Source organism: Streptomyces sp. NPDC102462 (assembly GCF_044765425.1).
Taxonomy (GTDB): Bacteria; Actinomycetota; Actinomycetes; order Streptomycetales; family Streptomycetaceae; genus Streptomyces.
The window spans coordinates 1-56491 of sequence record NZ_JBIWKB010000023.1 but is presented as its reverse complement, the minus strand read 5'-3'; the positions used below and the strand labels follow the sequence as shown (position 1 = coordinate 56491).

Below are 56491 nucleotides of genomic sequence, written 5' to 3'. Positions count from 1 at the left end.
CCCGCGCTCGCCGGGCAGCACCGGGACGCGCCCGCCGCGACCGTGCTGCCCCGCGGCGCCGATCGCTGGACCCGTGCCCTGGACGGCCTCGTCGCCCGGCACCGGCCGACCGCGGGCTTCGTCCTTGTGGCGCTGGTGGTCGCGGCCGGGCTCGGCGCGCTGCACGCCCTCGCCCCGGGCCACGGCAAGACGCTGATGGCCGCCGCGGCGGCGGCCCGGGGCGGCCGGGCCCGGCTGCGGGACGTGCTGCCGCTGGCGGCCTCGGTGACGGTCACCCACACCCTCGGCGTGGTCGCCCTCGGCCTGCTCGTCACCGCGGGCTCCGCGGCGGCGCCCTCGGTGATCGCCTGGCTGGGCATGGCGAGCGGAGCCCTGGTGATGCTGGCGGGCACGAGCCTCGTACGCCGGACCTGGCGCGGCCACCGCCACCCGGCCACGGCCCGGCACCCGCACCCGCACCCGCACCCGCACGGTCGCCTCCGCCACCACGACCGCCGTCACATCACCGACACCGCCGAGAACACCGAGAACACCGAGACCGCCGCCAAGCACACCGTCGAGCACACGCACGGCGGTTCCGCCCACACGCACCCCACCGCCCCCACGCTCCGCGGCACGATCCTGCTCGGCTTCGCGGGCGGACTCGTGCCCAGCCCGTCCGCGGTGGTGGTGCTCGTCGGCGCCGCCGCGCTCGGGCACGCCGGGTTCGGGCTGCTCCTCGTCGTCGGATACGGGACCGGACTGGCCCTGACGCTGACCGCGGCCGGGTTCGCGGTCGTCAGGCTGGGTACGGGAATGACCCGGGTGCTCGACGGACGGCCCCGCTGGACCACCCATCCGGTGACCTCCCTGGTGCGTCGGACCGTGCCCCTGGCGTCCGCGCTCGGCGTCGTGGTCCTGGGCATCGGACTGGTGCTCAGGGGGACGGCGTCCGCGTTCGGATGAGCTGCTTCGTCAAGACGTCACGCGAGTGGGCGTGAGGGGGCACCCGTGTCGGAAGAACCGGGCAACGAACCTGTGATCGCGGGCCGTTACCGTCTGCTGGCCCCGCTCGGCGAGGGCGGCATGGGGACCGTGTGGCGGGCGCGCGACGAGGTGCTGCACCGCGAGGTGGCGGTCAAGGAGGTGCGGGCCCCGGCCGGGCTGCCGGACACGGACGTGGAGCGGATGTACGCCCGGCTGGAGCGCGAGGCGTGGGCGGCGGCCCGGGTCGCGCACCGCAATGTGGTGACGGTGTACGACGTGGCGGTGGAGGGCGGCCGGCCGTGGATCGTCATGGAGTTGGTCCGGGGCCCGTCGCTCGCCGACCGGCTGGCGGCACAGGGCCCGCTGCCGCCGCAGCGCGCCGCGCGGATCGGCGCCGAGGTGCTGGCCGCGCTGCGCGCCGCCCACGAAGCCGGGGTGCTGCACCGGGACGTGAAGCCCGGCAATGTGCTGCTGGGGAGCGAGGGCCGGGTGGTGCTCACCGACTTCGGCATCGCCACCGTGGAGGGCAGCTCCGCGCTGACCATGACCGGTGAGATGGTCGGCTCCCCCGAATTCCTCGCTCCGGAGCGGGCGTTGGGGCGCACCCCGGGGCCCGAGTCGGACCTGTGGTCCCTGGGTGTGCTGCTGTACTCGGCGGTCGAGGGCGTCTCGCCGTTCCGGCACGACACCCCGCTGAGCACCCTGCGCGCGGTGGTCGACGAGGAGATGCCGGCGATGCGCCGTGCGGGTCCGCTGGCCCCGGTCGTCGAGGGGCTGCTGCGCAAGGATCCCGCCGAACGGCTGCCGGCGGATCTGGCAGAGCATCGGCTGCGGCTCGTCGCGGCGGGCGGCATGCCGCGCCCCGGCACGGCGTACGCACCGACGGCCACGACCCGGCCGGTCCGGCCGGACGTGAACGGGCCGATGCCGGTCCGCTCCGAGGGCACGCAGGCCCCGGCGGCGACCGCCCCGGCGCGCGGCCGTCGTACCGTGGTCGTCCTGGTGGCGGGCGTGCTCGCCGTGGCGCTCGGGCTGGCCGGGCTGACGTACGCCCTGCTGAACCGCGACGGCGGCAGGGGCGGCGGCGCGGCGAGCGACGGCGGCCCTGGGAGCGCTTCCGGCTCCCCGGCACCGGGCGGCGGCACCGGTTCCGGCACCCGGGACACTCCGCCCGTAACGAGCGCCAGCCCGTCCGGCACCCGTCCCGCCCAGTCGGTGCGGGTCACCCTCACCGGCGCCGATACGCGCTATTCCGGGGCCTGTCCGCCGCCGGCCGCGCACGCGCCCGCGTTCACGGCGACGTTCACCGTGGGGCGGCTGCCCGCGCAGGTGGAGTACCGGTGGGTCGCAAGGAGCGGGTCGGTCGTGGACCCGGGGTGGCAGACGCTGGCGTTCCCGGCGGGCGGCGGGCTCACGCGGCAGGACAAGGTGGTGGTGACCGCCTCCGCCGGGAGCGGGACGACCGAGAACGCGATCAGCGTTCAGGTACGGGCTCCGGTGCGCACGACGTCCGACGCCGTGCCGTTCTCGCTGACGTGCACGGCGACGGAGACCCCGACGGGCGGGGCCTCCGCTTCGGACTCGCCGTCCGACACGCCCTGAGGGATCAGGCGTTGTTGCTGAGCACGGGCAGGTAGCCGAGGGACTGGCCGCCCGCGGTGGGGTGGTACGACTCGCCGATGTTCAGCCAGTTCACGCTGTGCAGCCAGGAGTTGCCGGAGCAGATCTCGTGGCCGGTGAAGGTGGTGCGGACGTCGCCGAAGACGAAGCCGTAGGCGGCGGCGCGCTGGGCGATGACGCTGTTCATGTAGTCGGACGCGTCGTTGATCGCGGACCGCTTGGTCTCGGAGAGGCCGACGCACGACGTGCCCAGCTTGTAGAAGCGGGGGTAGCCGATGACGACGACCCGGGCGGACGGGGCCTTGGACCTGATCGCCGAGTAGACGGTGTTGAGCTTGCCGGGCAGCGTCGAGGCGACATAGGACCGGGCGGTGTTGATCCGGGACAGGCAGCCGCTGTCGTCGCTGAGCACACAGGTCGTCATGACGTCGGCGAAACCGGCGTCGTTGCCGCCGACGGTGATGGACACGAGGCCGGTGGTGGAGTTGAGCGAGCCGAGCTGGGTCGCGAGGACGTCGTCCGTGGTGGCGCCGGAGCAGGCGTTGAAGGCGAAGGACGAGGGGGAGTTGTAGGCGTTCCACAGGTAGGGGTACGCCTTGGTGCTGCGGTCGCAGCTGCCGCTGGAGCTGATGTAACTGCCCGCGCCGACCCCGGAGGAGTAGGAGTCGCCGAGGGCCACATAGCCGCCGGCCGCGGTCGAGGACGCCTGCGCCGTGGCGGCCCCGGTGAGGGCGAGGCCGACCGCGAGAAGTATCGAGGTCAGATACGCGGTAAGTCGGGAACGTCTCATGGAACCTCCCTTTAGCAGGATCTCTGCCTCAACTTTGGTACCAGCTACGCGTGTTGACTGGAAGTGTTCATGCCAATACTTTTCAGGTCCGGACGCGATCGACCCCGCTCGTTACTACCCGTTTGATTGCATGTTCATGACAGGTTCGTTGACAGCTCGTCAACTCCCTTGATCTACGCCCGTAGCAGACCCACCCTTTACTCAGCCCCGGGATGGAACGCAACGTTCCAGGGCCGTGCGGGCGATCCCGCCCGCACCCCCCACAGCAGCGCGCCGCACCCGGACGCGCTCCGCCAAGAGGAGGACCCCCTCGTAATGGCACAACTGCGTAGCAAGAAGTTCCGCCTCGCCGCCCTCACCGGCGTGGCCGCCGCCGCCCTCGTGGGCGGGCTCACCGCGCTCCCGGCGCACGCCGCCCCCGCCACCGGCACGGTGCTCGCCGCGGACTCCCCCACCGCGGTGAAGGGCAGTTACATCGTCACCCTGAAGAAGTCCGCCGGTTTCAAGGCCACGTCGAGCACCGGCAAGGGGCTGATCAAGGAGTACGGCGGCACGGTGAAGAAGACGTTCGGCGCGGCGCTGAACGGCTACACCGCGAACCTCTCGGCGGCCGCGGCCGCCAGACTCGCCGCCGACCCGGCGGTCGCCTCCGTGGAGCAGAACCAGACCGTCCGGCTGACCGACACCACCCAGTCCAACGCCCCCTGGGGCCTGGACCGCGTCGACCAGACCTCGCTCCCACTGTCCGGCACCTACACCTACCCGGACAGCGCGGGCAGCGGCGTGACCGCGTACGTCATCGACACCGGCGTACGCATCACACACAGCCAGATCAGCGGTCGCGCCTCCTACGGCTACGACGCGGTGGACGGCGACAGCACGGCCCAGGACGGCAACGGCCACGGCACCCATGTGGCCACCACCATCGCGGGCTCCACCTACGGCGTGGCCAAGAAGGCGAAGATCGTCGCCGTCCGCGTGCTCAACAACAGCGGCTCGGGCACCACCGCCGGCGTCATCGCGGGCATCGACTGGGTGACCGCCAACCACAGCGGGCCCTCGGTCGCCAACATGTCGCTCGGTGGCGGCGCCTCGTCCACGCTGGACGCGGCCGTGCGCAACTCCATATCCAGCGGCGTCACTTACGCGGTCGCCGCGGGCAACAACGGGCTCAACGCCTCCTCGTACTCCCCCGCCCGGGTGAGCGAGGCGATCACGGTCGGCGCCACCACCAGCTCCGACGCCAAGGCCAGCTACTCCAACTACGGCTCGATCCTCGACCTGTTCGCGCCCGGCTCCTCCATCACGGCGGGCTGGAACACCAGCGACACCGCCACCAACACCATCTCCGGCACGTCGATGGCCACCCCGCACGTCGCGGGTGCCGCGGCCGTCTACCTGGCGGGCCACACCTCGGCCACCCCGGCCCAGGTCGCCACCGCCCTGGTGAACGGCGCCACCTCCAACGTGCTCTCCAGCGTGGGCACCGGCTCGCCGAACAAGCTCCTGAAGATCGTGCCGTAACACCGGTACGCGCCCATCGGACCACCCGTTCCCCGGAGGCAGCCGGCGCCTCCGGGGAACGTGCGCTCCGGTGCCGGCCGGGCCGCACCCCGTAGAGGCGCGGGGGAGGAATCGGTGGATCGTTCGCATGGCCGACACTCCGGGCCCACTTCGGAAACCGGGTGCGCACCGGGCCCGTGTGCCCGATCATGGCGGCATGTCTGCGAACCCACACGACGCTCTGCCGATCCGGCTCAACGTCGACGACTCCGACTCGCCGTCCGACGTCGTCGACGCGCTGTTCCTCGGCCGCTTCGCGACGGGCGAGCAGCCGTACTCACACGCCGTCAACATCGACCGGGTCCGCTCCGGCGCGACCCTGCTGCCGCGGGACGCCCGGGTGCTGCGCGTCGCACGGGACGAGGACCGCAGCGCGACCCTCGCCGAGGGCGACGGCTGGACCCTGCTGGTCTCGCGCTGGAACCGGGGCGCCGACGTCACGGTGACCGCGACCACCGCGGAGCTGGCGAAGGAGATCCTGGAACGGGCCACGGACGGCGCGGCGGACGAGCCCGAGCCGCAGCCGGAGAACGTGACGATGGGTTTTTGGTACGTGTCCCCGAGGCGCGGCCCGCACCGCACCACCCGCCAGATCTCGGCGGGCACCTGGGAGGAGGTGCGGCCCAACTACACGGCGCCGGTGGCGGAGGCCATGGACCGGCTGATGAAGACGACCCCCGAGGACATCGCGGGCCGGCTGCTGCTGCTCCACGGCCCGCCGGGCACCGGCAAGACCTCCGCGCTGCGCACGCTGGCCCGCTCCTGGCGGGACTGGTGCCAGGTCGACTGTGTGCTGGACCCGGAGCGGCTGTTCGGCGACGTCGGCTATCTGATGGACATCGCCATCGGCGAGGAGGACGCGGCGGGCAAGGGCCGCTGGCGGCTGCTCCTGCTGGAGGACTGCGACGAACTGATCCGCGGCGAGGCCAAGCACACGGCCGGCCAGGCGCTGTCGCGGCTGCTCAACCTGACCGACGGCCTGCTGGGCCAGGGCCGCAACGTGCTCGTCGGTGTCACCACCAACGAGGACCTGGAACGGCTGCACCCCGCCGTGGTCCGTCCCGGCCGCTGTCTGGCCCGCATCGAGGTGGGGCCGCTGACCCACGGGGAGGCGGTGGCCTGGCTGGGCACGGAGCAGGGCATCGGCCGCGACGGCGCGACGCTGGCCGAACTGTACGCACTGCGCCGCGGCACGACCCCGACATCGGTACCGGGCGCCCGCGAGTCATCGGACGCAGGCCTGTACCTGTGAGCCCCCAGGGTCCAGAGCTGAAAGCCCCGCCCGGGGCCATCACGGGGGTCGGGGCCAGGGCAAGACCGCGGCCCAACGGGCGGAGCCGTCCCACAAGCCGCAGGTGAGGCCCCGGCACACCGGCGCCCCCCTACCGGGTCAGGGTGGTGTTTTGATGGGGGTATGACCTTGTTCGTCGGTACGTCGGGGTGGCAGTACCGGGACTGGCGGGGCGTGCTGTATCCGGCCGGCCGGCCGATGCGGGTGTGGCTGGAGGAGTACGCCGCGCGCTTCGCCACCGTGGAGATCAACAACGCGTTCTACCGGCTGCCGACACGGGAGAACTTCGAGCGCTGGCGGGACCGCGTACCCGCGGACTTCGTGGTCGCGGTGAAGGCCAGCCGCTACCTCACCCACATCAAACGGCTGCGCGACCCGCAGGAGCCGGTGGGGCGGCTGATGGGCAGCGCGGCGGGCCTCGGCGACCGCCTCGGCCCGGTCCTGCTCCAACTCCCGCCGACCCTGCGCGCCGACCCGTACCTCCTGGACGCGTGCCTGGCGTGCTTCCCCTCCGGCACCCGGGTCGCGGTCGAGCCACGGCACGACTCCTGGTGGACGCCGGACACCCGTGCGGTCCTGGAGCGCCGGGGCGCCGCCCTGTGCTGGGCCGATGTCCTCGCCCACCCGGTCACCCCGCTGTGGCGCACCGCGGACTGGGGCTACGTCCGCTTCCACCAGGGCCGCGCCCGCCCCTGGCCGCGCTACGGCCGGCGCTCCCTGGAGACCTGGACCGACCGCATCGCCACCACCTGGTCCATCACGGAGGACGTCTACACGTACTTCAACAACGACCCCGGCGGAGCCGCGGTGCGGGACGCGACGGCGTTCGCCGCGACGGCGGCCAGGGCCGGCCTGCCGACCACCCGCACCCCCGCCCTGACGACACACGGCTGAGCCCCCGCGTGCCCCCGCGCATCCCGTCGGCGCGCCCCAGGCCGCCCACCGGCTCCGCCTCACCCCGCCCCGTAGGCGGCACGCAGCGCGTCCCGTACCGCGGCCAGGGCCGCCGCCTCGTCCAGGCCGAGACGGCGGGCCCGTTCCGCATAGGTCTGTGCGGCGGCCGCGGCCTCGCGTGCCGCGGCCGAGCCGGCCGCCGCCACGAACGTGCCGTTGCGGCCCCGCGTCTCGATCACCCCGTCCGTCTCCAGCGCCCGGTACGCCTTGGCCACGGTGTTCGCCGCCAGACCCAGCGACTCGGCCAGCCCGCGCACGGTCGGCAGCCGGTAGCCCACCGGCAGCACCCCGGACCGCGCCTGCTCCGAGATCTGGGCCCGCACCTGCTCGTAGGGCGGTGCGCTGTCGTCGATGCGGATCTTCAAGGTCACGCCGTGATTCTCCCGCACCCGCCGGAAAATGAGGGGCACCCGGGTCCCGGTCCCCCGTAGCGTGCGACCCCATGACTGTGCTCGTGCGCGATCTGCGCCCCGACGTGCGTGCGGACCTGGACGGCTTCGTCCGGGTCCGGCACCGTGCTCTGCCCTTCGTCCTGTTCACCCCGGAATCCGTCGCCCACGACATCGCCCACGCCCACCCGGAAGCCCATCTGCGCAGGCTGGTCGCGGAGGAGGACGGCGAGATCATCGGCACCGCCCAGGTGGGCATCGCCTACGACAGTCCGGAGCCGGGCCAGGGCTATGTCAACGCGTACGTCGACCCGGAGCGGACCCGGCGCGGCGCGGGCGGGCTGCTGGTGCGCGTCGCCGAGGAGCATCTGGCGGACCGGGGCGCGCGCCGTCTGCTGGCCTGGGTGCTGGACGGGCCGGGCAACTTCGCCTTCGCCGAACGGCACGGCTACCGGGCGGGCCGTTCCGCGCACTTCCTGCGGCTGGATCTGGCGCATACGACGCTGCCCCCGTTGCAGGACCCGCCGCCGGGCGTGGAACTGCGCAAGGGCTCGGACTTCGCCGACGACCCGCTCCCGTTGTTCCGGCTGGACGCGGAGACGATGGCGGACGAGCCCAGCGACCTGGACACCGAGTTCACGGACTACGGGGCCTGGCTCGACGAGACCTGGCGGCACCCCCTGTTCAGCCCGGAGCTGACCTCGGTGGTGCTGGTCGACGGGCGCCCCGCCGCGTTCAGCGCGGCCCGCACGGACGGCGGGCACCGCTACGGCACCGTGATGACGGGCACCGCGCGCGCCTTCCGGGGGCGCGGCCTGGCCAAGCTCGCCAAGAACGACTCCCTGCACCGTGCCCGCGCCGCCGGGCTCACGGAGGCGTTCACCGGCAACGACGCCGGAAACGGCCCGATGCTCGCGATCAACACATGGTTCGGTTACCAGGTCTGTGCGACGGAGGTGCGCCATATCCGGGAACTCGGCTGACGCCGGCCGACAGTTGGAGGTCGTCCTGGTCAAGGGCGGTCGTACGAAGATCCGTTACCCGGCCGAGCTGCTGCGGGACGACGGCACCCGGATCGTGGTGCGCGCCCCCTTCGCCGGCGGCACGGTCCGTGACTTCGGCTTCGTGCGCTTCGCGCCGGGCGATGTGTTCACCGAGTACTACTGGCGGGACCGCTGGTACGCGGTGATGGAGGTCCGCGACCCGGCGGGCGTGCTCAAGGGCTGGTACTGCGACATCGCCCGGCCGGCCGTGCTGTCCGGCACGCGGCTGGTCGTGGAAGACCTCGACCTGGACCTGTGGCGCTCCGCGGACGGCACGGACGTACGACGGCTGGACGAGGACGAGTTCGCGCAGAGCGGGCTGGCCGGCCGGGATCCCGAGGCCGCGGCCGCCGCCGCGGCCGCGCTCGACGAACTGGAGGCGCTGGCCCGTACGGAAGACTTCGAGGCGCTGCTGGCCTGACCCGCCGCCGGCCCGGGTCATACCGTCGCCACCACCGCGTACCGCTCGTCCGTCACGGGGCCGCCCCACAGCGCGGGCTCGTGGGACAGCGGGTCCACGCGCACCTGGGAGACGAGCGGTTCCAGGAGCGCGGTCAGCCGGGCGGCGGGTATGCCGACCGGGGAGAGCGTCCCCCACACGCCCTCGACCAGCACCAGCCGTCCGCCCGGCCGCAGCAGCCCGCTCCAGTGCCGCAGCACGCGGGCGGGTCCGGGCAGCGTCCACAGCACATGCCGGACGAGGACGGCGTCGAAGCGCCACTCCCCCACCGGGGGCGTGGCCGCGTCGCCGACCAGGAACACCGCGTCGCGCCCCGCCGTCTTGGCGCGGGCCAGGTCCACCATCGCCGGGGACAGGTCGACGCCGGTGACGCGGTGGCCCCGCTCGGCGGCGAGGAGCGCAAGGCTGCCGGTGCCGCAGCCGAGGTCGAGCACGTCGGCTGGGCGCCCGGGCAGCCAGGCGCGGAGTCTGGCGGCCCAGGCCGCGCGCACCTCGGGGTCGCGCAGCCCGTGGTCCGGCTCGTCGTCGAAGGTCGCGGCGGCGTCCCAGTCGACGCCCGCCGCCGTCCCGCGGTCGCTCTCGTCCGTCATGCCCCCAGGGTGACACCCGCCACTGACAGTCCGGGCGTGACAGCCGCCACTGACAGACCACCGCCGATGAGCCACCCTCGCCGCAAGGGCCCGCCACCGCGGAAGCGCGGATTCCGGCAGGCCCCGAAGGAGGCAGCCATGCGCCGCGCGACCGTGCAGAAGCCCCTGAAGAAGTCGGACACCCGCCGGGTCCGCGAGGAAGCCGAGGCGCGCCCCGCGGGGCGCCGGGAGGTCCGCGAGGACATCGCCCGCACCTGGTGGCCGGACGGCTGACCGTTCGGCGGCCCACATCACTCCAGCCGCTTGCGGTAGTGGACGCGGTCGTAGGGGCCGTCCACGCGCCGCTCCACCTCCTCGTATCCGTACTTCGGGTAGATCCTGCGGTTCTCCCACATCAGGGCGTTCGTGTAGAGCCTGATCTCGGGCAGTTGCCGCGCACGCGCGTGTGCGTCCACGAATCGCAGCAGCCGGCGCCCGACGCCCCGGCCGTGCGCGTCAGGACGCACGGCGATGCTGTCGAGGAAGAGGTGGTCCGGGCGCGCCTCGACCACGACCAGGCCGATGACGGGATCGCCGGTGACGAACACCTTCCCCTGGGCGACGTTCGCCGCGTGGTCCGCCTCCATGGGCTGCGGCACCACCTCGATGCGCTCGATGTAGGGGCGGTAGGCCGCGTCGGTGACGGCACGGACCGCCGGTACGTCGGCGGCGTGCGCGGGGCGGACGGCGTCGTTGGTCATGGCGCGCACGGTACCTGCCTGAGCGCAGCCTGAGCAGTCCCTTAAGCGGACCATAAGGATCTCCCCCGACCGCCTCCAGCAGGCGATTTCCCGGTTTCTTCGGGCTAGTTTCTGATCGCCCCCCGCGGGATCGACCCCACCCCCGAAGACCGTAGGAGTTCCCCCATGCCCGTACGCCGCCAGGTGCCCGCACGCCGTACGGCCGCGGCCGTCGCCGTCCTCGGCGCGGCACCGCTCGCCCTGACCGCGCTCGCCGCCGCGCCGGCCGCCGCGCACGGCTCGATGGGCGACCCCGTCAGCCGGGTGTCGCAGTGCTACGCGGAGGGACCGGAGAGCCCCGGCTCTGCGGCCTGCCGTGCGGCGGTCGCGGCCGGCGGCACCCAGGCGCTCTACGACTGGAACGGCATCCGGATCGGCGACGCGGGCGGCCGGCACCAGGCGCTGATCCCGGACGGCCGGCTGTGCAGCGCGAACAACGACGAGTTCAAGGGGCTCGATCTGGCCCGCGCGGACTGGCCCGCGACGGGCGTGCGCAGCGGCTCGTACACCTTCAAGTACCGGGTGACAGCGCCGCACAAGGGCAGGTTCGACGTCTACCTCACCAAGCCGGGCTACGACCCGGCCAAGCCGCTCGCCTGGGCCGACCTGGACCTGGCGCACCCGGTCGCGACGGCCACCGACCCGGTGGCCTCGGGCGGCTTCTACACGTTCTCCGGCACGCTCCCCGAACGCTCCGGCCGGCAGCTGCTGTACGCGATCTGGCAGCGCTCGGACAGCCCGGAGGCGTTCTACTCCTGCTCCGACGTCACCTTCGGCGGCGGGAGCGCGAACGGCGGTGGCAGCGGCGGGGGTTCGGGGACGGGTGGCGGTGGCGGTGGCGGCGGTGCCGACACGTCCGTGCCGAGTGGGTCTGCGCCGAGTGGGTCTGCGCCGTCCGAGAAGCAGATCGCGGCCGGTGCCGACAAGTCGACGGTCGAGCACCATGGCCACGGGGACGACGACGCGGGCACATCGGCGGAGCCGGCGACGGCCGCGGGCGGCGCCTCGGCCAACGAGCCCAAGGCCGCGGGTGCCTCGGCGAACCTGGCCGAGACCGGGGCGGACGGCGGTACGCCGTATCTGGCGGCCGGTGGTGCGGCGGTGCTGTCGCTGGGCTCCGCGGCGCTGTTCCTGTCGGTACGGCGGCGCGCGGCGGGGGGCCGGCGCGGTCACTGAACGGACCTCCGGGGTCCGACCGGCGGCTCAGTCCGGTCGGACCCCGGACCCACCGTGCCCTCCCGGTCGGGTCAGCTACCCACCGTGGGGCGTCATGCCGTCGCCGGGTGCGGCTGCGTCGTGGTTGAGCGCGCAGTTCCCCGCGCCCCTTCAGGGCGCCAATCCGCCACCGTGCCCTCGCGGCCACGTCGGCCACACGCCGTGAAGCGTCACGCCGTCACCCGAGTGCGGCTGCGTCGTGGCTGAGCGCGCAGTTCCCCGCGCCCCTTCAGGGCGCCAACCCGCCACCGTGCCCTCGCGGCCACGTCGGCCACACGCCGTGAAGCGTCACGCCGTCACCCGAGTGCAGCAGCGTCGCAGTTCCCCGCGCCCCCTTGGGGCCCGGACGCCCGCCGTAAAACGTCACGCCGTCGCCCGGGTGCGGCAGCGTCGTGGTTGAGTGCGCAGTTCCCCGCGCTCCTTTGGGGCGCCGACCCGGGGGGTGGGTCAGGAGGCCAGGGTGGCGGGGAGGGCTGCTTGGGGGCCGAACTTTGCTCGTGCTCGGTCGGCCACCTCCTCGATCCGGCGGACCTTCTCGTCCACCGCGTCGAAGGTGAGCTGCCAGGAGGCTTGTTCGGCCGGGGCAAGGCCCTCCGCGCGCAGGACGAGCGCGCGGACCCGGGCGCGTTGCAGACCCAGGGCCTCGTACATGCCGTACGCGGCCCGCGTCAGGGCCGGCGAGTGTGCGGTCGGCTCCTTGAGGGTGCGGCTGCGGGTGGTCGAGGTGCGGTCGGCGTAGCGCACGGTGAGGGTCAGGGTGCGGCAGACCTTCTCCAGGGCGCGCAGCCGTGCGCCCAGTTCACCGGCGGCCGAGAGCAGCGCACGACGGTGTCGGTCGGGGTCCAACTCGTCGAGGGGGAAGGGGTGTTCGGCCACGAGGGAGCGGGATACCGCGTTCGGGACGACCCGGCCGCGGTCGATGCCGTTCGCCTTCTCGTGCAGCTCGCGGCCCGCCTTCGCGCCGACCAGCCGCTGGAGCGTGGACAGCGGTGCGGCGGCGACCCGGCCCAGGGTGTCGAGTCCGTACCCGCACAGGGTGCGGGCGGTGGCCGCGCCGACCCCGGGGAGCGCGCCGACGGGCCGGTCGGCAAGGAACTCCGCGGCGCCGTCCGGGCCTTCGGGGACGGCCCCGGTCACCCCGGGCCGGGCGTCCCGCAGCGCCATGCGGGCCAGCAGCGGGCCCGGCCCGGCGCCGATCGCGCAGTCGACGCCGTACAGCGCGAGGGCGCGGACCCGGATCACGGCCGCCAGGTCGACGGCGCTTCGGCCGAAGTACCGCTCGGCGCCCCGCAGATCGGCCAGTGCCCCGTCCGGCGGCAGCGCCTCGACGACCGGGGTGAACTCCTCCAGCAGCCCGAGCAGCCCCGGCAGGGCCGCCTCGTACATCGGAGGCAGCTGGAAACGTACGCAGAGAATGGTCATCCCGCACTCCCCGGACTCTGGTGCCACAACTTCTTTCCCCCCGCCGGGTCCTCGCCCGCGGGACGCAGATCGGCCCAGGGGTGCATCTCGTACCCCGTGGCCATGCGGATGGTCCGGCCGGGCGCCGAAGGGGCCGCCTCAGCCCGTGGCGCGGGCTCCGCCAGCCGCGCCGCCACCTGGTCGAGCCCGCCCTCGGCGCGCAGTTCGACGAGTTCGGCGAGGTTCCAGGCTGCGGCGCCCACCACGCTGAGGCTGCGCGGGCCGCGCCGCTGCACCACCCCGCGCACCAGCAGCAGCCAGGAGTGGAAGACGGTGTGCGCGCAGGCGTCGTGGGAGTCGTCGAAGAAGGCGAGGTCGACCAGGCCCGTGCCGTCGTCCAGGGTGGTGAAGATGACGCGTTTGCCGGAGCGGACCGGCGGGGTCTGGGTGGCCGCCTTGGCGCCCGCGACCAGTACGGTCTCGCCGTGCGGTGTCTCCCGCAGCCGGCGCGCGGAAACCACGCCCAACTCCCTCAGGAACTCCCGGTGGTCGTCCATCAGATTGCGCGAGGCGTCCATGGACAGCACACCCAGTTCGGCGCTGAGCCGTTCCGCCGAGGTGAGGTCGGGCAGCCCGGCGGAGGCGGTCTTGCGGCCGCCGGCCAGAGGGAGTTGGCCACCGCCGCCGCTGCGGGCGCCCCGGTGCAGCTCGGCCAGATGGAGTTGCAGGTCCCGGCGGTTGGCGCCGAACGCGTCCAACGCGCCCACTTGAGCGAGCCGCCCGGCCAGTGGCCTGCTGGGCCGGGCCCGCTCCCAGAAGTCCAGCAGGGAGGCGTAGGGCTGTCCGTCCGCGATCCGTGCCGCCTCGGCCTCGCTGATGCCGTGCACGTCACAGAGGGCGAGCCGCAGTCCCCAACGCCCGCGGGACGCAGCCCGTTCGGGCGTGGCCGACCCGCCCGATTCAGACACCAGTTCGATGCGATGGGTGACCCCGGACCGGTTCACGTCCAACGGCAGGATCGGCACCCCGCGCCGTCGCGCGTCCGCCAGCAGCAACCGCTTCGGATACATCCCGGGGTCATGGGTGAGCAGCCCGGCGTAGAAGGCGGCCGGGTGATGCGCCTTCAGCCACGCCGACTGGTACGTCGGTACGGCGAACGCCACCGCGTGCGCCTTGCAGAAGCCGTACGAACCGAACGCCTCGACGATCTCCCAGGTGCGCTGGATCGTTTCTGCGTCGTATCCGCGCTCCGCCGCGTGCCGGGCGAACCACACCCGGATCCGGCCCTGCGTCTCCGGCTCGGACAACCCGCGCCGCACCTGGTCCGCCACGCCCCGCCCGCAGCCGGTCATGATGGCGACGATGTCGATGATCTGCTCGTGGAAGACGACGACCCCGTAGGTGTCGCGCAGCGGCTTCTCCAGGTCCGGGTGCGGGTAGCGGACCGGCGCCCGTCCGTGCCGTGCCTCGATGAACGGCCGCACCATGTCGGCGGCGACCGGTCCTGGCCGGAACAGCGATATGTCGACGACCAGGTCGTGGAAGTCGGCCGGCTGGAGCCGCCCCACCAGGTCCCGCTGGCCCGGCGACTCGATCTGGAAGCAGCCCAGCGTCTCGGTGGAGCGGATGAGTCGATAAGTCGCCGGATCGCCCTGCGCGACCGCGTCCAGATCGATCCGCTCCCCCGTCGCCCGCTCCACCTCGGCGACCGCGTGCGCCATCGCCGACTGCATCCGCACGCCCAGCACATCGAGCTTGAGCAGCCCCAGGTCCTCCACGTCGTCCTTGTCGAACTGCGCCATCGGGAACCCCTCGCCGCTGGTCGGCACGACCGGCGTACGGGAGAGCAGGGAGGCGTCGGACAGCAGCACCCCGCACGGGTGCATGGCGACCCCGCGGGGCAGGGCGTCGAGCGACTCGACCAGGTCCCACAGCCGGTCGTACCGCTCGGCGTCCCGCTTCGACTCCCCGGCCAGCCGCCTCAGTTCGGGCAGTTCGGCCAGGGCCGCGCGGGCGTCGCGGGCACGGATGTGCGGGAAGGACTTGGCGATGCGGTCGATGTCGGCCGGGTCCATGGACAGGGCCGCGCCCACGTCCCGGATCGCATGGCGTACCCGGTACGTCTCCGGCATGGCGACGGTCGCCACCCGCTCGGTGCCGAACCGGTCGATGATCGCGCGGTAGACCTCCAGGCGGCGCGCGGACTCCACGTCGATGTCGATGTCGGGCAGCACGACCCGCTCCTTCGACAGGAAGCGCTCCATCAGCAGCCCGTGCTCGATCGGGTCGGCGTGCGCGATGCCGAGCAGATGGTTGACGAGGGAGCCCGCACCGGAGCCGCGCGCGGCGACCCGGATACCCATCTCCCGTACGTCGTCGACGACCTGAGCGACCGTCAGGAAGTAGGAGGCGAAGCCGTGGTGGGCGATGATGTCCAGCTCGTGGTGCATCCGCTCCCAGTAGGCGCGTCGGCCGGTGTAGCCGCGCAGCACCATGCCCGCCGCCGCCCGGGAGGCCAGGGCCCGCTGGGCGGTGCGGCGGCCTGCGCCGACGAGGTGCGGCTCGGGAAAGTGGACGCTGCCGATGCCGAGGTCGTCCTCGGGGTCGACCCGGCAGTCGGCGGCCGTGGCCCGGGTCTGCTCCAGCAGGCGGTGGGCGGTGTCACGGCGGTAGCCCGCGGCTGTCACGATCCGCTCGGCGACGCCCAGCATGGCGTCCGCGTCCTTCAGCCATGCCTCGCCGGAGTCCCGTTCCTTCGCCGGGTCGATCGGGACCAGCCGGCGGGCCGCGTCCAGGACGTCGGCGACCGGGCCCTGCCCGGGGTCGGCGTACCGGACGGCGTTGCTGAGCACCGGCCGGATCCGCTGTTCGGCGGCGAAGCCGACGGCGCGGGCGGCCAGCCGCAGGGAGCCGGGTCCGGTGCCGGTGCGGCCGTGCCAGACGACCTCGAGGCGCAGGGCGTCGCCGTAGATCTCGCGCCAGGGACCGAGCAGCCGGGCGGCGCGGTCCGGGCGGCCCGCGGCGAGGGCGCGGCCGACGTCGGAGGCGGGGCCGAGCAGCACGGTCAGGCCGTCGCCGTGATTGCCCGACCAGGGCAGCAGCGGGGTGCCCGCGGTCCGGTGCGCATCCCGCCCGGACGGGGCCGGGTGCGTCGGGGAGTGGGCCGCGGTGACCAGTCGGCACAGGTCGGCCCAGCCGTGGGCGCCGTCCCGGGCGAGGAAGGTCACCCGGGGTGCCGACTCGTCGATGAAGGCACCGCCGCGCACCGGCGCGCGGCGGTGCGCCCGCCGTACCGCCTCCGGCTCGCCCACCGCCAGTTCGACGCCGAACAGCGGCCGGACGCCCGCCCCGGCGCAGGCCTTGGCGAAGCGGACCGCGCCGGCGAGGGTGTCGCGGTCGGTGAGGGCGAGGGCGTCCATGCCGCGCTCGGCGGCGCGCTCGGCCAGCCGCTCCGGGTGCGAGGCGCCGTAGCGCAGGGAGAATCCGGAGACGGTGTGCAGATGCGTGAAACCCGGCACACGCACCTCCCGCACTCGTGAGCCCCGACCGACTCTCGAACATCAGTTCCCTACCCTCGCACCCCACCATACCCCCATTCCCGAACATCTGTACGACACCCACCCGGGCGCCCCTCACCTGCACAAACGCCGTCCAGCTCCGTGACCCGCCACCTCAGGACGGTGGCTGCAGATAAGTCTTGAGTCGGTCGGCAGGCACTCGCTCGATGCGGGTCCAGCCCCTCCAGCCCCGCTCCTCCAGGATCGCCAACAACCGCGCGGCGCCCGGTGCGGACTGGAGCACGGCCGAGTCCATCAGGGCGACGAACTGGTCGTCGAAGCCGTCGTCACCCACCTCGCCGGCCTCGACGGCACGAATCATCAGGCGCTCCAGGAGGTCGGCGACCTCGACGAACCGCGGATCGTCGGCCGGCCAGTCGAGTGACCCGCCGAGAAGGCTGTAGAGCTTCACCATGTCGGGATCGTCCAGTTCCTCGTGCTTCTTGACGATCACGGCGTCGATCAGGTCGGGCACCTGGGCGGCGATCATGATCCAGGCATCCCGCTCCATCTCGATGTACCGCTCCTCGACGCCGAGACCGCGCAGCCGGTCGAGGTAGTCCACGACGCCCTGCGGGAGCGCCAGGTGCTCTCCGGCGGCAAGCCGGGCAAGCCGTCTGCGGGTCTCCTGCAGCCGCCGGATCTCGGCACGCAGTTCCTTGTCGACCTCCTGGACGCCGGCGGCGAACTCCTCCGGGCCGGCGTCGAGGAGTTCCTGCACCCTGGCCAGCGGCACACCGGCATCGGCCAGGGTGTGGATCCGGATCAGTCGCACGACCGCGGCAGCGTCATAGGTCCGGTACCCGGACCGGTCGCGCTCGGGCTCGGGCAGCAGCCCGATCTTGTGGTAGTGGCGTACCGCCCGTACCGTCACCCCCGCGTGCGCCGCCAGCCGGCTGATGGTGAGCATGGGTCCCAGCCTGCCTCAGGCGATCTTCCGGCGATAGGCGATCATCGCGAAGACGTACGCCACGACGAGGATGCCCACACACCAGCCGAGCGCGATCCAGATGTCATCGCCGACCGGCTGCCCTGCGAACAGAGCACGGATCGTGTCGACGATCGACGTCACCGGCTGATGCTCGGCGAACCAGCGCACCGGGCCGGGCATCGTCCTTGTGGGCACGAACGCCGAGCTGACGAACGGCAGGAAGATGAGCGGGTAGGCGAACGCGCCCGCTCCCTCGACCGACGACGCGGAGAGCCCGGGGATCACGGCGAGCCAGGTCAGCGCCAGGGTGAACAAGAGCAGGATCCCGGCGACCGCGAGCCATGCCGGCACTCCTGCCTTTGAGCGGAAGCCCATGAGCACAGCGACGCCCACGACGAGCACGAGCGCGATCAGGTTGGCGACCAGAGAGGTGACGACATGGGCCCACAGCACACCCGACCGCGCGATCGGCATGGACTGGAATCGCTCGAAGATCCCGCTCTTCACATCGGTGAACAGCCGGTACGCGGTGTAGGAGATGCCCGAGGCGATGGTCATCAGCAGGATGCCGGGCAACATGTAGTTCACGTACGGAACCGACCCGGTGTCAATGGCGCCGCCGAACACGTAGACGAACATCAGCATCATGGCGACCGGCGTGATGACGGTCGTGATGATGGTGTCCATGCTGCGTGTGACATGGCGCAGGGTCCGCCCCGTGAGCGCGGCAGTGTCGCTGAAGAAGTACGCGGTCATCCTTGTCCCCCGGTTGTCGTGCCAACGGCGTCGCTCTTGTCGCCGCCGCCGATGACCGCGAGGAAGATCTCCTCCAGAGTCGGCTGCTTCTCGACGTATTCGACCGTGGCGGGCGGGAAGAGCTGCTTGAGCTCGGCGAGGGTGCCGTTCACGATGATCCGACCCTGGTGGAGGATCGCGATCCGGTCGGCCAGTTGCTCGGCCTCTTCCAGATACTGCGTGGTGAGCAGCACCGTCGTTCCGTGGCCGGCCAGCTCCTTGACCGCATCCCACACCTCGATGCGCGCCTCGGGGTCGAGCCCGGCCGTCGGCTCGTCCAGGAAGATCACCGGCGAATTCCCGATGAGGCTCATCGCGATGTCCAGTCGGCGGCGCATCCCACCCGAATACGTGGACACCTTCCGCGCGCCCGCCTCGGTCAGCGAGAAACGCCTCAGCAGGTCATCCGCGATCGCGCCCGGGTCCTTGAGGTGGCGCAGCCTGGCGACGAGGGCAAGGTTCTCCCGACCGCTGAGGATCTCGTCGACGGCCGCGAACTGCCCGGTGAGACTGATGGACTCCCGCACGTTCGCCGGTTGCGTGGCGACGTCGAAGCCATTGACGCTCGCCGTCCCCGCGTCGGCCTTCAGGAGCGTGGCGAGGATCCTCACGGTCGTGGTCTTGCCCGCCCCGTTGGAGCCGAGCAGGGCGAAGATGCTGCCCGGCGCCACGTCGAAGTCCACACCGCGCAGCACTTCGAGCTTCCCGTACGACTTCTCAAGACCCTGCACGCGCATCGCCGGACCGGCGATCGTCTGGGCCGTCATGGTCATCTGCCTCCTTTGCGGAGCTGTCCCACGCGGCTGCGCGGACAGCCCTGCCGGAAGGATGGAGGGTTGACCCAGCGTCAAGGTCAAGCCGGCTCCGACCAGTCACCGTTCCCCGGGCCCGGCCCCGCATCACCCGGCAGGTTCGATGTCGAGGACGGCGGCCGCGTCACGGATGTCGACGACCTTCAGGCTCATGGCGTTGTTGATGGTCGCGGCGGGTCCCTCGCCGCAGCTGAACCCGACACCGCCTGCGCCCTCCGACGACACGCCGCCGCCACCGGAACAGCCCGAAACGCTGTAGCCCGAGCCTGTCACCTGGGCGGCCATGTCGACCTTGCCGTCGGCAATCGCCGTCACCTTGATCGGCCCGAGGCCGTACCTTTCCGGCACTGTCACGACGTCTCCCACGACGACCTTGATCTCGCACGTTCCGTCAGCACACGGCCCGGACGGCGAGGGAGACGGCGTGGCCGTCCCTGTGGACTCGGACGCCGGCCTGGATCCGGACCTGCTGGGCCGGACCTCAGCGGTCGACCCGTCCGAAGAATCCGATGAACACGACGTGAGAGCGGCACACACGCAAACGACAACACCGACGACGGCAGCGGCGGATGACGTTCCTCTACGCATCATGAGTTCATTGAACCGCCCGCCGCCCGCCGCCCGCCGCCCGGGCAGGTGTACCCCAGGACGTCTCCGGGGACGTTCGCCACCGCGCCGTGCGCAACGCCGCACCAAAGCAGCGAGGACGACCGGACCATCGGCAGAAGTCCCGCCCCCCGTGTGGGGCGGGACTTCTGCGTGGGGGTGAGGTGGCTCAGCCGATCGTGGTGCCGGTTGCTGACAGCGCCTCCGTGACCGGCTGGAAGAAGGTCACGCCGCCGGAGGTGCAGTCGCCGCTGCCGCCGGAGGTGAGGCCGATGGCGCTGCTTCCGGAGAACAGTGAGCCGCCGCTGTCACCTGGCTCGGCGCACACATCGGTCCGGATGAGACCGCTGACCGTGCCCTCCTGGTAGTTCACGGTGGCGTTCAGACCGGTCACGGTGCCGGAGTGCACCTGGGTGGTCGAGCCGCTGCGGGTCACGCTCATGCCCACGGTGGCCTCGGCCGCGCCGGTGATCTGCTGGGCGGATCCGTCGTAGAGGTCGACCTCGCTCGGATGGTCGACGTCCGCGGTGTACTTCACCAGACCGTAGTCATTGCCCGGGAAGCTGGACTGCTCGTTCTGGCCGATCACGGTGCCGGACGAGTCCGACCAGGTGGAGATGGCCTCGGTGCAGTGCCCGGCGGTCAGGAAGTACGGCTGCCCGTCCTTGACCACGTTGAAGCCGAGCGAGCAGCGCCCGCCCGGGCCGGTGATGGCGTCGCCGCCCGCGATGAAGGGCTTGAACTCCCCCTTGGACCGCTGGAGTTCGGCCGTGCCGCCGAGCCCGTCGACCACCTCGGCGAGCTTGGCCCAGGCGGCCTTGGAGACGGTGCGGTCGGCGGTGACGACGACCTTGTTGCCGACCGGGTCGATCGCCCAGGAGGTACCGGGCACGGTCGCGTCCCGCTTCAGCGTCGCCCGGGCGCCGTCGAGTTCGGCGAGCGAGTTGGCGACGAGTCTGGCCTTGGCGCCGGCCGCCTCGGCGGCCCGGGCCGCGCTCTCGTCGAGCACGTTGACCACGAGGTGCTTGGCCTGCGCGTCGTAGTAGCTGCCCGCGCTGTCGCCACCGAGGTCGCGCAGGAGCGCGGAGGCGAGCTTTCCGGCCGCCGGGGCCGACAGGACCTGGGGCGCGGCGCTCTTCGCAGGCTCGCTGGCGTTCGCAGTCTGGAAGGTGACACCCGCTGCGACCAGTGCGGCGATTCCCGCGCCCGCCACGGCGATCCGCCGCCTGGGTATGCGTCGGTGCTTCAACTCACGTCCTCCTGTGGGGGGATGACCCGAAGAGGTAGTGGGGACCTCACGGGCCGGAAGGCTGGTTGACGGGCGCCTACTATTCCGAGGCCCACAGGGAGCACACAAGGTCGACTTCAGGACGCGCGTACGACGGCCGCGCACGCCCCCACCGTTTCGACCGCGCACCGTCGTCGCAGGAGATTCGCACCGCAAACACTACGTGCGAGTAACTGTTCGGCGGACGGTGACTTTCACCCCTGGCCGGAACTCGACCCTCCGGGCGCCTGGGGCAGTTGCTGCTGCGCCTTCTCCAGGAACCGCAGCAGCTCCACCGGGAAGGGCAGTACCAGCGTGGAGTTCTTCTCGGCGGCCACCGCCACCACCGTCTGCAGCAGCCGCAGTTGCAGCGCGGCGGGAGTGTCGGCCATCTGCTGCGCCGCCTCCGCCAGCTTCTTCGACGCCTGCAGTTCGGCGTCCGCGTTGATGACCCGGGCCCGCCGCTCGCGGTCCGCCTCGGCCTGCCGGGCCATGGACCGCTTCATGGTCTCGGGCAGCGACACGTCCTTGATCTCGACCCGGTCGATGCTGACGCCCCACTCCACGGCCGGGCTGTCGATCATCAACTCCAGGCCCTGGTTGAGGTTTTCCCGGTTGGACAGCAGATCGTCCAGCTCGCTCTTGCCGATGATGGACCGCAGCGAGGTCTGCGCCATCTGCGAGACCGCGAACCGGTAGTCCTCGACCCGGACGACCGCGTCGGCGGGCGAGATCACCTGGAAATAGACGACGGCGTCCACCCGTACGGTCACGTTGTCGCGGGTGATGCCCTCCTGGGCGGGCACGGGCATCGTGACGATCTGCATGTTCACCTTGCGCAGCCGGTCCACGAACGGGACGACCAGGGTGAGTCCCGGTCCGCGGACCTCGGGGCGGAGCCGGCCGAGCCGGAACACCACACCGCGCTCGTACTGTTTGACGACCCGCGCCGCCGCCATCACGTACACCGCACCGGCGGACACGAGGGCCGCCCCCGCCGCCACCAACTCCTCGACCATGCCGGCCCCCAGGGGTCCGAAGGGGGGTGCCGGGAGAGCACCCCCGCCCTTCGAAGGTAACCCCGGTGGACGGACAAGAGGGAGCCCCCGCACGCCGGTTGCGTGCGGGGGCCGGTGGTGCGAAGGCCGTCGCGCGGGCGTCAGAAGACGTGGACCCCGTAGGCGCTCAGGGCCTCGGTGACCGGCTGGAAGAAGGTCGTGCCGCCGGAGGAGCAGTTGCCGCTGCCGCCGGACGTCAGGCCGTAGGCGATGCCGCTGTTGGAGTACAGCGGGCCGCCGGAGTCACCGGGCTCGGCGCAGACCGTGGTCTGGATGAGACCGCTGACGATGTCGCCGCCGCCGTAGTTGACCGTCGCGTTGAGCCCGGTGACCTGGCCGCTGTGGGTGCCGGTGGTCGAGCCGCGCCGGTAGACGGTGGTGCCGACGGACGGCGTGGCCGCGCTGGTGATGTCCACGCTGCCGACGGTGCCCGACTTGGCGACCGAGCTGTTGGTGTAGCGCACGATGCCGTAGTCGTTGCCGGGGAACGACGAGCCGGCCGTGGTGCCGAGCGTGGTGGTGTGCCCGGAGTTCGACCACCAGGTGCCCGCGCCGTCGGTGCAGTGACCGGCGGTCAGGAAGTAGTAGTTGCCGCTGTTGTCCTGGACGTTGAAGCCCAGCGAGCAGCGCCAGCTACTCGCGTAGATGGCATCGCCGCCGGAGATCAGCTTGTTGAACTTGCCCGGGGTGCGCTTGACCGTCAGGGCACCGGCGTTGGCTCCCGCCTGCTCCTTGATCTTGGCGATCTCGGCCTGGGAGACGGTGCTGTCGGCGGTGACGACGACGCGGTTGGTCTTGCTGTCGACCGCCCAGGCCGTGCCGGCTATGTCGGCCTTGAGGACGGAATCGCTCGCCTTGGTGAGCTGGTTGGCGCTGAAGGTCTGGACGTCGCTCGCGCTGGCGGTGGGGGCGGCGAACGCTGCGGCGGCCACGAAGCCGGAGGCCAGGGCGATCAGCCGGGTCCGTCTCGCGATACCGCCACGGGGGGTGGTGCGCTTGTTCCTCACGTTTCGTTCCCTCCCAGGGGAAGTCGGGGGCCCGCGTGGGGTCGGGGCCCGTGAGGCGCAGTCAGCGGCATGGGCCCGGATTGCGGACGCGGCATGCTCCTGACAAGCGCTGAGGGGGAGTATTCGGCCGAACGGCCGGTCGGCGCAAGGGTGCCTTTCGGCCGTCAGCCTTTGACCGGCCTTTGCGCGTTGTTGGCCCGCTCATGTCCCGAGCACCCCGTTTTGCCGTCGCCGGGCCCCGCCGCACCCGCGAACGGTCGCCCGTCCAGGGCCGGTCCGTCTCGGCCTCGGCGGCGGCAAGCACAACCGCAGCACCGTCCGCCACCCACTTCACGGGAATGTCCGGAAGTCACCCCTCCGGAATGGTCGTCGTTGGCGTCAGTCCTTCCATGCCGGGGCGCCGAGCCCCAGGTGTGAGCGGAGCGTGGCGCCCCGGTATTCCGTGCGGAACGCGCCGCGCTCCTGGAGCAGCGGCACCGCCCGGTCCACGAACTCCTCCAGAGCGCCGGGCACGACATGCGGTACGAGGACGAAGCCGTCCGCGGCGTCCCGCCGTACGTAGGCGTCGAGTTCGGCGGCGACCGCCTCCGGGGTGCCGACGAAGCACGGGCGCCGGCCCGCCTCGAACACGGTCCGCGCCCGGGTGACGGTCCGCCCGCCGGTGCCCGTCGACGCGCCGTCGGCGGTCCGCGCATCCCGGTCGGTCCACGCGTCGTCGGCGGTCCATGCGTCCCGGTCGGTCGGCTGTGGCACGGGTGGACCGATGAGTTCGGCGGCCCTCTCCCGGGCCTCGGCCGCGGTGTCGCCGAGGACGACACCGACGGCGGGCATGACCTTCAGGTCGTCCGGTGCCCGGCCGTACCCGCGCAGACGGCGCTTCACATCGGCGTAGAAGGCGCGGGCCGCCTCAAGCGGGCCGGGCCAGGCCCAGGTGCTCCCGCAGCGTGCTGCCCGGGTAGAAGGTGCGGAACAGACCGCGGTGCTGGAGCAGCACCACGGTGCCGTTGACCAGCCGCTCCAGATCGCGGCGCGGCTCGGCGGGAACCAGGTGGAAGCCGTCCACGGCCCCCTGCCCGTGCCAGGCGGCGATCAGTTCGGCCAGGGCGACGGGGCCCCCGCGGTACAGCGGCGGCCCCTGCGCGCCCCGCCGGGTGCCGCCGCGGCGCCCGTGCCCCCGGCCGGGCAGCAGGGACCCCCAGCCGGGCTCCGCGGTGACCTCGCCGCCCCCGAGGTCGACGACGAGGCTCGCCAGGACCCGCAGCGTCCGCGGGTCACGTCCGAACCGGGCCGCGCCCGACCGCAGTTCCTCGCGCACGGCGGCCGCCTGGGTACAGTCGGCCGCCCGCACCAGCGCCACGTCGGCGTACCGGGCGGCCGTGGACCGGGCGGGCACCTCGGTGGCGTCGACCACGCGCACGGGGTGCCCCTGGGACGGGCGCGGCACGGTCGACGGCCCCCGGACCGAGAAGGCCGAGCCGGTGAAGTCGACGGGGTGCCGACCACCCCGGTGGCCGCTCGCCGGGTCCGGCGCCCCGGCGTCCTCCTCCGTGCTGTCCCACAGCCGCGCGGCCACGTCGGCGACTTCACCGGCCTTGCGCCACAGCGCGGCAGCGGATGCGGCGGGGCGGCGGCCGACGAGGCGCGCCTCCCGTTCGGTGGCCGAGACGTCCAACCACCAGCCGGCCCGGCCGCGGCTGACCCAATCGAGGGTGGCGACGGCCGCCTGGAGGTGGAAGGGCTCGGTGTGCGTGGTGGTCACCGTGGGCACCAGCCCGATGCGCCGGGTCTCCGGCGCCACCCGGGCGAGGACGGCGAGCGCGTCGGGCCCGGGGCGCGCGAAGCCGTCCTTGAGCGTCACGAAGTCCAGCACGCCGCGCTCGGCGAGCCGCGCCGGTTCGGTGTACGCGGCGGCGTCGTACGCCCCCGGCTGGTCGACGGCGGCGGCCAGGTGCAGCAGCCCCCGGCCGGACGATGGGGTCATGGGAGAAGAACCTTCCTGTGCCGGGCCGGCGGGCGCAGGGCACCTCGCGGCGCACGACCCGCGTCCGCTCGTGCCGCACGGTGTCCGGCAGCCCGGCCGCCGGCTCGTCCGAAGCTCCTGGACACGGGTCTGCTGTCGGCCATGACGCTCCTCACGTGGATCCCTTGGTGAAGGCGGCTGGATCGGGACGGCCTACGCCGCGGCGCGACTGGCCGTCTCCCGCAGCAGGGCGAGGGCCGCGCGGGCGGTGGCGTCGTTCTGCCGGAACGCCGGTCCGCCGGTGCGCGGTCGGGTGAAGGCGCCGGGGGTGCGGCCGTCGGTGTACGGCCCGAGCGCGAACCGGCGGGGGTGCGGCCGTCCGTCCGTGTCGAGGATCCGTCCGTCGGCGGGGTCCACCCGCAGCAGCCCGTCGGGGCTCTCGACGGCGCCGTCGGCGTGCAGGGCGCGCAGCAGGCCGTCGCGGGCGCGCCCGACGGTGGGTTCGGGCAGCCGGGCCTCCACCAGGGCGCGCGCCTCGATACGGAAGCCGGGCACGGTGGCGGAGGAGGCCCGGAACACCCCGTCCTCGGCGGTCACGCTCATGTCGGCGCCGACGAACCTGACCACGCCCGCCCGGGACAGCGCGAGCAGCTGCCGCAGCCGGGGCCCGGGCGGCCCGGAGGCGAGGTAGCTGAAGAAGCCGTGCCACCAGGGGCCGACGTCGCCGAGCCGGATCAGCTGCCCGTAGACGGACAGCAGCGCGAGGAACACCGCCAGGTCCTGGCTGTGCCGCGGATCGTGACGGCGGTCCAGGTCGGCCTCGACGTAGCGGCGCAGCCAGTCCTGGAACTCCTCGTGCGAGCCGAGGCGCACCCCGTCGAGGGGGCGGTCGAGCGCGCCGAGGCGGAGCCGGTCGGCGGGGTCGGGCACGGCGGCGTCGACCAGCGCGCGTATCTCGTCGGCGGTCCGGGCTGCCGCGTACTTCTCCTCGAAGCCGGCCCAGGCGGCGGCCGTCCGCTCGGGATGGGCGGTGAACAGCCGGTGGTAGTGGGCGAAGCCGAGTTCCTTCGCGACCAGCGGCCACACATCCCGCCGGAAGTCGAAGCCGTCCGGCCGGGCGAGCAGCGCGTCGACCTCGGCGGGCCCGAAGAAGCGGGGCAGCGGGGGGCGTTCGCCGGTCACGTCGTAACCGATCTTCGAGTGGTACGGCACTCCGCGCCGGGAGCCGACGTACAGCACCGGTTCACGCCCCGACGGCAGGTACACATCGCCCTCGTACCGTCCGCCGCGGCCCTCGGTGAGCAGCACCATCAGGTCGATGAAGGCCAGTCCGAAGCCGCGGACCAGGACGGGTTCGCCGGCCCCGAGCGGGGACAGGTCGGTGTCGGCGGTGAAGTCGGGCGGCAGGTGGAGCAGCCCGTGGGCTTCGGCGTACGCCGCCAAGTGGGCCTGTTCGTCGTCGAGTTCGGCGTCCAGGTGGCCGAGGGCGAGGACCACGGCATCGGCGAGCAGCGGGCGCGGGCGGCCCTCCAGCCACACCTGCTGGCGTCCGTCGGGCGGGCCGCTGACCCGCAGGGCGCGCCGGGGGTGGTGGTGGACGGCGACGTCCGCGGGCAGATCGGCGAGGGCCCGCTCGTACACCCAGCGCAGATACCGGCCCTGGAGCTGCCGGTCGGCGAAGGTCCGGCCGTCGAGCCCCGCCCATTCGTGCAGGGTGGGGCCCTCCCGCACCGGGCCGGCCATCCGCACGGTCTCGTCGGTGAACATGGTGACGTCCTCGGCGTGCGAGTTCATCCACAGCAGCGGGGACTGCGCCGCGCGCCAGATGCGTCCGGCGCCCGGCGGGCAGGGGTCGACCAGATGGATGTCGAGGCCCTGACCGGCGTACAGCTCGGGGGCGTTGGCGGCTATGCGCTCCAGCAGACCGGTCCCCCGCGGCCCGGCCCCGACGATCACAAGGCCGCGTCTCATCGGCGGGCCTCGGTGCCGGACGGGCGGTGGAACGTGGGTGCCGCGGGGAGTTGACTGAGGGTGTCGGATGGCATGCGAAGGCTCCGTGACATAGCTGGGACACGGTGGGCGTCTTCACACGCGGCGCCTCGCGGCGCCTACGGCCGAGCCCCTCAGCAGGGCCGTTCGCCGAGAGTACGCGGGCGTTTCCGCCCGCTGTCAAGGCTGTCCACACTGTGAGCGGTACGTCTCAGGTCGGTTGACGGGGAACCGGGGACCTGTTCCACTTGGCACATGCGTCCACAGCAGTGGCTGGTCACCCGCTCCCACATCGACTTCGGTCGCGTGTGGTCCTCTTCCTGTTGAGCTGACCCACTGCGCGCCCGCCCGCCGGCGGGCGCCCCGCGCGTTCTCCCTCGCTTGTCGTCTTCACACGCGCTCCCCTCCCCTCGCGCCCCCCGTTCACGTCTTTTCACCCACGACCGCTGCCCGACACGCACATCCACGCGCGCCGGACCCGTTGACTAGCAATTGCAGCCGCAGTCGCAGCAGTCACAAGAGTCACAGCCGCAACTGTCCCCGCAGCAGTCGCCACAGCTGCAGTCGCAGTCGCAGCTGTTGCACAGGCCCTCCCGCCGCTGTCGCGACCACGGCCCTTCGTACTCGTCGGCGCAGCACACCTTGCAGGTGCAGCACAGCCCGAGGGCTGTCGCGCACCCGGCCCACATCCCGCGCCGGTCGCGGCGCGGCGGCTCGCCGCCCAGGGGATCGCCGGGCGGCCCGTAGGGGGTGCCCGGCGGCTGCGGGGCCCGCGGGGGGCCGAAGGCGGCCTCGGGCGCGTGCCCGCAGGATGCCGTCCCGAAGGCCCGGTCCACCGAGCGCCGCAGCTCGTGCGCGAGCAGCAGATGCGCGAGCCCGCCGTCGACGAACTCCACCTCGCGCAGGGCGAGCCGGATGCCGCGCAGCGCGTCCTCGGCGAGGCGGCGGGCCTCGGTGAGCGGGGTGCCGGTGGCGGTGAGCGGGTTCCAGGCACCTGACGCGGCGTCGGCCGCCCGGTCCTCCACGGCGTCCAGCAGATGCGCGAGCCGGCCGAAGAGCCGGCCGGCCTCCGCGAGCGGCGCGGCGTTCCCCGGCCGGCCGGCCAGCACGGCGGTGTGCGCGAAGGCCGCGGCGGTCGCGGTCTCGGTCGGTTCGGTGACGGTCAGGATCGGCGTGCCCACGCCCGCCAGGGCCTCGATGCCCACCTGCCGGTCGACGGCGTCGACGAGGATGCCGGTGTCGAAGCCGACCAGCGATCCGCCGCGGGCGCCCGCCCGGCCCCAGTTCGCGGCGACCCGGCGCGCGGCGAGCGCCACCGGACGGCGCGCCAGCAGCCCGTCCCCGTCGGCGACATGGTCGCGCACCTTGGCCGAGGCGAGCACCAGCGAGACGGCCGCCGCGAGCCGTGCGCCCTCGCCCCGGGCGACGGAGGCGGTGCGCATCCCGCGCAGCGGGCAGGGCCCCGCCGTGCGCCGGCTCGTCCCCGCCGGGCCCGACTGAGCCTCCGTCAGAACCGAGAGCAGCAGCCCGTCGTAGTTCGTCACGACGCGGGCGAACTGCCCGTGATCGCCGCGCAGCGCGAGACACAGCCCGCACAAGTGCGCCATCCACTGGGCTTCGAAGTCCTCGCCGAGCCGATGCCGGCAGGGCCGTACCATCCCGAACACGACGTCCCCCCGTGTGCTCATACGACGTTGAACCGCCGCATCGTATCGGCCGACCGTCGGTCCGTATCGTCCGCTCCGCTCACCCGGACGCACCACTTCTCACCCATACGCCGCGAAGAATCATATTTCACTCACAGTCAGCAGCCGTACGAGGCACGACCCTTGGGGGGACCGGGCTCTCGACGTACGCGCCGTGCACCAGTAGCGTCACAAACCCCCCGCGCGGCGACTATCCACTTGGCGCGCCATCCGCATCATGGACGACCATAGGGGTGCGGAAAGCAAGAAGGACCGCTGTGAGAGGAGGCGTCCATGGGATCGGTACGCAAGGCGAGTGCCTGGCTTGGCCTCGTCGACGACAACGATGACGAGCGCTACTACGACGACGACTACTCCGAAGGGACCGAGCAGCCCGGGGATGCCTGGGTCACCGACCCGCGGGTCAAGGTGGCCTCGGACACCGCCGAGGAGAAGGGCCGCCGGATCGGCACGGTCACCCCGGACAGCTTCCGGGACGCCCGCGCCATCGGCGAGCTGTTCCGCGAGGGCGTCCCGGTCATCATGAACCTCACGGCCATGGAGGCCGCCGACGCCAAGCGCGTCGTCGACTTCGCGGCCGGGCTCATCTTCGGCCTGCGTGGCTCCATCGACCGCGTCTCCAACCGCGTCTTCCTGCTCACCCCCGCCGACACGGAGATCATCAGCGGCGAGCCGGCCGCGCACCGTTCGGACGGCTTCTTCAACCAGAGCTGAGGCAGGGCCGCTCACCGGCCCCGCCTCGGCCCCCGGGCCGGGTCAGCGGAAGGCGTCGAGTCCGGTGAGCGCCTTGCCCAGCACGAGCTGGTGCATCTCGACGGTGCCCTCGTAGGTGAGCACCGATTCGAGATTGGTCGCGTGCCGCATCACGGGGTATTCGAGGGAGATCCCGTTGGCACCGAGTACGGTCCGTGCGGTACGGCAGATCTCGATCGCCTCCCGTACGTTGTTGAGCTTGCCGAAGCTGACCTGCTCGGGGCGCAGCCGGCCGGCGTCCATGCGCCGCCCCAGATGGTGGGCGAGCAGAATCCCCTTGTGCAGTTCCACCGCCATGTCGGCGAGTTTGGCCTGGGTGAGCTGGAAGCCCCCGATCGGCCGCCCGAACTGCTCCCGTGTCTTCGCGTAGTCGACGGCGGCCTCGAAACAGCTGCGGGCCGCGCCCATGGCGCCCCACACGATGCCGTACCGGGCGTGCGAGAGACAACTCAGCGGGCCGCGGAGGCCGACCACCCCGGGGAGCACGGCGTCGGCGGGCAGCCGTACGTCGTCCAGGACGAGTTCGCTGGTGACGCTGGCGCGCAGCGACCACTTGTGTCTGATCTCCGGGGCGGCGAAGCCGGGGGTGTCGGTCGGCACGGCGAAGCCCCGGATGCCGTCGTCGGTCTGCGCCCACACCACGGCGACGCCCGCGACGGAGCCATTGGTGATCCACATCTTGCGGCCGCTGAGCACCCAGTCCCCGCCCTCGCGCTTGGCGTGCGTGCGCATCGAGGCGGGGTCGGAGCCGTGGTCCGGCTCGGTGAGCCCGAAGCAGCCGATGACCTCGCCGGACGCCATGCGGGGCAGCCAGTGCCGCTTCTGTTCCTCGCTGCCGAACCGGTGGATGGCGTACATGGCGAGGGAGCCCTGCACGGAGACTAGCGAGCGGATGCCGGAGTCGGCGGCCTCCAGTTCTAGGCAGGCGAGGCCGTACTGCACCGCGGAGGCGCCGGCGCAGCCGTACCCGGTGAGGGACATCCCGAGGGCGCCGAGGGAGCCGAGTTCGCGGGTGAGTTCCCGGATGCCGGGGAGTTCGCCGCTCTCGTACCACTCGGCGACGAACGGCAGCACGCGGTCCGCGGCCCAGGTCCGCACGGTGTCGCGGACGGCCAGGTCCTCCGGGTCCAGCAGGTCGTCGAGGCCGAGCGGGTCGGTGGGATCGAACGGGGGCAACGTCGAGGACGCGGACATGGAACACCCTCCGAGAGAAAACCGGGCGCCGTGCGGGACGGGCCGTGATGCGCCGCCGCCCGGCCGCGGCGGCATCGCGGCCGGGCACGTGGTCTCCCGCGGCCCTTCGGGAGTGCTGCCGGGCCGCGGCGGACCGCGCCCGACCCGCTTAGCACCGCTAGTTAAAACTTCCGCCCCGACGCTACGACCCCCCAAGCCCCACGTCCAGCCCACCCACCGGGCCGACCACCCGGCTCACCCCGACACACGTACCCGCTCGGCTGCGGGCTGCGGGCTGCGGGCTGCGGGCTGCGGGCTGCGGGCTGCGGTGGAATCCTGGCCGGCGCGCAGTTCCCCGCGTTCCTCGGAGCGTTGCCGGGCCGCGGCGAACCCCGATCGACCCGCTCAGCACCGCTAGTCACAACTTCCGCCCCGACGCCACGACCCCCCGCCCCCCACATCCAGCCCACCCACCGGGCCGACCACCCGGCTCACGCCGAAACGCGTGCCCGTTCGGCGCCGCGGGGCGCGGGTAGTTCCAGCGGGGCCGGCTCGCACTGCATCGCCCGGGGCAGCCGCAGCGCCATCGCCGCGCCGAGCAGCAGCAGCCCCGCGCTCACCAGCAGCGTCACATGCAGGCCGTGCACGAAGGAGTCCTCGGCCGCGCGGCGCAGGGCGGCGCCGGCCGGTCCGCCGAGCCGCCCGGCCACCTCGTACGCCTCCCCGAGCGAATGCCCGGCCGCCGCGGAGGCCGGTGCCGGCACCCCGGGCACGGACGTGAGGCCGGGCGCGTACGCCGCGTTCATCACGCTGCCGAGCAGCGCGATACCGATCCCGGCCCCCAGTTGGTAGGAGGTCTCCCCGATCGCCGCGGCTCCGCCCGCCTGGCGGGCCGGCGCCTCGCTGAGCATCGACTCGTACGCCCCGAAGAGGGTGGTCTCCAGGCCGAAGCCCAGCAGGACGAAGCCGGACAGCAGCAGCCCGGTGTTGTCGTGGCCGCCCATCGCGGTCAGCGTGAGCACGGCCACCGCGGTCAGACAGAAGCCGAAGCACACCATCCGCCGGGGCCCGAAGCGGCGCAGCATCCGCGCCCCGGCCAGCCCCGCGGCCATCGCCGCGATGGTCAGCGGCAGCAGCCGCAGTCCCGTCTGGAGCGGCGACAGCCCGAGCACCAGTTGCAGATACTGCGCGGCGATCAGCTCGAGCCCCACCAGCGCGAGCATGGCCAGCACGATGCAGCCCACGGCGGTGCTGAACGCCGGCCGCGCGAACATCCGCAGGTCCACCAGCGGATACGGGCGCCGCCGCTGCCGGCGCACGAACGACATCAGCAGCAACAGGCCCACGAGCAGCGGCACCAGCGTGTACGGGCTCGCCACCGGCTCCCCGCCGCCGAGCCGCTTCACCCCGAACACAAGACCGAACAGCCCGGCCGCCGCCGTCAGCGCGCCGGTCACGTCCCAGGGCCCGTTGCGCTCCCCCTTCGACTCGGGCAGCAGCAGCCGTCCGACCGGCAGGCTGACCAGCATCAGCGGGATGTTGACGAGGAACACCGACCCCCACCAGAAGTGCTCGAGGAGCAAGCCGCCGAGGAGCGGGCCGACCGCGGCGCCCACCGCGGCCACCGCGCTCCAGACGCCGATGGCCAGCGCGCGCTCGCGCCGGTCGGGGAAGACCTGGCGCAGGATCGACAGCGTCGCGGGCATGATCATGGCGCCGCCGACGCCGAGCAGCGCCCGCGCGAGGATCAGCACCTCGGCGCTGGACGCGGCGGCGGCCAGCGCGGAGGCGACGCCGAACAGGGCGTAGCCGAGCAGCAGGATCCGTCTGCGGCCCACCCGGTCGCCGAGCGTGCCGAACAGGATCAGCAGCGAGGCGCAGACGAGCGGATAGACGTCGACGATCCAGAGCAGTTCTATGGCGCCGGGCCTGAGGTCCTCGGTGACGGCGGGCACCGCCACGTGCAGCACGGTCGCGTCGAGTGCGACGAGCAGCAGGCTGACACAGAGGACGACGAGGACGACCCAGCGGTTGGCACCGGCCCCGGCCGCCCGACGGCGCAGCCCAGCGGCGGCCGTGGTCGTCCCGGACATGTACGTACCTCCCAGAAGTTCCCTCGCGTACGGCGGACACCGGCGGGGTGGGGACGCCCCGCCGTACGGCCGGAGAGGAGCGGGGTCTCCGGCGCCGCGCGATACGAACGCGAGTGACACGCCAGCGTACGCGAGTTCGCCGGAGTGGTACGTGGCGGACCTCTCACAGTCCGCGTCAACCCGTGTGGCGTACACCACTCTGCAAACCCTTGACCGCCCACCGGCCGGTCCTGCGCTCCCACGGCAGGTCGATAATCGAGCCCGTGACCGATCTTGAGACGCGCGTGACACCCGCTCGCGCCGCACCGCTGCGCCGGGCGGCCCCGGCGCTGCTCGGGTACGCCGCCGTCCGCGCCCTGGGCCTGGTCGCGCTCGCGGCGTGGAGCGCGGCGCGCGGCAAGGACGCCCACACGCTGCTGACCGCCCGCTGGGACGCGCTGTGGTACACGCGGGTCGCCGAGCTGGGCTACGGCTACGAGGTGCGGCTGCCGAACGGCGACGTCCACTCCAATCTCGCCTTCTTCCCGCTGCTGCCGTGGCTGGAGCGGCTGCTGCACGCGCTGCTGCCGCTGTCGTACGCGGACGCGGGTCTGGTCGTCTCCCTGCTCGCCTCGCTCGCCGCGGCCTGGGGGATCTTCACGGTGGCCGACCATGTGTACGGCCGCCGGGCGGGGGTGTGCGCCGTCCTGCTGTGGGCCGTGCTGCCCGTCGGGATCGTGCAGTCGATGGCGTACAGCGAGTCGTTGTTCACGGCGCTCGCCGCCTGGTCGCTGTACGCGGTGCTGACGGGGCGCTGGGTGAGCGCCGGGGTGCTCGCCGCGCTGGCCGGGCTGACCCGGCCGGTGGGGCTCGCCGTGGTCGCGGCGGTGTGGGTGGCGGGCCTTGCGCCGTTCGTGCGAAGTCGGCGCACCGCGATGTCGGACGGCGCGCGCGCTGAGGGATGCGCCCCTGATGCCGTAAGCGCCGCCCGCGCCCGGCGCGTTCGGAGCGCGGCGGGCGCCCGTGACGCAACACGCGCCCCTTGGGTCACTCAGGGCGCAGCCGTGTGGCGGCGCGCCCTCGGCCTGCTGATCGCTCCCCTCGGGGCGGCCGGTTATGTCCTGTGGGTGGGCCATCGCACCGGCAAGGGCCCCCTCGGGTACCTCGATGTGCAGGCGGGCTGGCGCAACGGCTTCGACGGCGGATACGCCTTCGCCCGTTTCATCGCCGACAAGTTCACGTCAATTCCATCGGCCCCCGCCGGACTTGCGCTGATCATCGCCGTCGCCCTGCTGATCCGGCTGTACGCGGCCGGGATACGGCAGGGCCAGCCGCCGGCACTGCTGGTGTACACCGGCGTCGTCACCGCGCTCGCCCTGTGCGCGTCAAGTTACTTCGGCTCAAAGCCGCGTCTGCTGCTGCCCGCCTTCCCGCTGCTGCTGCCGCTCGCCCGGTCCCTTGCCCGGCTGCCCACGTCCCGGTCGGCGCAGGTCATGACCGGTGTCGCGGTGATCTCGGCGCTCTACGGCGCGTTCTGGCTGAACGGCTCCGGCCCGCCGTGATCACGACCGGCCGCCGGATGAGCGGCAGGAGAATTCCAGCCGATGTCCCGGTGAACGAATTTCATAAGGGCCGTAAAACGAACACCCGGCATGATCAAAGGAATTGCACCCGGCAACGACCGTGGATTGTGGAATCTTCGGGAATTGGCCGCCAGTTGAGAGGTTTCCCACATCACATCGTCATCACAAAGCCGCTGATTCGCCCGGGCACACAGCTCACTCGCTGTAACGTCGATTGGGTGCGTACCGAACGAAACCTCACCCGTCTGGACCGGGTGTTCGCCAGGCTGGACCGTGAGCCGGAACGACCGGCCCACATCGATGTGCCGAAGATGAGCCGGCACCGGGTCGTTCTGTTCTCCGCGACCCTGGCTTTCTACCTGGCGATCGTCTGGGCCGTGGTGACCACCTCGTGGTTGGTTCGGCTCGACTGGCAGGTCATGTTCTTCCGGCCCTACCAACAATGGCCGGAGATCCACGCCTTCCTCGACTACTACGTGGTGCTCGGCCAGCGCGGCCCCACCGCGGTGATGGTCTCGGCCTGGCTGGGCTGGCGCTCCTGGCGGCAGCACACGCTCCGGCCGCTGCTGACCCTCGGTGCCTCACTGCTGCTGCTGAACATCACGGTCGGCGCCGCGAAGATCGGCATGGGCCGGCTCGGACCGCACTACGCCACCGTGATCGGCTCGAACGAAATGGGCCTCGGCGGCGATATATTCCCCAGCGGTCACACCGCCAACGCGGTGGTCACCTGGGGAATCCTGGCGTATCTGGCGTCCACCCCGAGGGCGCGCCGCTGGCTGTCCGCGGTGTCGGCGGTGACCTCGCTCGGCGTCGGCCTCACCACCGTCTACCTCGGTACGCACTGGCTGAGCGACGTGTTGCTGGGCTGGGCCGCGGGACTGCTGATCCTGCTGGCGCTGCCGTGGGTCGAGCCGATGATCGCCAAGGCCGAGACGGCACTGTTCGACCTGCGCGACCGCTGGCGCGCCGGCCGCACCACCCCCGCGCCCGCCGTCCCGGTCACGCCCGTGGTGCTCAAGCCGCGCACCACGCCCGCCGACGAGACGCCCGCGGCGCGCGAGCCGGTCGCCTCGGTCCGCACGCCCCGGGCACCGATCCATCTGGCGCCGGGCCCGCACACCACGCGCGCCGAGCGCACCCCGGTCACCCCGGTGGGCAGCCGCCGCCCGCCGCACGCGGACCGCGTCCCGCGCGCCGGCACCCAGGCGGCCCGCCCGATGACCGGGGGCTGACTCGCCGCGGCGGCGGGTCCGGTACGCACCACCACCCGCCGCCGCGCCGTCTCAGCCCTTCCAGGCGCGCGCCACCCTGCCGTCCCGCACCTCGAAGTTCAGCCGGCCCACGCGGTACTCCATGGTGATGATCGCGCCGGGCGGCAGCGAGCGGACGGTCGACCATCCGCGCTCGCGTGCCCGCCGCTCCGCGGCCGTCGCGTCCAGGCCGACGTACCCTTCCGGACTGTCCTTGGGCTCCGCTGGCGGAGTCGGAATCGGTGCCATACGGCCACGCTAGGCGCTGTGCGGCCACCGGGGAAGCGGAACGGTCGCGAGCACCCGCACATACCTCTCCGGTCACACTTCTGTCACAGGATCACGACATGCGTTTCGGTCGAACTCCGTCACACGAACGGGCGGTTCCCTACCTCTTACCGGCGCATTCGAACGGAATTTCCGCGTGTTGCGGGGCCCCCTCGAAATGCACCGGCGAAAGGTGCCGGAGTGCCGCCCGGGGACGGCCACGGGGCCGCTTTCCCGGCCGAATCCGGGCGGTCCGCAGGAACTGACGTCGCATAGGAATTTCACCGCGCCACCACAGAACCCCCGTAAGACCACCCCCGCCCCCGGCACCCACAGCGAAGACACAAGCGACACCCACCGGCCCCACACGCCCGAAGCCGAACCGGCAGCGTGACCAAGGCCGCCCGCAGCGCACCCGGAGCCGGACCGGCAGCGTGACCGGAGCCGAACCGGCGCCGCAACCAAGGCTGGACCGGCGTCGTCGGCGGGTGGGTGGGGGTGCGGCTCAGAGGGCGAGGCGCTGGCCGGGCACGATCAGGTCGGGGTCCGCGCCGATGACGGACCTGTTGGCGGCATAGATCCGCTGCCAGCTGGTTCCGCGCCGCACGGCAATGCCGCTGAGTGTGTCGCCCTCCCGGACGGTGTAGTCACCGCCGGCCACGGACCCGGCGGCGGCGTCCTGTTGCCGTGGCCGCTCGGACCGGGTGGACTGCGCCGGGGCGCTCTGCCGGCTCGTGCGGGCCGTCGCGTCCGAGACCGGGCGGTCCGGGGTTGCGGCTCCGGCGGAGCCCGCCGCGGGCGCGGCGCCGGACGCGCCGGCGCGGGCCGAGCAGACCGGCCAGGCGCCCCAGCCCTGGGCGCCCTGGACCTTGGTGGCGACCGCTATCTGCTGTTCCCGGGTGGCCCGGTCCGCGGTCGGCGCGTACGCCGTGCCGCCGTAGGCGCGCCAGGTGCCGGCGGAGAACTGGAGCCCGCCGTAGTAGCCGTTGCCGGTGTTGATGTGCCAGTCGCCGCCGCTCTCGCACCGGGCGATGCGGTCCCACACGCCGCCGTCCGCCGCCGCGGCGTTGCCGGCCGCGGCCAGCACCCCGAGCGGGGCCAGCAGCGCCGCCCCGGCGAGGGCCGCCGTCGTCCGCGCCCGGCGGGCGCTGCCGCCCCGGGCGCCGTCCGCACGGACCTGGTCGCGAGTGGTACCGGCACATTCCGAATGTTCGGACATGTCATTCCCTCTCCGTCAACCCGGGGTCCCCCAAGCCGGGGCGCGGCCCCCCGCGCAGGGACCCGGGGGCGCCGCGCTCCGGCCCGTCCGCCCGCGCCGGTGCCGCGATGGTGCCGGACCGGCGCGACGGCGGACGTACCCGAGCGGTGCTCGTTGCACACGGCGGAGGAATCTAGGCAGCCGCGCGGGCCGGTATCAACCAACTCCTCGTCATTCCAGGCCAGTTGACTGTTACCTCAGGTATCGGCGATTTCCGGACACCCATTTCGTTCGCCGATTTCCGGATTTGTCGACCAGTCGCCCTGTCGACCTGTGACCCAGTTCACCGCCCCAAGTCCCCCTGGGACGCACGGAGTTGACACACCGCATCCGGGTCGACACCAAGGGTTACGCGATGCGCCGGCCGGGGTGATTCGGTTCTCCCCGAAGCGTGACTCCCGCCACAGGTCGCCCGTTGTCTTCTTCATGAGCCCGGAACCCCGGGGCTCACGGGCCGGGAGCCACCCGGTCGCACCGCACCGCATCCCGAGGGAGCCACCGTGCCGCGCATGCTCGACGTCAGCGACGCCGTACGCGCCGAGATCGGCGACGAAGAAGCCGACCGGCTGCTCGCCGGAGAGAACGCCCCGGGCAGTTACGACTGCACCTCCTGCCGCACCCCGGGCGACTCCGAGCAGGAGCGCACCAGCACCGTCCTGTTCATCGGGGAGGAGACCGCCGTCCTCGCCTTCGCCCACGCCAGCTGCCTGCCCTCACAGGTCGTCCAGGTCACCGAGGAGCAGTTGCGCGGGGCGGTCCGCTCCATCAGCGGCGACGCCGCCTCCGCCGGCGGCCCGGTGCAGGCGGTGCCCGAGCAGGCGGTGCTCGGGGTGACCAGCGGGCTGGTCCTGATCGCCGGGGAACTGCACCCCGCGCTCGTCGTGGAGCCGACCGCGCCGATCGTGCGCCCCGGCACGACCGGGACCGGGGACGACTTCCTGCCGCTGCTCATCGAGCAGGGGTTCATGCCGCTCACCGTGCTGAACGCGGTGCCGCCGGTGCTGCACGGCTGGTCCGTGCTGCTCGCGGTGGGTCAGCTGCACGCCGTCCTGCAGCCGGGCGGCAACGGCGGTCAGCCGGTCGCCTGGTGGCAGGCGCACCAGCCGCTCCAGGTGACCGACAGCTGGCGGGCCGCCGCCAACAAGCACCAGCAGGTGCTGATGTTCGCGGCACCCGTGGGTTCCATCGGCCGCCAGCCCCGCGAGGATCTGCTGCGGGACGCGCTGGACAAGGCCGCCGCGATGGGGAAGCTGGTCGCGGCCACGCTGCCGCTGGCCGGTACCTGACGGGTCCGCGCGTCCCCGTGGCGCACGGACTCCCTCAGCGGTCCTGAAGGGACCGCGGGTGGTGCGCAGTCGGTGGCGCAGTTCCGCGCGCCCCCAATGCCGCCCGCCCGGGCCGCATCCCGGGCGGCCCCGGGTCGTTTGGAGATACGTGCACGCATATGACGTTCCTTCCCGCCGCTCCTCCTTCTCCCCCGTGCCGTCGGCCAGGGCCGCTCAGGACTCCTCCGGCGGCCACTCGGCCACCCCCATCTACGACTCGGTGTACACGGAGTGGCTGAAGAGCTTCCGGGCGCTGCCGGGCGACCGCAGCGGCGAGGAGGAGCTGAAGTTCACCGCCTTCGGAATCGCCCCGCACACCACCGGCGCGCACGGTACGAGCACGTACGACACGGGGGCGCACGGCTCGCACGCGTACACCGCCTACAGCGCCGGTGCCTACAGCGCCCGCCACGGCACCGGGCAGCAGCAGGTGCAGTGGCAGCGGGTCGGATCGCTGGGGCGGCACGAGAACGGGATGCATCACGTGCCGGCCGCGCTGCCGCCCGGACCGCGCCGGGGAACATGACCGCGCAGACGGTCGGAGGGGCCGCCCCATTGGGGCGGCCCCTCCGACCGTCTGCGGGTCACTTCTTCTTCGCGCCGCGCTTCTCGCGCACCCGCACCGAGATATGGATCGGCGTCCCCTCGAAGCCGAACTCCTCGCGCAGCCGGCGCTCGATGAAGCGCCGGTAGCCCGCCTCGATGAAGCCGGACGCGAACAGGACGAACCGCGGGGGCCTGGTGCCTGCCTGGGTGCCGAACAGGATGCGCGGCTGCTTGCCGCCCCGGACCGGGTGCGGGTGGGCCGAGACCAGCTCGCCGAGGAACGCGTTGAGACGGCCGGTCGGCACGCGCGTCTCCCAGCCGGCGAGGGCGGTCTCGATCGCCGGGACCAGCTTCTCCATGTGCCGGCCGGTGCGCGCCGAGACATTGACCCGGGGCGCCCAGGCGACCTGGCCCAGCTCGGTCTCGATCTCCCGCTCCAGGTAGTAGCGGCGCTCCTCGTCCAGCGTGTCCCACTTGTTGTAGGCGATCACCATCGCGCGGCCCGCCTCGACGGCCATGGTGACGATGCGCTGGTCCTGCACGGAGATGCTGTCGGCGGCGTCGATCAGGACGACGGCGACCTCCGCCTTCTCCACCGCCGCCGCGGTGCGCAGCGAGGCGTAGTAGTCGGCGCCCTGCTGGAGGTGGACGCGCTTGCGGATGCCGGCCGTGTCGACGAACTTCCAGGTTTGGCCGCCCAGTTCGATCAGCTCGTCGACCGGGTCACGGGTGGTGCCCGCGAGTTCGTTGACGACGACGCGCTCCTCGCCGGCCACCTTGTTCAGCAGTGACGACTTGCCGACATTGGGGCGGCCGATCAACGCGATGCGGCGCGGGCCGCCGACCGCCGTGCCGAAGGTCTGCTCGGGCGCGTCGGGCAGCACCTCAAGGACGGCGTCCAGCATGTCGCCGGTGCCGCGGCCGTGCAGGGCGGAGACGGGGTGCGGCTCGCCGAGGCCGAGCGACCACAGGTAGGCGGCGTCCGCCTCGCCGCTCGGACCGTCGACCTTGTTGGCGCACAGCACCACCGGCTTGCCTGCCTTGCGCAGCAGCCGCACCACGGCCTCGTCGGTGTCGGTGGCGCCGACCTTGGCGTCCACGACGAAGACGACCGCGTCGGCCGCCTCGATCGCGTACTCGGCCTGCGCGGCGACCGAGGCGTCGATGCCGAGGACGTCCTGCTCCCAGCCGCCGGTGTCCACCACCTTGAAGCGGCGGCCCGCCCATTCGGCCTCATAGGTGACACGGTCGCGGGTGACGCCGGGCTTGTCCTCCACGACCGCCTCACGGCGGCCGATGATCCGGTTCACCAGGGTCGACTTGCCGACATTGGGGCGGCCGACGACGGCGAGCACGGGCAGCGGGCCGTGGCCCGCCGCCTCGATGGCGCCCTCGACGTCCTCGACGTCGAAGCCCTCCCCGGCGGCGAGCTCCATGAACTCCGCGTACTCGGCGTCGCCGAGCGCCCCGTGCTCGTACTCGTGCTCGGCCGAGCCGTCGGGCTGGATCTGGTCGTTCATGAAGTCCGTACCTCGTTCATCGTGGTGATCGGTGGAACCCCGCGCTCACGGAGATCCACTACTCAAGGGGCCGCTCGGCGCCCGGTGAGGCGCCTGGCGTTCTCCAGGTGCGCGGTGAGCTGCTTCTGGATGTGCTCGGTGGCCTCGTCGAGGGCCTTGCGGGTGCGCCGCCCGCTGCTGTCGCCCGCCTGGAAAGCATCGCCGAAGACGACGTCGACGCGGGAGCGCAGCGGGGGCAGCGCCGCTATCAGCCGTCCGCGGCGGTCGGTGCTCCCCAGCACGGCGACCGGGACGATCGGTGCCCCGCTGCGGACGGCGAAGTAGGCGAGCCCGGCGCGCAGCGCGGCGAAGTCGCCCTCGCCGCGGGTGCCCTCCGGGAAGATGCCCAGGACGCCGCCGTCCGCGAGTACGCCGAGCGCCTGGGTGATCGCCGTCCGGTCGGCGGCGGCACGGTCCACCTTGAGCTGGCCGATGCCGGTCAGGAAGGTGCCGAGCGGGCCGATGAACGCCTCCTTCTTGATCAGGAAGTGCGTCGGCCGGGGCGCCACACCCATGACCATCGGCCCGTCCACGTTGTGGGAGTGGTTGACGGCGAGGATCGCGGGACCGCTCGCGGGCACCCTCCAGGCGCCCAGCACCCGCGGCCGCCACATCCCGTACATGAGCCCGACGCCGATGCGCCGGCCGACCTCTGCGCCCCGGGCGGAGGGCGCACCGTTCGCGGGAGCCGCGGTCACTTCCCGGCCCGTTTCTCCTCGACGAGGGTGACGACGCACTCGATGACCTGCGGCAGCGTGAGTTCCGTGGTGTCCACCTCGACCGCGTCGGCGGCCTTGGCGAGCGGCGAGGCCGTGCGGCTGGAGTCGGCCGCGTCCCGCTTGAGCAGCGCCTCGCGGGTCGAGTGCACGTCGACGCCCTTCAGCTCGCCGCTGCGTCGGGCGGCCCGCGCCTCCGGGGAGGCGGTCAGGAACACCTTCAGGTCGGCGTCGGGCAGCACGGTCGTACCGATGTCACGGCCCTCGACCACGATGCCGCGCTCCGCCGAGGCGGCCAGCGAGCGCTGCAGCTCGGTGATCCGGGCGCGCACGTCGGGCACCGCGCTGACGGCGCTGACCTTGGCGGTGACCTCCTGGGTGCGGATCGGTCCGGACACGTCCACGCCGTCCACGGTGATCGTCGGGTGGACGGGGTCGGTGCCGGAGACGATCTCCGGCTTGCCGGCCACGGCGGCGATCGCCGAGGGGTCCTCCAGGTCGATGCCGTTGCTCACCATCCACCAGGTGATCGCCCGGTACTGGGCCCCGGTGTCCAGATAGCTCAGACCGAGCTGGGCGGCCACGGCCTTCGAGGTGCTCGACTTGCCCGTGCCGGAGGGGCCGTCGATCGCGACGACTACGGGCGGAGCGCTTTCCACGGTGAGGACGCCTTCCTGGTCCGGGGTGCGGGACGGGGCGTGAGACCGCCCCGGACAAGGTTACTGGGTGTTTGTCACTCGTCCGGCCGCCTACTGCCGGATCGCCCAGCCCCGCTCCCGCAGGGCGGCCGTCAGCACGGGCGCCGCCTTCGGCTCCACCATCAGCTGCACCAGACCCGCCTGCTGACCGGTCGCGTGCTCGATCCGTACGTCCTCGATGTTGACGCCCGCCCGGCCCGCGTCGGCGAAGATCCGGGCCAGCTGGCCCGGCTGGTCGTCGATGAGCACGGCGACCGTCTCGTACACGCGCGGGGCGCTGCCGTGCTTGCCGGGCACCCGGACCTGTCCGGCGTTGCCGCGCCGCAGCATGTCCTCGACGCCCGCGGTGCCCTCGCGCCGCTTGGTCTCGTCCGAGGACTGCAGGGCGCGCAGGGCACGCACGGTCTCGTCGAGGTCGGCGGAGACGTCGGCGAGCAGGTCGGCGACCGGCCCCGGGTTCGCGGACAGGATGTCGATCCACATCCCGGGCTCGGAGGCGGCGATCCGGGTCACGTCCCTGATGCCCTGTCCGCACAGCCGTACGGCGGCCTCCTCGGCGTGCTCCAGGCGGGCGGCCACCATGCTGGAGATCAGGTGGGGCATGTGGGAGACCAGTGCGACGGCCCGGTCGTGGGCGTCGGCGTCCATGACGACCGGCACCGCCCGGCAGTGCGAGACCAGTTCCAGGGCGAGGTTCAGCACCTCGGTGTCGGTGTCCCGCGTGGGGGTCAGCACCCAGGGGCGGCCCTCGAACAGGTCGCCCGTGGCCGCCAGCGGGCCGGACTTCTCACGGCCCGCCATGGGGTGCGTGCCGATGTACCGGGACAGGGCGGCCCCGTCCAGGCCCAGCGTCTCCAGTTCGCGGCGCGGGCCGCCCTTGACGCTGGCCACGTCGAGGTAGCCGCGGGCGACGCCGCGGCGCATGGCGTCCGCGAGGACGGCTGCCACAAGGGCCGGCGGGGCGGCGACGATCGCGAGGTCGACGGGGCCGCCCGGGGCCTCGTCGGTGCCGGCGCCGAGCGCGGCGGCCGTGCGCGCCTGCCCGGGGTCGTGGTCGGTGAGGTGGACGACGACGCCCCGCTGGGACAGGGCGAGCGCGGCGGAGGTGCCGATGAGCCCGGTGCCGATGACGAGTGCGGTCCTCACTGGGCGATGTCCTTGCGCAGGGCGGCGGCCGCACCGAGGTAGACATGGGCGAGGTCGGCGCGGGGCCGCTCGGACTCGATGTGCGCGAGGACCCGGACCACCCGGGGCATGGCGCCCTCGACGTCCAGTTCCTGGGCGCAGATCAGCGGTACGTCCACGATGCCGAGCTTGCGTGCGGCGGCGGCCGGGAAGTCGCTGTGCAGGTCGGGCGTGGCCGTGAACCAGATGCTGATCAGGTCGTCGGCGGTCAGCCCGTTCCGCTCCAGGAGTGCGGTGAGCAGGGCCCCGACCCGCTCGTCCATGTGGCCGGCCTCGTCCCGCTCCAGCTGGACGGCCCCCCGGACCGCTCGTACCGCCACGGCGCTGCTCCTTGCTGCGATGAGTCGCGTATCGGCTCTTGGGCCGTCCAGCCTAGTCAGCCGCCGTGCGCCGGGTGCCCGCCGCCCGCCCGCTGAGACGGGCTGTCGAGCCGGGCCCGTCGGCGGGCGGCTTGGGGGGCGGGACGGGCGGCGCGCACGGCCCCGATCTGGCGAGCACGTCGAGCAGGCCGCACAGCGGATGGGGTCCGCCGCCGCTGTGGGGCTGGCCGACGGCGGACAGCAGGGCGCCGAGGCCCCGGCCGGTCAGGGCGTCGCCGCCGGCCCGGCCGAGGAGTGGGCCGAGCAGGCTGCCGGGATCGTGCGCGGCCATGATCACGCCTTTCGTCCATGGCCGGGCGCCGGTGCGTGCCCGACCTCCAGACCGCCAATGTCACGTGGATCGGCCGCGCGCGCTACTCGGGGTGACGCGCCGGGTGCCCACCGTGCGAGTTGGGCTATCAGGTGAATGAAATGCGCCTTTTACCGCACTCCGTCCTGAATTGCTTCTTCAGGGGGGCCTTCGGTGCCAGGATGCTGCTGCTCCGCTCGGAGCGAGTCCCCCACGGCCCGGCCGCTGCCGCGGCCCTCCCGCACGTTCGGAGTGACGACATGACGCACGGAGCGACGACATGACCGACGACTCGACGCGGCGCGCGGTGCTGGCGACGGGCACGGCGGCGATCGCCGCGACCGCGGTCGGCTGCGGTGGCGGGGGCGGATCGTCCTCGGTCACGAGCCCCGGCACGACCGCCACGCCCCCCACCTCCGGTCCCGGCAGGCCCACGGGCACTCCCTCGCCTGTGGGCACCCCGGGACAGGAGCTGGCGCGCACGAGTGACATCCCGGTCGGCGGCGGCAAGATCTTCGCCCATCAGAAGATCGTGGTCACCCAGCCGACGCGGAACGACTTCAAGGCGTTCTCGGCGATCTGCACCCACCAGGGCTGCACGGTCGGCAAGGTGGCCGACGGCACCATCGACTGCCCCTGCCACGGCAGCAGGTTCCACATCGCCGACGGCTCGGTGGCCCACGGCCCGGCGACCCGGCCGCTGCCCGCCGAGAGCATCACGGTGGAGGGAAATTCGATCCGCCTGGCGTGACCGGACGCGTACCCTCCCGGGCATGCAGCCCCTGGACCTGGTACGCGACCACACGATCTACGCCTGTGTGATGGGTTCCCGTGCCTTCGGCCTGGCGACCGACACCAGTGACACCGACCGGCGCGGTGTGTTCCTGGCACCCACCCCCCTGTTCTGGCGGTTCACCAAGCCGCCGACCCATGTGGCGGGACCCGAACCGGAGCAGTTCAGCTGGGAGCTGGAACGCTTCTGCGAGCTGGCGCTGCGCGCGAACCCGAACATCCTGGAGTGTCTGCACTCGCCGCTGGTGGAGCACCTGGACGACACGGGCCGCGAACTGCTGGCGCTGCGCGGGGCGTTCCTCTCCCGCCGGGTGTACGACAGCTTCACCCGGTACGCCCTCGGGCAGCGCAGGAAGCTCGAAGCCGACCTGCGCGAGCGCGGCGCACCACGCTGGAAGCACGCGATGCATCTGCTGCGGCTGCTCATGACCGCCCGCGATCTGCTGCGCACGGGTGTGCTGACGGTGGAGGTGGGCGACGGGCGGGAGTCCCTGCTGGCGGTGCGGCGCGGCGAGGTCCCGTGGCCGGAGGTGGAGGCCCGGATGCACCGCCTGGCCGCGGAGACCGAACGGGCCGCGCTCACCACCCCGCTCCCGACCGAGCCGGACCACCGCCGGATAGCGGACTTCCTCTTCCGAACCCGCCGCACCTCAGCCCTGCGCACCGACACCACCGAGCCGGACCCGCGCACCACGAAGTCGTGCAGGGGCTAAGCGTCCCAGAGGGTTCCCAGGGTGTGTAGGTCGTCTCGGTACTCGATGCGGGACGTCCAGGCGGGGGGCCAGGCGTCCGCGCCGAGGTGGGCGCCTGCGAAGGCGCCGGTGAGGCAGGCGATGGAGTCGGAGTCGCCGCTGGAGCAGGCGGCGCGGCGCAGGGCGGTGACCGGTTCGTCGGGGAAGAGCAGGAAGCACAGCAGGCCGGTCGCCAGTGCCTCCTCGGCGATCCAGCCCGCCCCGGTGGCCAGGCACGGGTCGGTCTCCGGCGCGGGCGTGCGCAGGGCGTCCTCAAGGCGGTCCAGGACCGCAAGGCACTCGTCCCAGCCGCGCGCGGCGAAGTGCTCGGGCGTGGGGTCCTGCGCGCGGGTCCACAGGTCGCCGAGCCAGGCGTGGTGGTAGCAAGTGCGGTTGTCGTGGGCGTACGTGCGCAGTTCGCCGACCAGCCCGGCGGGCTCGGCGCCCTGGGCGAGCAGCCGTACGGCGCGGGCGGTGAGGTCGGACGCGGCCAGCGCCGTGGGGTGCCCGTGGGTGAGCGCGGACTGCAACTGGGCGGCGCCCGCCCGCTGTTCGTCGCTCAGCTCTGGGACGAGACCGACGGGCGCCACCCGCATGTTGGCGCCGCAGCCCTTGGAGCCGATCTGGCTGGCCTCCTGCCAGGGGCGTCCCTCGTCCTTCAGCAGGCTGCACGCGGTCAGACAGGTGCGGCCCGGGGCCCGGTTGTTCTCCGGTGACCGGTACCACTCGACGAACTCCTCGCGCAGCGGCCGCTCTAGGCGCTTCGGCCCGAGCACCCCGCGGTCCATGGCCGTGCGCAGCCCGCGCCCCAGGGCGATCGTCATCTGTGTGTCGTCCGAGACGAAGGCGCGCCGCGGCAGCTCCATCTCCCGCCAGGGGCCGCACTTGGCGAGGATCGACGGGACGTCGTTGAACTCGGTGGGGAAGCCGAGCGCGTCCCCGAGGGCGAGGCCCAGCAGGGATCCGGTGGCGGAACGCCGGGAGACGGTGCCGGTCATGCGGGACGTCCTTCCCTGGACGGTCGGAGCAGCGGCGGGTGCAGGGCGGTGGCGCCGCCCGCGCGGTAGAGGGCGGCCGGCTTGCCGCGCCCGCCGGTCAGCCGGGCGGCTCCGGCGGCCGGTTGGACGAAGCCGGGCGTGGCGAGCACCTTGCGGCGGAAGTTGGCGCGGTCGAGCGTGGTGCCCCAGACCGCCTCGTAGACCTGTTGCAGTTCGCCGAGCGTGAAGACGGGTGGGCAGAAGGCGGTGGCGGCACAGGTGTGTTCGAGGCCGGCGCCGACCCGGTCGCGGGCGTCGGCGAGGATCCGGCCGTGGTCGAAGGCGAGCGCCGGTGCCGCGTCGTACGGCAGCCAGCGCGCCTGGGCGGCGTCGCCGCCGCCGCGGGGTTCGGGCGCGTCGGGCAGCAGCGCGGTGAAGGCGACGGAGACGACCCGCATCCGCGGGTCGCGGCCGGGTTCGCTGTAGGCGCGCAGCTGCTCCAGGCGCAGCCCGGTGACGTCGCCGAGCCCGGTCTCCTCGGCGAGTTCGCGCCGGGCGGCGGTCTCCGCCGACTCGTCGGGCAGCAGGAAGCCGCCGGGCAGCGCCCAGTGACCGGCGTACGGCTGCTGGGCGCGCTCGACGAGCAGCACGTGCAGGGCGCCGGCGCGGACGGTGAGGACCGCCAGGTCGACGGTGACGGCGAAGGGTTCGTACGCGTGCTTGTCGTAGCCCCGCACCGTGCTCCTCCACCCTGCCTTTAATGGTCACGATGACTATAAAGACAGGGGTGTCCGGGGCACAAGCTCCCCGGACACTCAGGCACTCAGGCACTCAGAACCTCAGGGCCGGGCCCTTAGAGCTCGACTTCCTTCATCAGCATCCCGACCTCGGTGTTCGACAGGCGGCGCAGCCAGCCCGACTTCTGGTCGCCGAGGGTGATGGGCCCGAAGGCGGTGCGCACCAGCTTCTCCACCGGGAAGCCGGCCTCGGCGAGCATGCGGCGCACGATGTGCTTGCGGCCCTCGTGCAGGGTCACCTCGACCAGATAGTTCTTGCCGGTCTGCTCGACCACCCGGAAGTGGTCCGCGCGCGCGTACCCGTCCTCCAGCTGGATGCCGTCCTTGAGCCGCTTGCCCAGGTCGCGCGGGATCGGGCCGACGATCGCCGCGAGATAGGTCTTCTTCACGCCGTACCTGGGATGGGTCAGCCGGTGCGCCAGCTCACCGTGGTTGGTGAGCAGGATGACGCCCTCGGTCTCGGTGTCGAGCCGGCCCACGTGGAAGAGCCTTGTCTCCCGGTTGGTGACGTAGTCGCCGAGGCACTGACGGCCCTCGGGGTCCTCCATGGTGGACACGACACCGGCGGGCTTGTTGAGCGAGAAGAACTGGTACGACTGCGTGGCGACGGTCAGCCCGTCGACCTTGACCTCGTCCTTCTCCGGGTCGACGCGCTTGCCCTGCTCGGTGACGATCTCCCCGTTGACCTCGACACGGGCCTGGTCGATCAGCTCCTCGCAGGCCCGGCGGGAGCCGTAGCCCGCGCGCGCGAGGACCTTCTGCAGCCGCTCGCCCTCCTGCTCGGCGCCCGGGAAGGTCTTGGGCACCTTGACGTCCTTCTTGCCCGCGTACCGCTCGCGGTTGCGCTCCTCCGCGCGTGCGTCGTACTCCCGGGAGCGCCCCGGGTCGGTACGCCCGCCGCGCTGCTGGGCCTGCTTGGGCCCGCCCTTGGCGCCACCGCGCGCGGCGCCGCCGCGTCCGGACCGGGGGCCGTCCTTCGTCGCGCCGGGGCCGACGTCGTAGCGGCGCTCCTCGGGGCGGGGCTTGCGGGGACGGCCCTGCCCCTGCCGCTCGTCCCTGTTGTTGCCGGCACCGCGGTAGTCGCCGCGCCCGCCGTTCCTGCCGCTGCCGCTGCTTCGCATCAAAATTCCGTCTTAGTCGTCTGCGTCCTGACCGCCGGGCGCGTCGGGTGCGTCCGGGTCGAACGACGGCACGCCCTCCTGGGTCTCGGCCTCGATCGCCTCCGCCTCCGGGAGGAAGGGCGCGAGTTCCGGAAGCTCGTCCAGGCCGCGCAGGCCCATCCGCTCCAGGAAGTAGTTCGTCGTCCTGTACAGGATCGCACCTGTTTCGGGTTCCGTGCCCGCCTCCTCGATCAGTCCGCGCTGCAGGAGGGTGCGCATCACACCGTCGCAGTTGACCCCGCGTACGGCCGAGACGCGGCTGCGGCTGACGGGCTGGCGGTAGGCGACCACGGCCAGGGTCTCCAGCGCGGCCTGGGTGAGCCGGGCCTGCTGGCCGTCCAGGACGAAGCCCTCGACGGCGGCGGCGTACTCGGGGCGGGTGTAGAAGCGCCAGCCGCCGGCCACGAGCCGCAGTTCGAAGCCGCGGCCCTGCACGGTGTACTCGTCGGCCAGCGCCCGCAGCGCGTCCCCGATCTGCCGCCGGGGCCGTTGCAGGATCTTGGCGAGGTGCTCCTCGGTCGCGGGCTCGTCCACGACCATGAGCACCGCCTCCAGGGCGGGCCTGAGGTCGAGGTCCGCGACGGTGGGCGCGCCCGCCGGAAGCCCGCTGGTGTCCTCGCTCACGCCTTCTTCTCCTCCTTGGGCTCCTCGGGCGGCCGGTCGAACTCGTCCGTCACGGTCGGTGTCTCGTCGCCGTCGCCGCCGGTCCAGCGCACGATCAGCTCCCCGAGGGCGGTCTCCTGGTCCAGGGCCACGGCCTTCTCGCGGTACAGCTCCAGCAGGGCGAGGAAGCGGGCGACCACGGTCAGCGTGTCGTCGGTGTCCTCGACCAGGGCCCGGAAGCTGGCCTCGCCCAGTTCCCTGAGCCGGGCGACCACGATGCCCGCCTGCTCGCGCACGCTGACGAGCGGCGCGTGGATGTGGTCGACGTACACCTGGGGCTTCGGCTTGGGCTGCATCGCCTTGACCGCGAGCCGGGCGAAGCCCTCGGGGCCGATGCTGATGACGACCTCGGGCAGCAGGTCGGCGTGGTGCGGTTCGAGGCCCACGGTACGGGGGTAGCGCCGGGCCTCCTCGTCGAGCCGGCGGTTGAAGATGTCGGCGATCTGCTTGTACGCGCGGTACTGGAGCAGCCGGGCGAACAGCAGGTCGCGGGCCTCCAGCAGGGCGAGGTCGGCCTCGTCCTCGACCTCGGCGGCGGGCAGCAGCCGGGCCGCCTTCAGGTCGAGCAGGGTGGCGGCCACGACCAGGAACTCGGTCGTCTGGTCCAGGTCCCAGTCCGGTCCCATCGCCCGGATGTGCGCCATGAACTCGTCGGTGACCCTGGAGAGCGCCACCTCGGTGACGTCGAGCTTGTGCTTCGAGATCAGCTGGAGCAACAGGTCGAAGGGACCCTCGAAGTTGGCAAGCCGCACGGTGAAAACCCCATCACCGAACTCGTCCCCGGCGACGACGGTCTCCGGCTCGGCCTCGGCGGCCTCCGGCTCAGGCTCTGGCTCCGGCTCGGGAACCACGGCCTCCGGCTCGGCGACATCGACTGCGTCGCCCTGCGGCGGCCCGGCGCCCGGCCCCCGCCCCAGCTCACGCCTACGACCGGCGGATACGCCGCGGGCAAAAGACTCATTCGAGGCCATGACCCCCGCAGGCTACCTCCAACAAGCCCCACCAAAGCCAGCCACGGCCCAACAACGCGCCCCGAAGGGGCGCGAGGAACTGCGCGCCCAGCCACAACGAAGCCGCAGCCAACCCACAACCCGCCAGTCCGGCACCAAGCAACTCCAGCAAATCCCCCACAGCCCGACAAGGCGCCCTGAAAGGGGCGCGAGGAACTGCGCGATCAGCCCCCACCAAGCCGCAGACGAAGCACAACGCATCCCGGCCCAAGCCGAGCGCTAGCGACCGCGTAGGCGACGTACCAGAATGCTCGCGTCCCCCCGGGACTCCAGATCCGCCAGCACCACGGCGACCGCCTCCCGCACGATGCGCCCGCGGTCCACGGCCAGCCCGTGCTCACCCCGCAGGACCAGGCGCGCATGCTCCAGGTCCATCAGTTCCTCCGCGGACACATACACGGTGATCTTCTCGTCGTGCCGCTCACGCCCACTGGGCCGCCGCGCCGCGGCGCGCCCCCGCTTGCGCGGCTGCTGGCCGGCAGCAGCGGCGGAGGCGGCAGAAGAACCTTCCTGCACCGCCTGACGCCGCGCGGAGCGCTCCGCGGCGGAGCGGCTGCGGGACTCGCCGGTGTCGGCGGGCTCCGCCTCCGCCGCCACATGCTCCGGGCCGTCGCCGTCGCCGCCCTGCGCGGGCACGGACTGCGGCGCGTCCTCGGCGGCGGCCGGGTCGCTCTCCCCCGCGGGAGCCGGCACCCGGGCCTCGCCGTTGGCCTGGCGCCGCGGAGTGGACGCCTGGAGCGCCATCCCCCCTGTCGTACGGAACAGTTCGTCGGCCCCGGGCAGACTCACTCGGCGTGACACCGGGCGAGCACCTCCCTGGCGAGCTGGCGGTAGGCGGCGGCACCGACGGAGTTGGAGGCGTACGTGGTGATGGGCTCACCGGCGACCGTGGTCTCCGGGAAGCGGACCGTGCGGCCGATGACCGTGTGGTAGACGTGGTCGTCGAACGCCTCGACGACACGCGCAAGCACCTCACGGCTGTGCACCGTGCGCGAGTCGTACATCGTGGCGAGGATCCCGTCGAGCTCCAGCTCCGGGTTCAGCCGCTCCTGGACCTTCTCGATGGTCTCGGTGAGCAGCGCCACCCCGCGCAGGGCGAAGAACTCGCACTCCAGCGGCACGATGACCTTGTGCGCGGCCGTCAGGGCGTTGACGGTGAGCAGGCCGAGCGAGGGCTGGCAGTCGATCACGATGTAGTCGTAGTCGGGCAGCAGCGGCTTCAGGGCGCGCTGGAGCGTCGACTCGCGGGCGACCTCGGAGACCAACTGGACCTCGGCGGCGGACAGGTCGATGTTGCTCGGAAGCAGGTCCATGTTGGGGACCGCGGTCTTCAGAAGGACCTCGTCCGCGGACATGCCCCGCTCCATGAGCAGGTTGTAGACGGTGAGGTCGAGCTCCATCGGGTTGACGCCGAGACCGACCGACAGCGCGCCCTGCGGGTCGAAGTCCACGAGCAGTACGCGCCGGCCGTACTCCGCGAGCGCGGCACCCAGGTTGATGGTCGACGTGGTCTTGCCGACGCCGCCCTTCTGGTTGCACATCGCGATGATCTTCGCGGGTCCGTGGTCGGTCAGCGGGCCCGGGATCGGGAAGTACGGCAGCGGGCGCCCGGTCGGGCCGATGCGCTCGCGGCGCTGGCGGGCGGCGTCGGGCGCGAGCGTGGCCGCGTACTCGGGGTCGGGCTCGTACTCGGCGTCGGGGTCGTAGAAGTGCCCCTCGGGCAGTTCGTCGTAGTCGGCGAAGTGGTTGTGGGGCGCGCCACTTCCGTCGCCGGCCATGGCGTTCACGTGATGGCCATCCATGCTCGGGTGTGCTGGCTGAGTCACCCTGGGATTCGGGTGACTCTGGTGGGCTGCGAAGGTGCGCACAGCGACGGAGCCGACAGCCTCGAACCCCGCGGGACCCTGGCCCCGTACAGGCATTCCTGGTTGACCACCCCCGGGAGAAAATGTCGACTCATTCACAAGTCGTCTTACCTCCTTGGTGACCAGGGAACTTCTAGACAGGTCAGCGTGGCACCATGCCGACGGTTGGCGACTCTATGGCGTGTCGGCGGTCCGCAGCAACACAATCCGCCGGACCCGGCAGGATGTGTCGGCAATGGAACATCCCTCTGTCAAGGGCGTACGGCCGTCGCACAGCAGGTTTCACCGGTGTACGAATCGGTCGAAGGGTTACGTTCGAGGCGAGTTGACCGAGAGCCGCAAAGTGACCATACACACATCCGGCCGGACCTTGCGGGACAAGGACCGGCCGGATGCGTGCGATTGACCCGTCGAGTTGACGTATCGCCTTTACGCAATGGTGACTTAGCCGAGCAGGCTCTCCAGCGCGACGTGCTCCAGGCCGTGCGCCTCGGCGACCTCTCGGTAAACCACTTTGCCGTCATGGGTGTTGAGGCCCTTGGCCAGCGCGGGGTCGCGGCGCAGCGCCTCGACCCAGCCGTTGTTCGCGAGGGAGACGATGTACGGCAGGGTGGCGTTGGTCAGCGCGTAGGTGGAGGTGTTGGGCACCGCGCCCGGCATGTTGGCGACGCAGTAGAAGACCGAGTCATGGACCGGGAAGGTCGGCTCGGCGTGCGTGGTGGGGCGGGAGTCCTCGAAGCAGCCGCCCTGGTCGATCGCGATGTCGACAAGGACACTTCCCGCCTTCATCCGGGAGACCAGCTCGTTGGTGACCAGCTTCGGGGCCTTGGCGCCCGGGACGAGGACGGCGCCGATCACCAGGTCGGCGTCCAGGCACGCCTTCTCCAGTTCGAAGGCGTTGGAGACGACGGTCTGCACCTTCGTGCCGAAGACCTTGTCGGCTTCCTTGAGCTTGTTGATGTCCTTGTCGAGCAGGGTCACCTGGAAGCCCATGCCGATGGCGATCTGCGCGGCGTTCCAGCCGGAGACGCCGCCGCCGATGACGACGGCCTTGGCGGCCAGCACGCCCGGCACCCCGCCGGGCAGCACCCCGCGCCCGCCGTTCGCGCGCATCAGGTGGTAGGCGCCGACCTGCGGGGCCAGCCGGCCCGCGACCTCGGACATCGGGGCGAGCAACGGCAGGGCACGGCCCGGCAGTTCGACGGTCTCGTACGCGATCGCCGTGGTGCCGGACTCCAGCAGGGCGTCGGTGCACTCCTTGGACGCGGCCAGGTGCAGGTAGGTGAAGAGCGTCTGGTCCTTGCGGAGCCGGTGGTACTCCTCCGCGACCGGCTCCTTGACCTTGAGCAGCAGGTCGGCGGCGGCCCACACCTCGTCGGCGGTCTCCAGGATCTCGGCGCCGGCGGCGACGTACTCCTCGTCCGGGATCGAGGAGCCGACGCCGGCGGCGCGCTCGACGACGACCTGGTGACCGCCGCGCACCAGCTCGTGCACGCCGGCGGGGGTGATGGCCACCCGGAACTCGTTGTTCTTGACCTCGCGGGGGATGCCGACCTTCACGTCGATCACGGTCCTTGGCTCAGAGGATGTGGGGGCATTGCAAGATATTCCGGGCATGCGGGGGCACACCGGGAGACACCGCGGGAGAAGGTGCGGCAGAGCCAGTTTAATGAAGGTGTTCCGGCTGTCTAGCCTTTCATTGCATCAATCTTCGTCGGGTGTACTGCGGATTTCGCAGGCGTTAGCACCGTGTTCCGGGTCTGATCCGCTCGCCCGGCCCTCCTGGAGGTCCTGCCCCTCCTCACCCAGCATGCGCTCGGCGGCGCTGCGGTGCAGGCGCGCGGCGGCGCTGTCGCCCAGGCGCTCCAGGGTGTCGGCGAGCCGCAGCTGGAGGGCGGCCTGCAGCCGCACGTCCTCGGCGCGGCGCGCCCACTCCACCGCCTCCTGGCAGGTGCGCAGCGACTCCGCGGGCCGTCCGGCGTACTCCTGGACCCGCGCCAGTTCGCTCAACGCCCGTGCCTGCGCTGCGACATCGCCCGTCCTGCGGTAGCCGGCGACGGCCGCGCGCCAGCCCTTGAGCGCTTCGCCGTAGCGGCCCGCGTAGGTGTGCGCGGTGGCGATGCGCCCGTAGAGCCGGGCGGCGTCCGCGCGCTCGCCGCGGGCCAGGCGCTGGGCGAGGGCCCGCCCGAACCAGTCGGCGGCCCGGTCGTGGTCCCCCAGCTCCTGGTGTGCGCCGCCTACGGATTCCATCGCGCGGCCGGTCGCATACGGGTCGTCGGCCTCGCGTCCGGCGTCCAGCGCGGCCCGGTAACGCGCCAGCGCCTCGGCCGTGCGGCCGGTCCTGGCGTCGAGGTCGCCGAGGTTCAGCAGCGCGGCGGCCCGTTCCCTGGGCAGGTTCCGGCGTTCGGCGACATCGAGGACGAGGCCGTGGATGCCGTACAGATCGGCGGCGGCCGCCTGGGTGCCGAAGTGCGCCACCATGGCCCTGACCAGCTGGGACATCAGCCGGCGGGCCAGTGTGTCCAGTTCCCCGTCGGCGACCGCGAGCCGTGCGGCGGCCAGCAGCGCGGGCCGGCGGATGCGCAGCCAGTCGGCGGCGGCCCGGGGTGTCGGGAAGCGCAGGGTGCGGGGCAGGCCCTGGAGCCTCGCGCGGATCTCGGGGTTGTCCGTCTCGGTGATCGCCCGGCAGGAGTGGAGCAGGCGCACGGTCCGCTCCAGCATCCGGGCCCGGGCCAGTTGCAGCTCGCCTGGCCGGTCCTGGGCCTCGGCGCGGGCGCGCAGCAGAGGGTGCAGGCAGCCGGGGACCTCGTACTGCGGCAGCGGGGAGGCCACCGACCGCAGCAGTCCGAGGCCGACGAAGTCGTCGAGGGTGGTGTGCGCGGCGCTCACCGAGCAGCCGGCCAGGGCGGAGGCGGTGTGCGGGTCGACCAGGCCCGCCGGGGCCAGGCAGAGCAGTCGCAGTATCCGGGCGGCGGGCCCGGGCAGGGTCTCGTGGACGAGCCGGAACACCCGGCCGAGCGGGCTGGGCTCGTCACTCTCCGCGTTCAGGCGCTTGGCCAGGTCGGCGACGGCCGCCTTGGGGCGGGCGGCGAGCCAGCCGCCGGCCAGGGCGAGGGCGGCGGGCTGGGCCTGGCACGCCTCGACCAGGTCCTCGGCCGCGCGCGGGTCGACGGTGATGCGTACCGAGCCGGTGTACCGGGTCAGCAGTTCCAGGGCCGACTTGGTGTCGAGCCCGCCCACGGTGCACGGGCGGACGTCCGCGATCCCGGTCAGCGGGCCCTCGGACACGGCGACGACCAGGCAGTCGGGGCTGTCCGGGAGGAGTGCGTCGACCTGTTCGGCGCCGCTCGCGTCGTCCAGCAGGAGCAGCACCCGGCGCGCGGACAGGGCGTCGCGCAGTTCGGCGGTCAGATCGTCCTCGGCGGCTCCGGCCGGGGCGGGCAGTCCGAGGGTGGTCAGCAGTTCGCGGGCGGCGTGCTCGACCGGGACGGGGGTGCCGTCGGGCTCGGCGAGCGAGGCGCGCAGCACGCCGTCGGGGTAGCGGTCGGCGACCTGCCGGGCCAGTTCGCCGGCGAGGGCGGTGCGGCCAGAGCCGGGCCGGCCCGCGACGAGGAGCACCCGGGCGCGGGGGGCCTTGCGGCCGGCGATGGTGTCCAGCCCCGCGCGCTCGATGTCGGCGCGCAGTTCCTTCAACTCCCTTGTACGGCCCAGGAACTGGCCTTCCACGGCCGGGGGTCCGGACAGCTGCACGCCGTCGGTGTCCACCGCCTGATCCGTCACGGGCCACACTCCCGTCCCACCGCGCGCGCGCCGACCGGGGCTCCGGCCCCGGGCGCCGCGCCTTCTCTTCGGCTCATCCGCGAGGAGCCTAGTTCACGCTCTGCGACGTTCCGGGCGGAGCGCGGCGGGCGGGTCGCTCGATCGGATCAGGCGATCGTCACACCGGAGGCGGGGTGCTCGGGCTCAGCAGACGAAGGGGCGCGCGGGCCAGGGCGCGTCGGCCGGGCGCAGCGCGTCGAGCCCGTCGCCCGCCCGGGCGGCGACCAGCGACAGGACGCCCACCACAAGGCAGTTGTTGTGCAGTTCCCCGGCCAGCACGCCCCGCACCAGTTCGTCGACGGGCACACGCGCGTACTCCAGGTCGCTCTCCTCGTCCTCGACGGCGAAGCGCTCGCCGTCCGCCTCGGACAGGTTCCGGGCCAGAAAGACCCGTACAGCCTCGTCACAGCCGCCCGGAGTGGTGTACACGTCGGTCAGCACACGCCAGTCCTCGGCCTTGACGTGCGCCTCCTCGTACAGCTCGCGCTGGGCCGCGTGCAGCGGGTTCTCACCGGGCACGTCGAGCAGCCCGGCCGGGATCTCCCACAGCTTCTGCCGGACCGGGTGGCGGTACTGGCGGATCAGCAGGACCCGGTCCTCCTCGTCGAGGGCGAGCACGCCCACGGAGCCGGGGTGGACCTGGTAGTCGCGGCGGACCACCGCACCGCCGGGCATGACCACCTCGTCCGTGCGGACGGAGGTCTTGTTCCCCACGAAGGGAGTCTCGGTCGCCCGGATCTCCCATTCCTCCGGGCTGTCCTTGATCGTCATGCCCTGTCCTATCTATTGATGTGGGTCTGAACTGGTCATTCGTAAGATCGGTGAGGCCCAGGGGCCCGGGGTATGGCTGTCATGGGTGAGCCGCTGGATG

General features: G+C 72.7%; 53 protein-coding genes and 1 pseudogene (1 of these 54 cut by a window edge). 17 read left to right on the top strand and 37 right to left on the bottom strand.

Features of this window, described 5'->3' with window-relative positions; all coding sequences use genetic code 11:
* Positions 1-945, top strand: the 3' portion of a protein-coding gene (locus ACIRFL_RS21085; protein WP_404030382.1) for a nickel transporter. The gene continues 609 nt to the left of window position 1, outside the view; 945 of the gene's 1554 nt are visible here — the last part of the coding sequence; the start codon falls outside the window, past its left edge; its stop codon occupies positions 943-945.
* 45 nt (positions 946-990) lie between these two features.
* Complete coding sequence (locus tag ACIRFL_RS21080) at positions 991-2568, top strand: serine/threonine-protein kinase (RefSeq protein WP_404030380.1); 1578 nt, start codon at positions 991-993, stop codon at positions 2566-2568.
* A 4-nt stretch (positions 2569-2572) separates the two neighbouring features.
* Here the strand turns inward: ACIRFL_RS21080 and ACIRFL_RS21075 are convergent, their stop codons facing one another.
* Complete coding sequence (locus ACIRFL_RS21075; protein WP_404030378.1) at positions 2573-3376, bottom strand: SGNH/GDSL hydrolase family protein; 804 nt, start codon at positions 3374-3376, stop codon at positions 2573-2575.
* Positions 3377-3691: 315 nt separating this feature from the next.
* Here ACIRFL_RS21075 and ACIRFL_RS21070 point away from each other — a divergent pair, with 315 nt between their 5' ends.
* The 3 genes from ACIRFL_RS21070 to ACIRFL_RS21060 all read left to right on the top strand — a co-directional run bounded on the left by ACIRFL_RS21070 (position 3692) and on the right by ACIRFL_RS21060 (position 7124).
* On the top strand, positions 3692-4900 hold the full coding sequence (locus ACIRFL_RS21070) for a S8 family peptidase (protein WP_404030376.1): 1209 nt from the start codon (positions 3692-3694) through the stop codon (positions 4898-4900).
* A gap of 196 nt (positions 4901-5096) precedes the next feature.
* Positions 5097-6191, top strand: coding sequence for a DUF5925 domain-containing protein (locus tag ACIRFL_RS21065; protein WP_404030374.1), 1095 nt, complete (start codon positions 5097-5099; stop codon positions 6189-6191).
* A 162-nt stretch (positions 6192-6353) separates the two neighbouring features.
* The gene (locus tag ACIRFL_RS21060) at positions 6354-7124 is read left to right on the top strand and encodes a DUF72 domain-containing protein (RefSeq protein ID WP_404030372.1); all 771 of its coding nucleotides are present in this window, start codon (positions 6354-6356) and stop codon (positions 7122-7124) included.
* Between the two features lie 59 nt (positions 7125-7183).
* On the opposite strand, the gene ACIRFL_RS21055 is transcribed toward ACIRFL_RS21060, so the two are convergent.
* Complete coding sequence (locus tag ACIRFL_RS21055) at positions 7184-7555, bottom strand: GntR family transcriptional regulator (RefSeq protein ID WP_404030370.1); 372 nt, start codon at positions 7553-7555, stop codon at positions 7184-7186.
* A 71-nt stretch (positions 7556-7626) separates the two neighbouring features.
* On the opposite strand from ACIRFL_RS21055, the gene ACIRFL_RS21050 reads away from it, so the two are divergent.
* Together ACIRFL_RS21050 and ACIRFL_RS21045 are read left to right on the top strand one after the other, a co-directional pair.
* Complete coding sequence (locus ACIRFL_RS21050; protein WP_404030368.1) at positions 7627-8556, top strand: GNAT family N-acetyltransferase; 930 nt, start codon at positions 7627-7629, stop codon at positions 8554-8556.
* A complete protein-coding gene (locus tag ACIRFL_RS21045; protein WP_404030498.1) occupies positions 8537-9037 on the top strand; it encodes a DUF402 domain-containing protein in 501 nt (166 codons plus the stop codon). Before ACIRFL_RS21050 ends, ACIRFL_RS21045 begins: the two co-directional genes overlap by 20 nt.
* A 17-nt stretch (positions 9038-9054) precedes the next feature.
* On the opposite strand, the gene ACIRFL_RS21040 is transcribed toward ACIRFL_RS21045, so the two are convergent.
* Positions 9055-9666 (bottom strand): class I SAM-dependent methyltransferase, encoded by a 612-nt coding sequence (locus ACIRFL_RS21040; protein WP_404030367.1) that lies wholly within the window; start codon positions 9664-9666, stop codon positions 9055-9057.
* A 138-nt stretch (positions 9667-9804) separates the two neighbouring features.
* Here ACIRFL_RS21040 and ACIRFL_RS21035 point away from each other — a divergent pair, with 138 nt between their 5' ends.
* Positions 9805-9939 carry a hypothetical protein gene (locus ACIRFL_RS21035; RefSeq protein WP_404030366.1) on the top strand — a complete coding sequence of 45 codons (135 nt, stop codon included), beginning with the start codon at positions 9805-9807 and terminating at the stop codon, positions 9937-9939.
* A gap of 17 nt (positions 9940-9956) precedes the next feature.
* Here ACIRFL_RS21035 and ACIRFL_RS21030 read toward each other — a convergent pair whose 3' ends face one another.
* Positions 9957-10406 carry a GNAT family N-acetyltransferase gene (locus ACIRFL_RS21030; RefSeq protein ID WP_404030364.1) on the bottom strand — a complete coding sequence of 150 codons (450 nt, stop codon included), beginning with the start codon at positions 10404-10406 and terminating at the stop codon, positions 9957-9959.
* 183 nt (positions 10407-10589) lie between these two features.
* Here ACIRFL_RS21030 and ACIRFL_RS21025 point away from each other — a divergent pair, with 183 nt between their 5' ends.
* A complete protein-coding gene (locus ACIRFL_RS21025) occupies positions 10590-11621 on the top strand; it encodes a lytic polysaccharide monooxygenase (RefSeq protein ID WP_404030495.1) in 1032 nt (343 codons plus the stop codon).
* A gap of 486 nt (positions 11622-12107) precedes the next feature.
* On the opposite strand, the gene ACIRFL_RS21020 is transcribed toward ACIRFL_RS21025, so the two are convergent.
* The 13 genes and pseudogenes from ACIRFL_RS21020 to ACIRFL_RS20960 all read right to left on the bottom strand — a co-directional run bounded on the left by ACIRFL_RS21020 (position 12108) and on the right by ACIRFL_RS20960 (position 28710).
* Positions 12108-13082 carry a DNA polymerase thumb domain-containing protein gene (locus ACIRFL_RS21020; RefSeq protein WP_404030362.1) on the bottom strand — a complete coding sequence of 325 codons (975 nt, stop codon included), beginning with the start codon at positions 13080-13082 and terminating at the stop codon, positions 12108-12110.
* Positions 13079-16579, bottom strand: coding sequence for a DNA polymerase III subunit alpha (locus tag ACIRFL_RS21015; protein ID WP_404030361.1), 3501 nt, complete (start codon positions 16577-16579; stop codon positions 13079-13081). The genes ACIRFL_RS21020 and ACIRFL_RS21015 overlap by 4 nt, the downstream gene beginning before the upstream one ends.
* Positions 16580-16733: 154 nt before the next feature.
* Positions 16734-17528 carry a MerR family transcriptional regulator gene (locus ACIRFL_RS21010; RefSeq protein ID WP_404030360.1) on the bottom strand — a complete coding sequence of 265 codons (795 nt, stop codon included), beginning with the start codon at positions 17526-17528 and terminating at the stop codon, positions 16734-16736.
* Positions 17529-17543: 15 nt separating this feature from the next.
* Positions 17544-18305: an ABC transporter permease gene (locus ACIRFL_RS21005; RefSeq protein ID WP_404030359.1), complete on the bottom strand. Its 762-nt coding sequence runs from the start codon at positions 18303-18305 to the stop codon at positions 17544-17546.
* The gene (locus ACIRFL_RS21000; protein ID WP_404030358.1) at positions 18302-19111 is read right to left on the bottom strand and encodes an ABC transporter ATP-binding protein; all 810 of its coding nucleotides are present in this window, start codon (positions 19109-19111) and stop codon (positions 18302-18304) included. The genes ACIRFL_RS21005 and ACIRFL_RS21000 overlap by 4 nt, the downstream gene beginning before the upstream one ends.
* A 132-nt stretch (positions 19112-19243) precedes the next feature.
* Entirely contained in the window at positions 19244-19510 is a 267-nt protein-coding gene (locus tag ACIRFL_RS20995; protein WP_404030356.1) for a hypothetical protein, read from the bottom strand.
* A 421-nt stretch (positions 19511-19931) separates the two neighbouring features.
* The gene (locus tag ACIRFL_RS20990) at positions 19932-21011 is read right to left on the bottom strand and encodes a S1 family peptidase (protein ID WP_404030355.1); all 1080 of its coding nucleotides are present in this window, start codon (positions 21009-21011) and stop codon (positions 19932-19934) included.
* A gap of 233 nt (positions 21012-21244) precedes the next feature.
* Positions 21245-22048: a slipin family protein gene (locus ACIRFL_RS20985; protein WP_404030353.1), complete on the bottom strand. Its 804-nt coding sequence runs from the start codon at positions 22046-22048 to the stop codon at positions 21245-21247.
* A gap of 140 nt (positions 22049-22188) precedes the next feature.
* Complete coding sequence (locus ACIRFL_RS20980; RefSeq protein ID WP_404030351.1) at positions 22189-23094, bottom strand: S1 family peptidase; 906 nt, start codon at positions 23092-23094, stop codon at positions 22189-22191.
* A 378-nt stretch (positions 23095-23472) separates the two neighbouring features.
* Positions 23473-24012: pseudogene (locus ACIRFL_RS20975) on the bottom strand (LLM class flavin-dependent oxidoreductase); the annotation flags it as partial.
* Positions 24002-25075, bottom strand: a complete 1074-nt coding sequence (locus tag ACIRFL_RS20970) for an LLM class flavin-dependent oxidoreductase (protein ID WP_404030349.1) — start codon at positions 25073-25075, stop codon at positions 24002-24004. The gene ACIRFL_RS20970 and the pseudogene ACIRFL_RS20975, both read right to left, overlap by 11 nt.
* 192 nt (positions 25076-25267) lie before the next feature.
* Positions 25268-27025 carry an FAD/NAD(P)-binding protein gene (locus tag ACIRFL_RS20965; RefSeq protein WP_404030348.1) on the bottom strand — a complete coding sequence of 586 codons (1758 nt, stop codon included), beginning with the start codon at positions 27023-27025 and terminating at the stop codon, positions 25268-25270.
* Positions 27026-27528: 503 nt separating this feature from the next.
* Positions 27529-28710 (bottom strand): DUF5685 family protein, encoded by a 1182-nt coding sequence (locus tag ACIRFL_RS20960; protein ID WP_404030492.1) that lies wholly within the window; start codon positions 28708-28710, stop codon positions 27529-27531.
* 312 nt (positions 28711-29022) lie between these two features.
* Here ACIRFL_RS20960 and ACIRFL_RS20955 point away from each other — a divergent pair, with 312 nt between their 5' ends.
* The gene (locus ACIRFL_RS20955) at positions 29023-29463 is read left to right on the top strand and encodes a cell division protein SepF (RefSeq protein WP_351729755.1); all 441 of its coding nucleotides are present in this window, start codon (positions 29023-29025) and stop codon (positions 29461-29463) included.
* A 42-nt stretch (positions 29464-29505) separates the two neighbouring features.
* Here the strand turns inward: ACIRFL_RS20955 and ACIRFL_RS20950 are convergent, their stop codons facing one another.
* Together ACIRFL_RS20950 and ACIRFL_RS20945 are read right to left on the bottom strand one after the other, a co-directional pair.
* A complete protein-coding gene (locus tag ACIRFL_RS20950) occupies positions 29506-30696 on the bottom strand; it encodes an acyl-CoA dehydrogenase family protein (RefSeq protein WP_404030346.1) in 1191 nt (396 codons plus the stop codon).
* 470 nt (positions 30697-31166) lie between these two features.
* Positions 31167-32768: an MFS transporter gene (locus tag ACIRFL_RS20945; RefSeq protein ID WP_404030345.1), complete on the bottom strand. Its 1602-nt coding sequence runs from the start codon at positions 32766-32768 to the stop codon at positions 31167-31169.
* Between the two features lie 263 nt (positions 32769-33031).
* Between ACIRFL_RS20945 and ACIRFL_RS20940 the strand changes: the two genes are divergently transcribed.
* Both ACIRFL_RS20940 and ACIRFL_RS20935 read left to right on the top strand, forming a co-directional pair.
* Complete coding sequence (locus ACIRFL_RS20940; protein WP_404030344.1) at positions 33032-34309, top strand: mannosyltransferase family protein; 1278 nt, start codon at positions 33032-33034, stop codon at positions 34307-34309.
* Positions 34310-34548: 239 nt separating this feature from the next.
* On the top strand, positions 34549-35565 hold the full coding sequence (locus ACIRFL_RS20935; RefSeq protein ID WP_404030342.1) for a phosphatase PAP2 family protein: 1017 nt from the start codon (positions 34549-34551) through the stop codon (positions 35563-35565).
* Between the two features lie 51 nt (positions 35566-35616).
* On the opposite strand, the gene ACIRFL_RS20930 is transcribed toward ACIRFL_RS20935, so the two are convergent.
* Positions 35617-35832: an I78 family peptidase inhibitor gene (locus tag ACIRFL_RS20930; protein WP_351729740.1), complete on the bottom strand. Its 216-nt coding sequence runs from the start codon at positions 35830-35832 to the stop codon at positions 35617-35619.
* Between the two features lie 523 nt (positions 35833-36355).
* Positions 36356-37069 carry a transglycosylase family protein gene (locus ACIRFL_RS20925; RefSeq protein WP_404030341.1) on the bottom strand — a complete coding sequence of 238 codons (714 nt, stop codon included), beginning with the start codon at positions 37067-37069 and terminating at the stop codon, positions 36356-36358.
* A 539-nt stretch (positions 37070-37608) separates the two neighbouring features.
* Between ACIRFL_RS20925 and ACIRFL_RS20920 the strand changes: the two genes are divergently transcribed.
* Both ACIRFL_RS20920 and ACIRFL_RS20915 read left to right on the top strand, forming a co-directional pair.
* Positions 37609-38394: a hypothetical protein gene (locus ACIRFL_RS20920; RefSeq protein ID WP_404030340.1), complete on the top strand. Its 786-nt coding sequence runs from the start codon at positions 37609-37611 to the stop codon at positions 38392-38394.
* Between the two features lie 148 nt (positions 38395-38542).
* Positions 38543-38959: a hypothetical protein gene (locus ACIRFL_RS20915; protein WP_404030339.1), complete on the top strand. Its 417-nt coding sequence runs from the start codon at positions 38543-38545 to the stop codon at positions 38957-38959.
* A 58-nt stretch (positions 38960-39017) separates the two neighbouring features.
* On the opposite strand, the gene der is transcribed toward ACIRFL_RS20915, so the two are convergent.
* The 6 genes from der to ACIRFL_RS20885 all read right to left on the bottom strand — a co-directional run bounded on the left by der (position 39018) and on the right by ACIRFL_RS20885 (position 43788).
* A complete protein-coding gene (der, locus tag ACIRFL_RS20910; protein ID WP_404030337.1) occupies positions 39018-40499 on the bottom strand; it encodes a ribosome biogenesis GTPase Der in 1482 nt (493 codons plus the stop codon).
* Positions 40500-40561: 62 nt separating this feature from the next.
* Entirely contained in the window at positions 40562-41236 is a 675-nt protein-coding gene (locus ACIRFL_RS20905; RefSeq protein WP_404030335.1) for a lysophospholipid acyltransferase family protein, read from the bottom strand.
* Positions 41233-41913 (bottom strand): (d)CMP kinase, encoded by a 681-nt coding sequence (gene cmk, locus ACIRFL_RS20900; RefSeq protein ID WP_404030333.1) that lies wholly within the window; start codon positions 41911-41913, stop codon positions 41233-41235. The genes ACIRFL_RS20905 and cmk overlap by 4 nt, the downstream gene beginning before the upstream one ends.
* Positions 41914-42003: 90 nt before the next feature.
* Positions 42004-43098, bottom strand: coding sequence for a prephenate dehydrogenase (locus ACIRFL_RS20895; protein WP_404030332.1), 1095 nt, complete (start codon positions 43096-43098; stop codon positions 42004-42006).
* Positions 43095-43457: a chorismate mutase gene (gene aroH / locus ACIRFL_RS20890; protein WP_404030331.1), complete on the bottom strand. Its 363-nt coding sequence runs from the start codon at positions 43455-43457 to the stop codon at positions 43095-43097. Before aroH ends, ACIRFL_RS20895 begins: the two co-directional genes overlap by 4 nt.
* A gap of 52 nt (positions 43458-43509) precedes the next feature.
* A complete protein-coding gene (locus ACIRFL_RS20885; protein ID WP_404030330.1) occupies positions 43510-43788 on the bottom strand; it encodes a hypothetical protein in 279 nt (92 codons plus the stop codon).
* A 119-nt stretch (positions 43789-43907) separates the two neighbouring features.
* On the opposite strand from ACIRFL_RS20885, the gene ACIRFL_RS20880 reads away from it, so the two are divergent.
* From ACIRFL_RS20880 to ACIRFL_RS20870, 3 genes are read left to right on the top strand one after another with little or no spacing between them, the layout of a single operon-like run.
* Positions 43908-44090, top strand: a complete 183-nt coding sequence (locus tag ACIRFL_RS20880) for a DUF6529 family protein (protein ID WP_404030329.1) — start codon at positions 43908-43910, stop codon at positions 44088-44090.
* Positions 44087-44557 (top strand): Rieske (2Fe-2S) protein, encoded by a 471-nt coding sequence (locus ACIRFL_RS20875; protein ID WP_404030328.1) that lies wholly within the window; start codon positions 44087-44089, stop codon positions 44555-44557. Before ACIRFL_RS20880 ends, ACIRFL_RS20875 begins: the two co-directional genes overlap by 4 nt.
* Before the next feature lie 22 nt (positions 44558-44579).
* Positions 44580-45311 carry a DNA polymerase beta superfamily protein gene (locus ACIRFL_RS20870; protein ID WP_404030326.1) on the top strand — a complete coding sequence of 244 codons (732 nt, stop codon included), beginning with the start codon at positions 44580-44582 and terminating at the stop codon, positions 45309-45311.
* On the opposite strand, the gene ACIRFL_RS20865 is transcribed toward ACIRFL_RS20870, so the two are convergent.
* The 10 genes from ACIRFL_RS20865 to ACIRFL_RS20820 all read right to left on the bottom strand — a co-directional run bounded on the left by ACIRFL_RS20865 (position 45308) and on the right by ACIRFL_RS20820 (position 56391).
* A complete protein-coding gene (locus tag ACIRFL_RS20865) occupies positions 45308-46327 on the bottom strand; it encodes an ADP-ribosylglycohydrolase family protein (RefSeq protein ID WP_404030324.1) in 1020 nt (339 codons plus the stop codon). The genes ACIRFL_RS20870 and ACIRFL_RS20865 overlap by 4 nt on opposite strands.
* Complete coding sequence (locus ACIRFL_RS20860; RefSeq protein WP_404030322.1) at positions 46324-47043, bottom strand: NUDIX hydrolase; 720 nt, start codon at positions 47041-47043, stop codon at positions 46324-46326. The genes ACIRFL_RS20865 and ACIRFL_RS20860 overlap by 4 nt, the downstream gene beginning before the upstream one ends.
* A gap of 116 nt (positions 47044-47159) precedes the next feature.
* On the bottom strand, positions 47160-48224 hold the full coding sequence (locus ACIRFL_RS20855) for a pseudouridine synthase (protein WP_404030320.1): 1065 nt from the start codon (positions 48222-48224) through the stop codon (positions 47160-47162).
* 12 nt (positions 48225-48236) lie between these two features.
* Positions 48237-48887, bottom strand: coding sequence for an SMC-Scp complex subunit ScpB (scpB, locus tag ACIRFL_RS20850; protein ID WP_404030319.1), 651 nt, complete (start codon positions 48885-48887; stop codon positions 48237-48239).
* Positions 48884-49897, bottom strand: a complete 1014-nt coding sequence (locus ACIRFL_RS20845; RefSeq protein ID WP_404030318.1) for a segregation and condensation protein A — start codon at positions 49895-49897, stop codon at positions 48884-48886. The genes scpB and ACIRFL_RS20845 overlap by 4 nt, the downstream gene beginning before the upstream one ends.
* A gap of 258 nt (positions 49898-50155) precedes the next feature.
* Positions 50156-50737: a hypothetical protein gene (locus tag ACIRFL_RS20840; protein WP_404030316.1), complete on the bottom strand. Its 582-nt coding sequence runs from the start codon at positions 50735-50737 to the stop codon at positions 50156-50158.
* Complete coding sequence (locus tag ACIRFL_RS20835; protein ID WP_404030314.1) at positions 50722-51858, bottom strand: ParA family protein; 1137 nt, start codon at positions 51856-51858, stop codon at positions 50722-50724. The genes ACIRFL_RS20840 and ACIRFL_RS20835 overlap by 16 nt, the downstream gene beginning before the upstream one ends.
* Positions 51859-52245: 387 nt before the next feature.
* Complete coding sequence (gene ald / locus ACIRFL_RS20830) at positions 52246-53370, bottom strand: alanine dehydrogenase (RefSeq protein WP_404030312.1); 1125 nt, start codon at positions 53368-53370, stop codon at positions 52246-52248.
* A gap of 135 nt (positions 53371-53505) precedes the next feature.
* On the bottom strand, positions 53506-55581 hold the full coding sequence (locus ACIRFL_RS20825) for a tetratricopeptide repeat protein (protein ID WP_404030310.1): 2076 nt from the start codon (positions 55579-55581) through the stop codon (positions 53506-53508).
* Between the two features lie 183 nt (positions 55582-55764).
* Positions 55765-56391, bottom strand: a complete 627-nt coding sequence (locus tag ACIRFL_RS20820) for an NUDIX domain-containing protein (RefSeq protein WP_404030309.1) — start codon at positions 56389-56391, stop codon at positions 55765-55767.
* Positions 56392-56491 lie beyond the last annotated feature (100 nt).

What these genes read in the sequence shown, in the direction of transcription:
- ACIRFL_RS21075 (WP_404030378.1), bottom strand. Translation starts at nt 3,376, where the DNA reads ATGAGACGTTCCCGACTTACCGCGTATCTGACCTCGATACTTCTCGCG.
- ACIRFL_RS21070 (WP_404030376.1), top strand. Translation starts at nt 3,692, where the DNA reads ATGGCACAACTGCGTAGCAAGAAGTTCCGCCTCGCCGCCCTCACCGGC.
- ACIRFL_RS21065 (WP_404030374.1), top strand. Translation starts at nt 5,097, where the DNA reads ATGTCTGCGAACCCACACGACGCTCTGCCGATCCGGCTCAACGTCGAC.
- ACIRFL_RS21060 (WP_404030372.1), top strand. Translation starts at nt 6,354, where the DNA reads ATGACCTTGTTCGTCGGTACGTCGGGGTGGCAGTACCGGGACTGGCGG.
- ACIRFL_RS21050 (WP_404030368.1), top strand. Translation starts at nt 7,627, where the DNA reads ATGACTGTGCTCGTGCGCGATCTGCGCCCCGACGTGCGTGCGGACCTG.
- ACIRFL_RS21040 (WP_404030367.1), bottom strand. Translation starts at nt 9,666, where the DNA reads ATGACGGACGAGAGCGACCGCGGGACGGCGGCGGGCGTCGACTGGGAC.
- ACIRFL_RS21035 (WP_404030366.1), top strand. Translation starts at nt 9,805, where the DNA reads ATGCGCCGCGCGACCGTGCAGAAGCCCCTGAAGAAGTCGGACACCCGC.
- ACIRFL_RS21030 (WP_404030364.1), bottom strand. Translation starts at nt 10,406, where the DNA reads ATGACCAACGACGCCGTCCGCCCCGCGCACGCCGCCGACGTACCGGCG.
- ACIRFL_RS21020 (WP_404030362.1), bottom strand. Translation starts at nt 13,082, where the DNA reads ATGACCATTCTCTGCGTACGTTTCCAGCTGCCTCCGATGTACGAGGCG.
- ACIRFL_RS21010 (WP_404030360.1), bottom strand. Translation starts at nt 17,528, where the DNA reads ATGCTCACCATCAGCCGGCTGGCGGCGCACGCGGGGGTGACGGTACGG.
- ACIRFL_RS21005 (WP_404030359.1), bottom strand. Translation starts at nt 18,305, where the DNA reads ATGACCGCGTACTTCTTCAGCGACACTGCCGCGCTCACGGGGCGGACC.
- ACIRFL_RS21000 (WP_404030358.1), bottom strand. Translation starts at nt 19,111, where the DNA reads ATGACGGCCCAGACGATCGCCGGTCCGGCGATGCGCGTGCAGGGTCTT.
- ACIRFL_RS20985 (WP_404030353.1), bottom strand. Translation starts at nt 22,048, where the DNA reads ATGGTCGAGGAGTTGGTGGCGGCGGGGGCGGCCCTCGTGTCCGCCGGT.
- ACIRFL_RS20970 (WP_404030349.1), bottom strand. Translation starts at nt 25,075, where the DNA reads ATGACCCCATCGTCCGGCCGGGGGCTGCTGCACCTGGCCGCCGCCGTC.
- ACIRFL_RS20965 (WP_404030348.1), bottom strand. Translation starts at nt 27,025, where the DNA reads ATGAGACGCGGCCTTGTGATCGTCGGGGCCGGGCCGCGGGGGACCGGT.
- ACIRFL_RS20955 (WP_351729755.1), top strand. Translation starts at nt 29,023, where the DNA reads ATGGGATCGGTACGCAAGGCGAGTGCCTGGCTTGGCCTCGTCGACGAC.
- ACIRFL_RS20950 (WP_404030346.1), bottom strand. Translation starts at nt 30,696, where the DNA reads ATGTCCGCGTCCTCGACGTTGCCCCCGTTCGATCCCACCGACCCGCTC.
- ACIRFL_RS20945 (WP_404030345.1), bottom strand. Translation starts at nt 32,768, where the DNA reads ATGTCCGGGACGACCACGGCCGCCGCTGGGCTGCGCCGTCGGGCGGCC.
- ACIRFL_RS20930 (WP_351729740.1), bottom strand. Translation starts at nt 35,832, where the DNA reads ATGGCACCGATTCCGACTCCGCCAGCGGAGCCCAAGGACAGTCCGGAA.
- ACIRFL_RS20925 (WP_404030341.1), bottom strand. Translation starts at nt 37,069, where the DNA reads ATGTCCGAACATTCGGAATGTGCCGGTACCACTCGCGACCAGGTCCGT.
- der (WP_404030337.1), bottom strand. Translation starts at nt 40,499, where the DNA reads ATGAACGACCAGATCCAGCCCGACGGCTCGGCCGAGCACGAGTACGAG.
- ACIRFL_RS20885 (WP_404030330.1), bottom strand. Translation starts at nt 43,788, where the DNA reads ATGGCCGCGCACGATCCCGGCAGCCTGCTCGGCCCACTCCTCGGCCGG.
- ACIRFL_RS20875 (WP_404030328.1), top strand. Translation starts at nt 44,087, where the DNA reads ATGACCGACGACTCGACGCGGCGCGCGGTGCTGGCGACGGGCACGGCG.
- ACIRFL_RS20870 (WP_404030326.1), top strand. Translation starts at nt 44,580, where the DNA reads ATGCAGCCCCTGGACCTGGTACGCGACCACACGATCTACGCCTGTGTG.
- ACIRFL_RS20865 (WP_404030324.1), bottom strand. Translation starts at nt 46,327, where the DNA reads ATGACCGGCACCGTCTCCCGGCGTTCCGCCACCGGATCCCTGCTGGGC.
- ACIRFL_RS20855 (WP_404030320.1), bottom strand. Translation starts at nt 48,224, where the DNA reads ATGCGAAGCAGCGGCAGCGGCAGGAACGGCGGGCGCGGCGACTACCGC.
- ACIRFL_RS20845 (WP_404030318.1), bottom strand. Translation starts at nt 49,897, where the DNA reads ATGGCCTCGAATGAGTCTTTTGCCCGCGGCGTATCCGCCGGTCGTAGG.
- ACIRFL_RS20835 (WP_404030314.1), bottom strand. Translation starts at nt 51,858, where the DNA reads ATGCCTGTACGGGGCCAGGGTCCCGCGGGGTTCGAGGCTGTCGGCTCC.
- ACIRFL_RS20820 (WP_404030309.1), bottom strand. Translation starts at nt 56,391, where the DNA reads ATGACGATCAAGGACAGCCCGGAGGAATGGGAGATCCGGGCGACCGAG.